This is a genomic window from Chitinophaga sedimenti (assembly GCF_023156195.1).
GTDB lineage: Bacteria > Bacteroidota > Bacteroidia > Chitinophagales > Chitinophagaceae > Chitinophaga > Chitinophaga sedimenti.
Map to the genome: position 1 here is coordinate 340,487 of NZ_JAKUKA010000001.1, position 53,380 is coordinate 393,866.

Here is a 53,380-nt window from a genome sequence, read left to right on the forward strand (position 1 = left end):
ACTGCCGCATGGTCCACAGTTTGTCGCGGTACATGCTGGCGTGTACGCCCCGTGTAAACGGGAAGCTGCCGGGCATTTCGGTCATCGGTACCGGTTCGGTATACACCGGTTGAATCTCAATGCCGGAATCAGTTTTAATTTGTTTCTCCATAGCAATAACGTGGCTACAATGTTACGATTATTTTAACCATTGCGGGTACGGCACAGTTTGTGCGCCGTTAACACTCAATTCATCTTTAAAATGATAATTTGTGATTAAATCTGAAGTCCGGCTATGATCAACTACCTACTGTTATCTATTACCATTATCCCGGCTTTATACAGTTTGCGCCTGGCTTATACGGCAGCCCGAAAGCCATTGCCCGATGCGGGTTTTCAGGCGGCGCTTTCCCTTGCCTTAGGACTGTTTATTTATTTGTATGGTACCTGGGTGTACCTTAGTATTTATGCGCGTTATGCGTTCGGTATCGCTTATGTCCTGCTGGTGGTGTATGTTTTGCTTCGCCGCCGCCGCGATCAGCCGGTCAACAAACGATTAGCTTTGTGGCGCCGTATCAGTTTAAGTTTTTTTACGGTGTTGATGCTGGTGCTGAATATCCTGTACTTCACCGGCACCACCGGCAATCCGGATACGGTGAACCTGGCCTTCCCGTTTAAAACCGGCCGTTACTTCGTGTTGCAGGGCGGCAAGGGCCTTCCGAGCAACTTCTTTCACTTTAGTATCCGCGGCGCTATTTACGCCATGGACATTGTACGCCTGAACGAATACGGCGGCCGCGCGAACAGTGTGTTTTCGCGTAACCTGAACGACTACGCCATTTTCGGGGATACGGTGTATAGTCCCTGCGCCGGCCGCGTGGCGCGCACCGAAACGGACAACCCGGATAACATTCCGCCTAATATGGAACGAGGACCCAAGAATACAAACATGGTCGTAATCGAAACAGATAAGTACACAGTATTCCTCGCCCATCTGAAAAAAGGCAGTGTTATGGTGAAGGAGGGCGGCGATATGCTGCAGCGTGGCCAGCCACTGGGCCGCGCGGGTAATTCCGGCTTCAGTGCGGAGCCGCATTTGCACATACAGGTACATGCGCGCGAGGAAGGCAAGCCCCGGTATCGCTCCAAACCGCTGTATATCCTGTTCAACGGCCGCGGATATCTGTTTAATGAGGTCATTAACGCCCGTAAAGGCTACTAAATAAAAAAGACGATGCCGGTTAAGCATCGTCTTTTTTATCCTATAAAGGCGGTTACATCAATTTTTTCGCTTCGGCGCTGATGATGCGCGCTGCAATATCCGCAGGCGACTCACCGGTTTGCAGAAACACTTCCGGGATACCTTTGGTCAGCTCTTTACCCGGCGCATCCGACGGTAGTTTGGACGCTACCGGATCACCAGCGAAATCACCTGCTCCTTCACGGTTTTCACCGCTTCCCAGGCAGCCGGCGATACATAGATCTGCTGCGAAATGTTATGGTCAAACTCCGCTTTCACGGTTTGGATCAGTCCCACCGGATGTCCGCCACGGTGAGGCCTGGTTGGTACACGCGGGAGATCAGGCTTTGCGGGGTAATGCGCTCCACGAACAACACCACACGCTCGTAGGCCTGCAGCTGCAGGGTAAGGGCCGGGTTGTGCTCTCCGCCCTGCCGTACCGGCAAAGTGTCACTGTCTTTATCTTTCTTCTTAAAAGAATCTTTAATCGTTGAATATACCAGTACAATGGCGCCGATAATCAGCACCGCGTACAAAACGGTTTGTGTGGAAATAGAGCCCATGGATGTATTAATTTTTTAGCGCACAAACATAATAACTATTTATTATATTTTAATATTTATCCCGGAGGATAAAGAAATATTTAGGCACTTAACATTCCGGTAAACTGATCGGGATGTTGACTGCCAGTCCGCCATCAGATGTTTCCTTGTATTTGCTGTTCATATCCTGCGCGGTATCCCACATGGTTTTCACTACCGCGTCCAACGATACTTTCGCCAGTTCGGGATTGCTCTGCAAGGCCAGCTGCGAAGCGGTAATAGCCTTAATAGCGCCCATGGTATTACGTTCAATGCAGGGTACCTGTACCAGTCCGCCGATGGGATCGCAGGTAAGGCCGAGGTGGTGTTCCATTGCTATTTCCGCAGCCATTAACACCTGCCGCTGCGAGCCGCCGAGGCATTCGGTCAGCGCCGCTGCCGCCATAGCGGAGGAAACGCCGATTTCTGCCTGGCAACCGCCCATAGCGGCCGAAATGGTACTACGCTTTTTGAAAATGCTGCCGATCTCGGAGGCCGTCAGCACAAAACGCATGATTTTCTCTTCTTCATACCCATCACAAAAGGTAATGTAGTACTGCAATACCGCCGGGATAACACCGGCCGCACCGTTGGTTGGCGCGGTGACCACGCGGCCGAAGGAAGCGTTTTCCTCATTCACGGCCAGGGCAAAACAGCTCACCCAGTCCAGCGTATAGGCAAAATGACTGCCGCCTTCGCGGATCGCTTTATCCAGCTTTCGTAATCGTTATAGGTGCGGTCTTTCAGTAATCTTTTATTCAGTGCCGCCGCTCTTCTGGCTACTTTCAGTCCGCCAGGCAGTTCGCCGGAGGTGTGAGAGCCGCGGTAGATGCATTCTTTCATCACGCGCCAGATGTTCATGACGCCTTTACGCGTATCTTCCTCACTGCGCCAGGCCAGTTCGTTTTCCATCACCACTTCGGAAATGGAATAGCCTGTTTTAATGCACCACTGGAGCAATTGCCGGGCGGTATCGATGGGAAAGGGGAGGTCTACCTGAGCACCGGCCGAATTGTTTTCGCCTTCTTTTACAACAAACCCGCCGCCGATCGAATAGTAGGTGGTCGCGGTCTGTTCGCCATTTGTCATGGTGACCGGGAAGGTCAGCGCATTCGGGTGAAAGGGTAGCGATGCCTCGTACAAAAAATCAATATTGGTCACGGGGTCAAAATCGATTTCGTGTTTGCCTGCCAGTGCCAGTTTTTTGGTGCGGCGAATATCATTGATCTTGGGTGTGATCTGGTTTACGTCGAACGTTACCGGGTCGTCGCCGGCCAGGCCGAGCTGTACGGCCACATCGGTGCCATGTCCGTAACCGGTTTTTGCCAGCGATCCGTACAGGAGTACGGTTACCTGCCGGATGTCAGACAGCTTTCCCTGCGCTTCCAGTTCCTGTAAAAATCGCATGGCGGCCGCCAGGGGCCTAAAGTATGTGAGCTGGATGGTCCTACGCCAATCTTGAAAATATCGAAAACGGATATGCACTCGTGCGCCACAAATAAGAGTTTAATTCCATCAAAATTAGCGAAAGTAAAGGGTTGTATAAGCTGCTGTGTTGCGCTAAATGACAGATATGTGAGAAAGATGCCTGCTCAGCCGCTGTTGTCACGCACTTCTGCCGTCACTTTTCGGATCAACATAAAGAAGCGCCTGCGATGATCGCAGGCGCTTCGCCAAAATATCTGATCCGGGGTATTAGTTCCGGTATACATCGATCAGTTTCATATCAAATACCAGCACGGAGTTGGCAGGGATGCTGTCTCTCGATCCGCGTCCGTAAGCAAGGCCGGAGGGGATGATCATCAGCAAGCGTCCGCCTGCAGTGGTTTTACGCAAACCGTACTGCCAGCCCTTGATGAGGTTCATCAGCATGGCGCCGCCTAGGGTGGTGGAGTCGGCTTTCTGGAATACATTACCGTTCAGCAGTTTACCTGTGTACGATACTTTCATTTTAGAGCTCAGGATCATGGTATCGGTGCCGGTGCCATGTTCGAGTATTTTGTAATACAGGCCGGTGCTGTCGCGTACCATGCCGGTCAGTTTCGCCGTATCAATATAAAGTTTGATCAGCTCTTCGTCCTTCGCCGCCTGCGCCGCCGTGTCAAAATCGTCTTTGTCTTTGTTCTTGTGACAAGCTGTAACCAACACCACGAATAATACCGCAGCAAGGCCCAAAAGGTGTTTCATCTTCATTTGTGTACGTTAATTGAAATATAAAAATACTAAAATCGCTTAGTCTTTAAAATCTACGAGCTCCACTTCTGATACCAGTACCGCATAGGGTGGGATCGTTTGGTTAATACCGGCAGCGCCGTAAGCAAGGGCAGAAGGGATGAAAAGTAATATTTTCCCGCCTTTCCCGATCTGGGTCAGGCCTATTTGCCAGCCCAGAATATGGTCTTTCAGTTGCCGCCCGTCAAAATTGGTAGGTACACCGAGAGAGGATTGTACTACCGGCCGTTCAGCAATCTGGTGGTAAATATAAGCGTAGGCACAGACGTGTGCTTGATCATTTCATTACTGCCTTTGCGCCGGATGCGGTAGGCCAGGGCAGTGGGGTGGCGCAGTACGCTGTCTATGTTATTTCTCTTCACGTAGTCGAAAATGAGAGAATCTTCCATCTGCGAGCGTAATACGCTGGTGGAGGCTGGTAAAGTTTCTTCTTTACTACAGGCCAGCAATGCCATCATCAGGCACAGGAACATCGCAATTACAGGTCTTGTCGTCATATCCATGAAAATCGGCAATACTATTATCCATTAAACGGCCGAGGCGGTGTAAAGTTACAGGCGTACGGGCACAAAAAAAAGAGGCCGCCTTGCGGCAGCCTCTCCTTTATTGGGAATTCCGTATTTACGACTAGTAGTCCATGCCCATACCAGGACCGCCGGGGTGAGCGTGGCCACCTGCAGCTTTAGGTTCTGGTTTGTCAGCGATCACACACTCAGTTGTTAACAGCATACCTGCGATAGAGGCAGCGTTTTCCAGTGCAATGCGGGATACTTTAGTAGGGTCGATAACACCTGCAGCCAGCATTTTCTCGTAGGTTTCAGTGCGTGCGTTGAAGCCAAAGTCACCTTTACCTTCTTTCACTTTCTGTACCACGATAGAACCTTCGATACCGCAGTTAGCAGTGATCTGGCGCAGCGGCTCTTCTACAGCGCGTTTAACGATCTGGATACCGGTAACTTCGTCTTCGTTAGAACCTTTCAGTTTCTCGATAGACTCGATCGCACGGATGTAAGCAACGCCACCACCCGGAACGATACCTTCTTCCACAGCAGCACGTGTTGCGTGCAGGGCGTCGTCTACGCGGTCTTTTTCTCTTTCATTTCTACTTCGGTAGCAGCACCTACGTACAGTACCGCAACACCGCCGCTCAGTTTAGCGAGGCGCTCCTGCAGTTTCTCACGGTCGTAGTCAGAAGTAGTTACTTCGATCTGCGCCTTGATCTGGCCGATACGGGCCTGGATGTCTGCTTTTTGCCTTTACCGCCAACAACAGTAGTGTTGTCTTTATCGATGGTAACTGATTCTGCACGGCCCAGGTAAGTGAGGTCGGCGTTTTCCAGTTTGTAACCTTGTTCTTCGCTGATCACGATACCAGCAGTGAGGGTAGCGATGTCCTGCAGCATTTCCTTACGACGGTCGCCAAAGCCGGGAGCTTTAACGGCAGCCACTTTCAGGGTGCCACGCAGTTTATTTACCACCAGGGTAGCCAGTGCTTCACCTTCCAGGTCTTCAGAGATGATCACCAGGGGAGCGCCCTGCTGAGCAACTTTCTCCAGGATGTGCAGGATGTCTTTCATCGTACTGATCTTTTTATCATAGATCAGGATGTAAGGGTTCTGCAGTTCAGCCTGCATTTTTTCGCTGTTGGTGATGAAGTACGGAGACAGGTAACCGCGGTCGAACTGCATACCTTCCACTACTTCTACAGTAGTTTCGGTGCCTTTTGCTTCCTCAACGGTGATAACGCCGTCTTTGGTTACTTTCTTCATGGCTTCAGCAATCAGTTTACCGATTGCGTTATCGTTGTTAGCAGAGATAGTAGCTACCTGCTCGATTTTTTTGTTGTCGTTACCAACTTTTTCAGACTGTTTCGCCAGGCTGTCAACGATGCCTTTAACGGCTTTGTCGATACCGCGTTTCAGGTCCATCGGGTTAGCGCCGGCTGCAACGTTTTTCAGACCTTCGCTGATGATTGCCTGAGCCAGAACGGTAGCTGTGGTAGTACCATCACCTGCGATATCCGCGGTTTTGGAAGCTACTTCTTTCACCATCTGTGCGCCCATGTTTTCGATGGGATCTTCCAGTTCGATTTCTTTTGCTACAGTAACACCATCTTTAGTAACGCTGGGGGCACCGAATTTTTTCTCGATTACAACGTTACGGCCTTTGGGGCCCAGGGTCACTTTCACCGCGTCTGCCAGGGTGTCAACGCCTTTTTTCATTTTGTTGCGGGCGTCGATATTGAAGAATATTTGCTTTGCCATATGAATGGTAATTGTGGAGTTGTTTTAATGATTTGATTTGTCAGTCTCTTTCGCCGTGGAATTAAACTACCGCCAGGATGTCGGATTCACGCATGATCAGGTAATCTTCACCTTCCAGGCTGATTTCTGTACCGGAGTATTTACCATAAAGAACCGTATCGCCCACTTTTACAGAAACCGGCTCGTCTTTTTACCGGGACCAGCTGCAATCACGGTACCGCGCTGAGGTTTTTCTTTTGCAGTGTCAGGGATGATGATGCCGCCTGCTGTTTTTTTCTTCTGCTGCTGCGGGTTTTACGATCACCCTGTCAGCCAGTGGTTTAATACTTAATTTAGACTTAGCCATGGTTATTGTAGTTTATTAAGATGTTTAAGTTTGATGTTGCTGAGTTCACGAGAATTATGCCAACGCGCCGCTGAGGCAAATTTGGCAGGCGACAAAGATAATGAACTGGCAGCGGACTGTCAACATGTGTCAATTTTACAGAAACGTGACAGATTTCCGCCAAAAGTCGCTGCCAATACTATGCGGGCAGGTAGTAAGCAACAAATTTTCGGCATGTGCGCATAAAAACGTAGATTTGCGGCCATTTTGCATGCATGATTAGTAGAAGAAACATCAGAGTTAAGGTAATGCAGACGCTGTACACCCTCGAAACGATGGAACAGGTAAAGCCTGGTACAGCGACGAGTCTGCTGAATGAGAAGTTGGACCAGACAAGCCGGTATTTACTTACCTGCTGTACATGGTAACACAGGTGGCGCAATATGCCGAAACCGACGCACAGGCGCGCTCGTCCAAGCATCTTCCCTCCCAGGAAGACCTGAACGTGAGCACCAAAATTGCCGGTAATGAGTTCCTGTTCCAGATTATTAACGATGCAGGGTTCAAGGTGAACCTGGACCACTGGAAGTTAAAACACCTGCCGGACGCGGAAATGCTGCGCAAGCTGTATAACACGCTGACCGAAACCGATGTATACAAGAAATACATCACCGAGGAAGGCCGCAGCAAAGCCTCCGAAAGGCAAATCATGGAGTTCATTTACAAGGAAATTCTCAGCAAAAGTGAACTGTTCCTCCAGAGCATGGACGACCACTTCCTGAACTGGGGCGACGATGCCGAGATGATGAACCTCCTGATCGGTAACTACTTCGCCAAACCACAGTTGTTCAACTTCCTGCAGCTGATCAGCAAAGAAAAGATCGAGTACGCCCGCGAACTGCTGCGTACCGTTATCGATAAAAAGGAATATTGCCGGAACTCATCAAACCTAAACTCCAGAACTGGGATTCCGACCGTATTGCCGCGGTGGATATGCTGCTGATGGAAATGGGCGTATGTGAATTCCTCTATTTCCCTACCATCCCAACTAAAGTGAGCATCAACGAGTACATCGACCTGGCGAAAGCATACAGTACACCGCAGAGCGGCCAGTTTGTGAACGGCATCCTGGACAACATCCTGAAAGAGCTGGAACAGGCCGGTCAGATCCAGAAGATCGATCGTACAAAAAAATAGGAAAGCCGGAGGGAAAAACTATTTTTACGTCAAATTCTTTAGCAAGAACATGAAGAAACTGGTCTATATCCTCGCATTGGGCATTTTAACGGCCTCCTGCAACAACGGCAGCCAGGAAAAGGCAGCAGGTGCTGAAAACGGCGCCGCGCTTACTTCCGGCGAAAGTAAAGGTGAATTGCCACAGATCACATTCGAGAATGGCGTGCACGATTTTGGTAAAATAGTGGAAGGTGAAGTAGTAGAATACTCCTTCAAATTCACCAATACCGGCAAAGGCAGCCTGCTGATCCGCAACGCCGCCGCCACCTGTGGTTGTACGATCCCTGAATGGCCTAAAGAACCCATCAAACCAGGAGAATCCGGCTACATGAAAGTGGTGTTTAACAGCAAGGGCAAACCCGAGGGCTTCACGGAAAAGGAAATCACCATCGAGGCTAATACCGATCCTGTTGTGGTGAAAGGTCCAAAGATCCAGTGCACTATCGTAAAAAAGGCATAAATCAATAAAACAATAAACAAATAATAAAATGTACAGCAATTTATTAAACCTGCTGATGGCTCCTCCTGCCGCGGGTCAATCTGGTGGTATGGGCGCCTATGGTAACTTCATCTTCATCGGCGGTATGCTCGTGGTGATGTACTTCTTCATGATCCGTCCCCAGACTAAAAAAGCAAAAGAACAGAAACAGTTTAGCGAAGGTCTGAAAGAAGGCGACAAAATCGTAACCATTGCCGGCATGCACGGTAAAATCAAAAAAATCAACGCAGACGGTACTATCGTGGTAGAAATCGCAGTAGGTACCAGCGTAACCATGGAGCGCTCCGCTATCAGCCGTGAGTACTCTGCGGCTATCCAGAAAGCAGAAGCGAAGTAATTCGTTATACTATATTATTAAAAGCCCGTTCCGGTCAGGAGCGGGCTTTTTTGTTGGCTTTGTTACGGATTATTGTGATATTGAGCACAGAAAATGCAGTTACGGTTATGATGATTATCGGCCTTACTGGAGGAATAGGATCCGGAAAAACAACAGTGGCAAAGATTTTTGAATTGCTGGGGATACCCGTGTACTACTCAGATGACCGTGCTAAAATGTTGATGACGCAGGACGCGCAGCTGGTATCGGAAATTAAGCAACACTTTGGCGAAGCGGCCTACAACGCTGCCGGCGAACTGGAAAGGAAGTACATTGCCAACATCGTATTTAACGACCCCGGCCGCCTGGCGTTGCTCAATTCTCTTGTACACCCGGCCACCATCCGCGACTCCATGCAGTGGGCGTCCCGGCAGTCGAGCCCCTATGTAATGAAAGAAACCGCCCTGATGTTCGAAACCGAAGCATTTCATCATGTAGACAAGGTCATTTATGTATATGCCCAGCAGGCGCTGCGCATCCAGCGGGTGATGAAGCGCGATCATGTAACCCGTAACGAGGTGTTTGCCCGTATGCATAAGCAGATGGACGAAGCCATCAAAGCGAAACTGTCCGATTATGTAATTTATAATAATGAACAGCAGCTGGTCATACCCCAGGTAATTGCCCTTCATGAGGAATTGTTGAAGCTGGTAAATGCTTCGTGATGCTACTGTAAGTCCATGGGGACTGCCCTGCCAGTCCATTACAATACCAATAGCAAAGCCGCGGAACTTCCGCGGCTTTGCTATTGGTATATACTAGAATTAGCTATTGCAGTTTCTCCAGCCCGGCTTTCAGCCTTTTCAGCCCTTCCTGCAGCTTTTCCATAGAAGATGCATACGACATGCGCAGGCAGTCCGGCGCGCCGAAGGCGGCGCCTGTAACCAACGATACGTTGGCTTTGTGCAGCAGGTACATGCAGAGATCGTCCGCATTGTTTACTTCCATGCCGTCGGCGGATTTGCCGAAGAAGGCTTTTACATTCGGGAACATGTAAAAAGCACCGTCCGGCTCGTTTACTGCCAGGCCTTTTATTTCCTTCATGGCATTGTACACGAACGCACGGCGGTTGCGGAACTCTGCTACCATGGCGTTGGCAGTATCCAGCGGTCCGGTGAGCGCGGTAACCGCCGCTTTTTGGGTGATGGAGCAGGTGGCCGAGGTAAACTGGCTCTGGATTTTATCGGCGGCTTTCGCGATGTGCAGCGGCGCGGCCAGGTAACCCAGGCGCCAGCCCGTCATGGCAAAACCTTTACTAAGACCGTTGATGATGATGGTACGCTCTTTCAGATCACCGAAGCTGGCGATGCTGGTGTGGTCGCCCACGTAGTTGATGTATTCGTAAATCTCGTCTGATATAATGTAGATCTGCGGATGTTTGGCGAACACAAGGGCGGGGCTTCCAGCTCTGCTGCTGAGTATACGGAGCCGGTGGGATTACAGGGGGAGGAGAACATGAACATCCGCGTTTTAGGCGTGATGGCGGCCTCCAGCTGTGCCGGCGTAATTTTATATTGCGTTTCTATGCCGCAGGGAACAAATTTCACTTCGCCCTGGCACAGTTTCACGAGTTCGGAGTAAGTAACCCAGTAGGGGTGGGAATGATTACCTCATCACCGGGGTTGATGATGCTGAGCACCGCGTTGGCAATGCTTTGTTTGGCGCCGGTAGACACTACAATTTGCTCCGGGGTGTAGGTAAGATTATTGTCCCGCTGCAGTTTCACGGTTACAGCTTTCTTTACTTCGGGATAACCGGCTACGGGGGTATAGTGTGTAAATCCTTCATCGATGGCCTTTTTCGCTGCCTCGCGGATGTGCTCAGGGGTATCGAAATCGGGTTCGCCGATACTGAGGTCTACAATGTCAATTCCCTGCGCCTTCAGTTCGCGGCTCAGTTTCGCCATTTTGATGGTTTGCGGCTCGGATATCCTCGACAGTCGTTCTGCTAATTGTAACATACAGTTATGATTATAGTGGCTTTGGCCGCGGCAAACCTACATAAAAAAGGGAGCATTATAATGCTCCCTTTAAAATATTAGCATGCAGCAGATTAAGCTCTGTGCTCGTATACATTCAGTGAAATCTTGCGGCTGTCGGTACCAGCGGCGTTTCTCAGGCCGTACAGGTAAAGGGTGATCACGCTGCCGCTGGAGTAGTCTACCGATTTGGATACGATAGTAGCATTCGTGTTCGCGTCTTTTACCTCAAATTTGATCGTACCGCCGGAAGTTTTGGCAAACTCCTGGTTAATGCTGCTCACGAAGTCGCCATGCGTACGGCCTCCGTAGATCTCTACATCGTTCACAAACAGTTTTACGGTACCAGCATCCGGGCTCAGGTGAAACAGGCGGAAGTTTACTTTTTCGCCGGTCACTTCCGAATAGTTTTCCAGGATGTTATACGTCTGGAAACCGCTGTCGGTAGGCTGGTTTTTGTTATACATCACCAGGGTGTGCCATGCGAGGGTATCGTACAGCGCCAGGTCCGGAGTGGAGAGGGTGCTGTCTGAATTGAATTTTTTGAAGCCCAGCTCCTGTGTACCTGGTGTTACCTGGGTAATCGCGTATTTACCGGATTCAAAAGCGGAAGAGTTGATTTTTTTGCCGTTCTGGTAAACGTCAACTGCACTTGGATAAACTGCGCCATTCAGCAACGCAACGATAGCGTAGGGCTGTGCGGGGCCGGAGTCTTTGCTTTTCAGGCAGGATGCGAGTCCTGTGGTTAAAATAGCGGCTGCTGCCACGAGCGTCCAGAGTCGGTTCATTCTTGTTAACATGCTCTCTTTTGGTTTATTAGATTAATTGATCTGTTTTTCATACTTCACTTTATAACGCGAAAGGTCGGGTTTGTATTTTCTTTCCCTTTGCAGTTCCTGCTGGTAAATTACTTCACCCGGGGCTTTCAGGAACGGTTTTCCCACCGTTTCGAAGTCGTAGCGGTCGTCTCCGATAATGCCGTCGCGGTTTACATACAGGGTAGCCGACAGCAAAAACTCCACGTTATGTTCAAAGTCCGCAATGTAAGCCACGTCCGTTAAAAATCCGTACGCCCATCCTGGTTTATTATAAATCCGCAGGCCTGGCGACGGTTTTTCGGTCTTTTCGCCCCCGAGCAGCAGGAATTTTACATAATTATGGTGAAATGCTGCTGTGTCGTAGGCCGGGTAGCTTGTTTCGTCCGGGCCCTGCGACATATACCGGTATAAAAACTGGTAATCGTCTTCCGTTAAACGGAACAGGCGGTCAGAAGTTACATGCTGTGGAAAAATAATGCTTTTCAACAGCAGGTGCAGGTCCGGGAGGGTAATACGGTTGCGCAGGCTGAAGTCGAACGGGGTATTGACCACCTTGCCGTTTTCCACGTGCGCCAGGCCCACAAAGTCGCTGCGTTGAGGGAAGGGGAGCGCGCTATAGCGTTCAGGTTGCACGTACAGGAGCCGCCCGTTGTGGCGAAACTGTACGCCGTTGGTGTGCCGGTTGGCCTCGGCGCTCAGCCCCGCCATATCCAGCCGGTGCCTTATCTGGGCCGTGGTATAGCCTTTCTGCCAGAGTCCCTCGTTCAGCGGCTGCTGTCCCACAAACTCGTACAGGCGGTTGGCGGCGTCATTATCGCTGACGAGGAATATCTTCTTAATATAATGGGCCACGGAAGGCTGCCCGTCTGCCGCGGTACTATCGGCGGTAACGGCGGTATTTACCCCGGGGAGGTTGTCCGTATACATAGGTGTGTATTTGGTAAGGCCCGGTATGTTCAGATCATTCAGTTTTTCCAGCGCCGCCAGGGCTATCGGCATTTTGACAGTGGAGGCGGGGTAAAAGTACCGGGTGGTGTCCACATCGTACAAAAAGTCCGTAAAGTGAGGCTGGTTGCGCTCATCACGGTCGATCCGGGTATAAATTACCTGTAGCCGGAATTCGTCGGCGCTGTCTAATACCGCCTTCAGACGCGGGTCGTTGCGTAATAATTTGGCAAAAGATGCGTTGTCACCGGTATTTTTTCGCATATTTTTCGTAGTATGGCAGGCTGCCGCGAGTAAAAGTATTATTGCAAAGCAAGCATGACGGTATGGCATAGAAAAAATTGTTACGGTCAAAAGGCGTTCAAAATCAGGCAAATGGTGAATTTGCAGGACTTTTGATCGGCTCTTTAATATATCAATTTAAATTCTATCTTTGCAACTCTAAAAAAAAATTTATAAACCCGAAACAACATGCAACTAAAAGGACTGGTTAAAGTTTTTGCTGTCGCACTGATCCTTATCTCTTTGTATCAATTGTCCTTCACGTTTGTGGTACGGAATTATGAGAAGAAGATAAACCAGCAGGCCGAAAATGACGTGGCCAAAAACAATCTTTCTGCGGATAAAAAGTATCCTAACGACAAAGTGATGCAGTCGTTATACGCAGATACGCTGGACGCTCTCGTAAAAGCAAGGAGACAATATCTGATCGACAGCACCAGTGGTGAAGAAATTGCGGGTTTTCCCTGGTTTGTCACCTATACCAAAGCGAAAGAAAGAGAGCTGAACCTGGGTCTTGACCTGCAGGGCGGTATGAACGTGGTACTGGACGTAAGTGTGGAAGATGTGATTCGTTCCCTGTCTGGTTATTCTAAAGATCCTGCGTTCAACCAGGCTTTATTAAAAGCCCGTGAATTGAAGAAAACGAGCCAGTCCGACTACGTAACGCTGTTCGGCGAAGCGTATGCCCAGGTTGCACCTAACGGCCGCCTGTCTTCTATTTTCGCCAATGCCAGCCAGAAAGAACTGACCTTCAATTCTTCCAACGAAGAGGTGCTCCGTGTGATCCGCAGCCGTGCGAACGATGCGATCAAAAACACCTATCTCGTACTCCAGAAGAGGATCGATAAATTTGGTGTAGCACAACCGAACATCAGCCTGGACGAAAATAAAGGTATTATCTCCGTAGAACTGGCGGGTGTTGACGACGCAGACCGCGTACGTAAATACCTGCAGGCCAGCGCTAACCTGGAATTCCGCGAGGTATATAAAAACAGCAACGAGTTTGCCAACCAGACGCTGGTACCGGTAAATGACGCTGTTAAAAACTACCTGAGCTATGCTAAGAAAGGTGGTGCTGCTGCCGCTGCTGATACTGCGGCAACAGTTGCTCCCGCCGCACAGGATACTACGCCCGCTGTAGCCGCTGCGCAGCCTGATACCAGTGCAACCGGCAGCCTCGAATCAATGCTGTCTAAAGACAGCGGCGCGATCGCTAAAAAGCTGGATTCTGCTAAAAACATGGATAAACCCCCGGAGCCTTCGTTGTTCAGCGTAATGGTGCCACTGGTAAATCCTGAAAATGGTCAGGCAAGACCTGGTCCATACTTCGGTGTAGCCCATACTAAAGATACCGCTACCATCCGCAGCTACTTCAGCCTGCCTGCCGTTAAAAACGTACTGCCGAAAGATTTCGTGATAGCGTTCGGTGTGCTGGACGAAGAAAACCTCGGTAAGAACATTGTACCTGTCTATGGTCTGAAAGTAAACCCGCTGAGCCCTAAAGCGAAAGTGAACGGTGAAATGATCGTAGACGCGCAGCAGAACTTCGACCAGGATAACATGCCTGAGGTATCCATGAGAATGGACGACATCGGTGCACGTGAATGGCGCAGGCTCACCGCTTCGCTGGTTCCTTCCAACCCCGGTGATGTTACTACACATAACTATGTAGCCGTTGTACTCGACGGTATCGTATATTCCGCTCCTTACATCAAATCCGAAATTGCAGGTGGTTCGTCTTCCATCAGCGGTGGTTTCACTGTTGACGAGGCAAAAGACTGGCGAACATCCTGAAATCCGGTAAGATGCCTGCTCCTGCGAAAATCGTACAGGAACAGATCGTAGGCCCCACCCTGGGTGCTGAATCTATCGCTGCAGGTGCAAAATCTTTCGCGATCTCTTTCGCGGTGATTTTCGTACTGATGCTGGTATACTATAACACAGGCGGCTGGGTGGCTAACATTGCCCTGATCCTGAACCTGCTGTTCACCGTAGGTATCCTCGCTTCGCTGGGCGCTACGCTCACCATGCCTGGTATCGCCGGTCTGGTACTCACCATCGGTATGGCTGTGGATACGAACGTAATCATATTTGAAAGGATCAAGGATGAACTGAGCCACGGCCGTTCCTACCAGGACGCTGTGAAGCATGGTTACCAGCGCTCCCTGGCGCCGGTACTCGATGGTCACATCACTTCATTGCTGACTGCCATCATCCTGTTCTACTTCGGCCTGGGCCCGGTACTCGGCTTCGCCACTACACAGATCATTGGTCTGTTGCTGTCGCTGTTCTGCGGTATCCTGGTGTCCCGCATGATTACCGACTTCTGGACAAACAAAAAACGTCACTTCGAATACTTTACACCGCTCTCCCGCAAGATCTTTAAACACGCCAACTACGATTTCGTAGGCAAACGTAAAATTGCTTACGTGATCTCCGGTGTGGTACTGGTACTGGGTGTAGCGTCCTTCTTTAATGGTTTCGATCACGGTATCGATTTCGCGGGTGGCCGTAGCTATACGGTTCGTTTCGACAAAGAGGTAAATCGTGAAGAAGTCAGAGCTGAACTGGCAAAAGTATTTGAAGCAGAGCCTTTCGTGAAAACGATCGGTGGTTCTACGCACCAGCTGAACATCACTACTTCTTACAGGATTGAAGACCAGTCACTGACCGTAGACCGCGAAGTGTCTGAGAAACTGTTCGAAGGCCTGAAGCCGAATTATCCGGCTGGTACTACTTACGAGTCGTTCCTGAACAAATATGTGGTAGGTTCACAGACCGTTTCGCCGACCATCTCCGACGACCTTCGTCAGGGTGCGATCAAAGCGACGATCTTCTCTATCGTAGTGATCTTCCTTTACATCCTGCTGCGTTTCAGCAAATGGCAGTATTCCCTGGGTACCATCGTTGCGCTGCTGCACGACGTATTCGTAACCCTGGCGGTATTCTCCTTCCTGCGTAACGTTGTACCTTTCCCGCTCGAAATTGACCAGCACTTTATTGCGGCCATCCTGACGGTGATCGGTTTCTCGATGAACGATACTGTAATCGTGTTCGACCGTATCCGCGAGTACTTCCGCGAGGGTAAAGGGCTGGACAGAAATACGACCGTAAACAGGGCGATCAACGTAACGCTGAGCCGTACCATCATGACCTCCTTCACGGTGTTCCTGACCATCCTGATCCTGTTTGTGTTCGGTGGTGAAGCAACCCGCGGTTTCGCATTCGCAATGCTGATCGGTGTGATCACCGGTACTTACTCTTCTATCTTCGTAGCCGCGCCAATCCTGGTGGACTTCGATAAAAACAACCAGCTGTCTAACGAAAGCCGGGTAGTAGAAGTAAAAGAAAAAGCGCCTAAACTGTAAGCCAAGCGCATAAGTAATAAAGAAGGGCCGGCATCATGCCGGCCCTTTCTTGTTTTGATAAGTTGATAATAGTTGGTGGAGATGAACGGAGCGTCGCAACGGCAGCTGTATAGCAATACTATTGCTGGCTACTCTCAAAAGGATTGGAAAAAGTAAAGCCCCTGCCGGATTCATTGTCCTGGTAACCCACTTCCATGCCCATGAGGTGCAATGCGTGCGCCTTTTTATGATGACGGGAATGCCGTGTACGGTAAACCGCGCGTCGTCTTCCAGCGGCTGATCGAAGCCCAGCATATAACTCATGCCGCCCCCGGCGCAGCCACCGCCGCCCTTTACGCCTATACGCAGGTGCTGCGTGGTGTCGAAACCTTCCTGTTCCATCAGTGTTTGCAGTGCCGTTACCGCTGCCTCGGTGAGCAGTACCGGTGTGTGCTTTTGTGTGTCCATGTGCCCCGGTTAAATTTTTTCAAAATTACAAAATACCCAACTAATGCCGGGAACTGTTACATTTATACCTTATTACAACTGTTCTATGCGCCATATTACCGCTGCCTGTATAGCGATGCTGTTTTTCCACTATGCCGGCGCCCAGGAATTCGGGGGCAATCCGCTATCGCACAAGTGGCGGCAGATCAACAACGATACTGTACGCGTTATTTTCCCGGAAGGGATGGACAGTATTGGCCAGCGTGTGGCTAATACCGTGATGTACATTAACCGCCACAACCGCCTGTCTATCGGCAACCGCCGCGAAAAGATGAGCATTGTGCTGCAGGACCAGACCTTGCTGGCCAACGGTTATGTGCAGCTGGCGCCCTTCCGCTCGGAGTTTTACCTGGCGCCGCCTCCTAATTCCAATGATATGGGGGCCATGAGCTGGGTAGATCAGCTGGCCATCCACGAATACCGGCACGTGTTGCAGAATACGAACTTTAATGTTGGCCTCTCGCGCGTGGTGGGGTATTTGGGCGGACAACTCGGCAGAACGGCGGCCAATAACATCGCGGTGCCGAACTGGTACTGGGAGGGCGATGCCGTGTTGAGCGAAACGGCATTGAGTGAACAGGGCAGGGGACGTTTGCCGGCGTTTTTCGACGGTTTTAGGGCGCTATCGCTGGCAAAGAAGGATTATTCCTATATGAAGATCAGAAACGGCTCTTATAAGGATTATACGCCCAGCCATTATCCTTTGGGATATATCCTCACCAGTTACGGGCGCTATGAACATGGCGCTACCTTCTGGAAAGATGTAACCGACGATGCGGTAAGGTTTCGTGGAGTGATTTACCCGATGAGCCATAGTCTGAAACGGCGGACGGGTAAGAACATCACGCAGTTTTACGACGCCGGCATCGACTGGTACCGGAAAAAGTGGGCGGAAGGCGGTGACTGGGACGATACGACGATGATTAGTCCGCAGACCAAAACAGTGACGGATTATAAGTATGTGTATACCACGGATGCCGGCGACCTGCTGGTGTTAAAGAGTTCCTATAAACGCATTCCCGCTTTCTGGTTGATAAAGCCCGATGGCACAGAGCAACGCCTGTTCGCGCCGGGCTTTGGGTTCGATGATTATTTCGGCTATCGTAACGGTCGTATGGTATGGACGGAAACCCGCTACCATCCCCGCTGGACCTGGAAAGATTACTCGGTGGTCATGGTCCATGAAGATGGTGTTACCCGTCAGCTTACCTTAAAGACCCGGTACTTTTCGCCGGACATTTCGCCCGATGGTAAATTGATCTGCGCCGTATCATCGGGCGCCGATCTGCATTACAGCCTCGACGTACTGGACGCCGCCACCGGGGAGGTGATCCGGCACTTACCCAACCCGGACAACGGCTACTTTACTTACCCTAAATTTTCGGCGGACGGACAATATATCATTGCCGGTAAACGTGGCAAGGATGGTAAAATAGCGCTGGTGCAACTGCCCGTAAACGGTGGCGATCCCGAAGTGTTGTTGCCCGCAGCGCTGCGCGTACTGGGTATTCCGGCCATACAGGGCGATACTGTCTTTATTACAGCGAACTACGGAAACGTAGATAACGTTTTTGCCTATACGGACAAGCAACTGTTCCGCGTCACCAACGCCCGCAACGGCGTGCAGCACATGACGGTGCGCAATGGCCACCTCGTGTTCAGCGAGTTTACGGCCGACGGCTATAAACTGTTTCAAACGCCGGTGGACCTGAAACCCGGTCTGCCACAGCGAAGCAGCTGGCTGCAACCCGACTTTAAAGAAGGCGGCAGCATCATTGATAAAATTCCCGATACCGAGCATACTGTAACCGGTATTCGCAGCTGCACCGTTTAATCAACGTGCACAGCTGGGTACCGTTGTTCAGCGATCCCGATTTCAGTATTACGGCTTACAGCGATAACATCTTAAATACGGTGACCGCTTCGGCTACCTACAATTACAACCGTAACGAGGGTAGTTCCGAGATCAGTGCCGATATCCTGTCCGGCGCGCTGTTCCCGTACCTGAGCACCGGCGCCGCCTATACTTTTAACCGCAGCTTGTATGTGAACGACTCTGTCCAGGTGTACTGGCGGGAGGCCGACTGGCATGCGGGCGTTTCATTACCGTTGTCGTTGTCGCGCGGCCTGTACGGCAGGGCGTTAACGATCGGCGGTACTTACACGTACAAACAGCGTATGCGGGAAGCCCGCAGCAAGTACATGTTCCGCGATACGGAATTGCAGTACATTACTTCTTATCTGAGTTTTGTGAACCAGCGCATCAAGGCGCGGCAGCAGATCAACTCCCCGTTTGCGCAGTCAGTGTACCTGCAATACCGCCGTTCGATCAACGCGGTACCGGCCTGGCAGCTGCTCGCACGCGCAGACCTGTACCTGCCGGGTTTGTTCCGGACACACAGCCTGGTGTTGCAGGGGGCATATCAACAAAAAGACAGCAGCCTGCGTTACTCGTTCAGCGATAACTTCGCATACGCACGTGGCTATAACGAACCTTTTTACAAGGATATTTATAAACTGGGAGCCAACTATCATTTCCCGATCGCTTACCCCGACTGGGGCTTTGCGCATATCCTGTATTTCATGCGCCTCCGCGGCAATGTGTTTTATGATTACAGTATGGCGCGGGTATTGTTCAGCATGGAGCGCAGAAGATATGCATCAGCGGGTGGAGAATTGTACTTCGATACAAAGGTAGGGAACAGTATTCCGTTCACGTTCGGGGTAAGATACAGCCATTTGCTGGATGTAGATCCGCAGGACCCGGGGCGGCAGCATTACTTCCAGTTGATTTTGCCGTTGCAGCAGTTGTTTGCTTATTAAGAAGAAGGCCCGCTACCAGCGGGCCTTCTTCTTAATATATTATCTCACAAAAACTTAATCGCCGGTACCATATACAGCTTATCATCGGCATACTTCACAATGATATTGTTGAAGTATAACACGTCCCCCTGCTGCAACGTCTCTTTCAGATGTTTACTCCACAATGCGGGCAGCCTGTCCGTTTTAAACACATCGCCGGTGAAATCGCTGAAGATCATGGGCTTACCCGTGGTGTCGTTCAGGGTTATTTCGCGGCTTTCGTGGGTGAATTCGAATGATACGACCTTGTGTTTCATTTTTTTGTGGTCCCATACGACCAGCGGGGAGTCCACTATTTTGAGGATGTCCGGGCGCGGCAGTGTGTCGGCCAGCATGTTGTTCCGGTGGTCTTGAAACGCAGGGTGGTTTTGGTAGTAGGGGAGGAGTGGCCGGTTTTTGCGCGGCTGCATTGAATGCGCCGGCCATACAGGCTATAAAAAAGAGTTTTCGCATCATGACAGGTAAAAAAGAAACGTCCGGTTTATAAACGACCGGACGCTCCCTAAAATTATAACAGTTTTAAACTTTCCTCTATCGCTTTGATTTTGTCTTCTGCATCTGCCTTCTTCTTCTGTTCTATCGCTACAATTTCCGGCTTTGCATTGGCCACGAAACGTTCGTTGCCCAGTTTCTTTTCCACCGATATCAAAAAGCCTTTATTGTATTCCAGGTCTTTCAGCAGCTGCTCTTTTTGCGCGGTGGTATCCGGGGCAACTTCTGTTTTGATGTAACATTTGTCTTTCTGAATAACCAGGGCAATAGCGCCGGTAACCGATTCTTTGGTATACGTGATGGCGCTGGCGTTCACTTGTTTGGCCAGGATCTGCTCAATACGACGGAACGCAGGCTCGTTGCTGGTTTCGAAATGCAGCTCCACCGGGTCTTTCGGTTTGATCTGGTTTTTCACGCGGGAGTCGCGGATGCTGGAGATCACTTCTTTCAACAGTTCGCCATCTGCGAGGATCGCTTCGTTTACTGCGCCTGGTGCGGCAAATTGCCTGATGACGGTCGTCGCCTTCGGCGCGTTCTTTCAACAGGTGGTAAATTTCTTCGGTGATGAAAGGCATAAAAGGATGCAGCAGTTGCAGCAGTCTTTCGTAGAAGCCGATCGTTTGGTTATACACTTCGCGGTCGATCGGTTGTTCGAAGCCAGGTTTCACCCACTCGAGGTACCAGCTGAAGAAATCGTCCCAGATGAGGCTGTACAAGGTTTTCAGCGCTTCGCTCAGGCGGAAGTCTTTCATCAGTAATTCTATCTCGGCCTGTACTTTGTTTAACCTGCTTTCGAACCAGGTAACTGCAAAGTGGGGCGTAGCAGCGGCATTGTCGGATACGGTCCACATCTTCGTCAGCTTCAGGGCGTTCCACATTTTATTGTTGAACATCTTGCCCTGTTCGCAGCTGCTGTCGTCGAACAGCAGGTCGTTACCGGCGGGAGAGGAGATCATGATGCCGAAACGTACGGCATCTGCGCCAAAGCGCTCGATCAGTTCCAGCAGGTCGGGCGAGTTGCCGAGTGATTTACTCATCTTACGGCCCTGCTTATCGCGCACCATACCGGTGAAATATACGTCGTTGAAAGGTTTTACATGCTTGTATTCCAGGCCGGCCATGATCATACGCGCTACCCAGAAGAAGATGATATCCTGACCCGTTACCAGTACGTTGGTGGGGTAATAGTAATTGATTTCCGGGTTATCCGGTTTGGTGATGCCTTCGAATACTTCGATAGGCCACAGCCAGCTGGAGAACCGGTATCCGAGCAGTCTGCATCCCTGGCGGAGCGGGCCGTTGGGCGTACCGTACTTCTCGGAGTACAGGCGGATGGCGTCTTCCATAGATTCAGCCACCACGAAATTGCCGCTCTCGTCGTAGTACGCCGGTATCTGCTGTCCCCACCAGAGCTGGCGGCTGATGCACCAGTCCTTTACGTTCTCCATCCAGTATTTGTAAGTTGCCAGGAAGCGGTCACCGGGGTGAATACGTACATCGCCGCTGGTCACTGCCTCCAGTGCCGGTTTGGCGAGTTCCGCCATCTTCACGAACCACTGGGTAGAAATGCGGGGTTCAACCACGGTCGTGGGATTACGTTGGGAGTAACCAAGACGGGTCGTATATTCTTCTTCTTTAATGAGCAGGCCCTGTTCCGCCAGCGTGGCTACTACCTTTTTGCGGGCAACGAAGCGGTCTTCGCCTACGAATACGATGGCCGCTGCGCTCAGGGTGCCGTCGTCGTTCAGGGTGTCTACTACTTCGAGGTTGTGTTTCAGGCCGAGGTTGTAGTCATTGATGTCGTGTGCGGGCGTCACTTTCAGGGCGCCGGTACCGAATGCGGGATCTACATATTCATCAAAAATGATGGGCACTTTACGGTCGATCATCGGCACCAGGGCAAAATGACCTTTCAGGTGCGCGTAACGCTCGTCGGTCGGGTTCACACAAATCGCGGTATCGCCCATGATGGTTTCGGGGCGTTGGGTGGCGATGGTGATGAATTCCCCGGTTTTTTCACCGGCAGCGTTTACGATCGGGTACTTAACATGGTACAGTTTACCAGTGAGGTCTTTATATTCCACTTCCTCATCACTCAACGCCGTTTTGGCCTTGCTGTCCCAGTTAATCATGCGGGCGCCGCGGTACAGCAGGCCCTTATTATACATGTCCACGAACACCTTGATCACCGCTTTGTAGTAGTGGTCGTCCATGGTGAAGCTGACGCGGTCCCAGTCGCAGGAACAGCCCAGCTTTTTGATCTGGTGGTAAATGATACCGCCATATTTATCTTTCCACTCGTACGCGTGTTTAAGGAATGCTTCGCGGGTAAGCTCGGATTTGTCGATGCCTTTCTCCTTTTTCAGCATATCTACCACCTTGGCTTCGGTGGCGATGGAAGCATGGTCGGAACCGGGGACCCAGCAGGCGTTGAACCCGCTCATACGGGCTTTACGGATCAGGATGTCCTGAACGGTTTCGTTCAGGGTGTGGCCCATGTGCAGTACGCCCGTAACGTTCGGTGGCGGTATTACAATGGTGAAAGGGGGACGGCCGTCCGGTTTTGAGTTAAAGTAACCCTTGTCCATCCAGTGTGCGTACCATCTTTCCTCCGTACCCCCGGGGGTATAGTTCTTCGATAATTCCATATATACTGTTAAAAAAACGTTGAATCGCAAAAATAACCAGAAAGGAGTGAATTACAATATAGGGGCGCCGGCATTAGTAACTCTTTTCAGCCGCAGTTGTGTTTTCTAACTTGTACCCTTTCCCCGCTGCTCACCGGCTTTTTCCGCCAGGGAAAGGGCAGGCAAAGGGCAGTTAAAGGGCAGGCAAAGGGCTTGGGTCTATACTGGCTTGTGTTTGAGTGGCCTCATTCTTTGGAGATGCCTGGTTTTACTATGGTTTCGGGGAGGTGCATTTTTTCATAAATACCCTTTTTATGGCCAGGATGGATATAGGATCCTAAGACGATTGTAACTAACTGTAACTAAAATGTAGCTAATTACTACTGGAACAGGGAGGTTTTAGTTACTATTCAGTAACAATCCTTAGGATCCTCTTATGGTCATATGATCAGAGACCCATCGCTGCAATAATGGCACAGACCCTGTCAGTCATCTCCGTGGTAACGTCCAGGTGTGTCACCATGCGTACCTGGGTAGGCGAAATGGCAGAGGCGAGCACGCCATGTTGGCGCAGGTGCTCTGTAAATGTCAGGGGCGTCCAACCGTCCTGCACATCAAAGATGATAATATTGGTATCTACGGGGAGCATGTGTCCGGTGAAATCCCGCTTCAGGAGGGCTCGGGCAATGCGTTTGGCGTTGGCGTGGTCGTCTGCCAGGCGGTCTACGTTGTTTTCGAGTGCGTAAATGCCGCAGGCGGCCATATATCCGGCCTGACGCAACCCGCCACCGAACTTTTTACGTATTCTCCTGGCTTGCTGGATATAAGCGGCGGAGCCCATCAGCACGGAGCCCATGGGACAGCCCAGCCCTTTGTTGAGGCATACGGAAATGCTGTCGAACAGGCGGCCGTAGGCTTTGGGAGTTTGGCCGGTAGCCACCAGTGCGTTGTATAGCCGGGCACCGTCCGGTGAAGCGCCAGTTCATGATGGTCGCATACTGCACGGATCTGCTCCAGCTGCTCCCATTCGTAGCAGCAGCCTCCGCCGCGGTTGCTGGTGTTTTCCAGGCTTACGATGGAGGTGCGGGCCTTGTGTACGTCATCCGGATTAATAGCGGCGACAATATCGGCGGCGGCGAGCATACCGCGGTCACTTTCAATGGGTTTGGTCTGTACGCCGGAATTAAAGGCAATGCCACCACCCTCGTAAATATATACATGGGAATGCTGGCCGCAAATCAGTTCGTCGCCCGGTTGCGTATGTACCTTAATAGCAATCTGGTTGCTCATGGTGCCGGAAGGGCAGTAAAGGGCCGCCTCCATGCCAAATTGTTCTGCCATCGTGGCCTCCAGCTGGTTTACCGAGGGGTCTTCGCCCCAAACATCGTCGCCGGTCTGCGCTTGCAACATAGCCTCTAACATACCCGCCGATGGCCGGGTGAAAGTATCGCTTCTTAAGTCGGTGATCATTGAAAAATTTACAATAAGAGTTATAATAAATTAGAGAACTTGTTAATTTAAATACGGTTCTTTTTCAGTTGTTAAAATTTAATTAAAGCACTGAAAATACTTAATAAAAGGCTATAATTTTACGTTTTGAATGAGTATTTTGTTATTAGCTGCTTAATGAGATCAGATAGAAGAGAAGTTATTTGGAAACGTACAGGATTAGCACGATCTTTGCGGGCTTTTAACAGCAAATTGTAAGGTATAACATTTAAATTAGGTCAACAAAATTTTCTTTTGAGTGTTATATATTTTTCTAAACCAATACTATAAAATATGAGGCAACTTAAAATTGCCACCCAGATCACCAATCGTGATTCGCAGGCGGTAGAGAAGTACCTGCAGGAAATCTCGAAGATCCCTTTGTTAACTCCGGAGGAAGAGACTGTGTTGGCTCAAAGAATTAAAATGGGCGATCAAAAGGCTCTTGAAAGATTAACCACAGGCAACTTACGTTTCGTTGTATCCGTTGCTAAACAATATCAGCACCGGGGGCTCAGCCTGAGCGACCTGATCAACGAGGGGAACCTCGGCTTGATTAAAGCGGCCCAACGTTTCGATGAAACCAAAGGTTTTAAATTCATCTCTTATGCAGTATGGTGGATTCGCCAGTCCATTCTGCAGGCGTTGGCCGAACAGGGTCGTCTTGTTCGTCTGCCGCAAAACAAAATTGGCACTTATAATAAGGCAAACAAGGCTTATATGGCTTTCGAGCAGGAAAACGAGCGCGAACCTTCTACCGAGGAACTCGCAGAAATCCTGGAAATGTCAGAGTCGGAAATTAACAACATCTTCCAAAGCAATACCCGCCACATGTCGCTGGACGCTCCGGTACATGAAGCTGAAGACGTGGCAATGGGCGACCTCCGGAAGGCGGCGATATCACCGACGACGATGTGATGCGCGATTCTCTTCGTGAAGAGATCCGCAGGGTGCTGAAATCACTCAGCCCCCGCGAAGCCGAGATTGTGAACGCGTATTTTGGTCTGGATGGAGAAAACGGCGCTACTATCGAACAGATAGGGCAGAAATATGATCTGACAAAAGAAAGGATTCGTCAAATTAAGGAAAGAGCGATCAAACGCCTCCAAAAAGCACGCTATAGCGGTGCACTGAAGTCCTATCTGGGTTAAACAGGTGATATCTAAAATATTTTAATGGTTTAAGCGCCGGCCTGTTTTTACATGGCCGGCGTTTTTTAATGGCCAATATTCCCATTTCTTGCCAAGACCCGTTATTTTTGCAAACTGTGTTATGCGAATCCTTAGCTTCCTTTTCCTATCCATCTTTTTTTTCACTGCCTGCGAACGCACGGTGGAAATAGACCTGTTGGACCGGGAGAGCAAGCTGGTGGTGGAAGGCACCATCGAAAACGGGCAGTATCCCCGGGTTATTCTCAGCAGAAGCCTCGACTACTACTCCAAAATAACGCCGGCCATACTGGAAAGCTCTTATATTCATGGGGCTAAAGTCACGGTATCCAATGGTACCCGTACCCATCAGCTGAAGGAATATTCCACGCGCGTCAGCGATTCGCTGCGGATTTACTACTACGCTGCCGACCCGGCGAGTTCCGCAACTGTGTTCCGCGGTGCGCTCAACGGCACGTACACACTGCGCATCGAAGCGGATGGTAAGGTGTTTAATGCCACCACCACCATTCCCGCCAACGACCTGAAGCTGGACGATATGTGGTGGGAACCCACGCCAGGCACCGATACCAATAAGGTGCGCGTAATGGTGCGGGCGACAGATCCGCCGGAGCGTGGTAACTACGTGCGGTACTTCACGGCGCGTAACCGCCAGGGATATTTGCCGGGTTTAAATTCGGTAACCGACGACCAGGTGGTGAACGGCACCAGCTTTAACATTCCGGTGGATGCGGGGTTCGACAGGAGCCAGAAACTGGACCTGGACGACTACGGGTTTTTCCGCCGCGGCGATACGGTATCGCTGAAGTTCTGTAACATTGACCGGGGCACGTATGATTTCTGGCGCACGCTGGATTTTGCGTTCAGCGCGGCGGGTAATCCGTTTACGTCGCCGGTAAAGGTGTTGGGCAATGTGGAAGGGGCGCTCGGTTACTGGGGCGGTTATGGCGTACAGTACAAAACCATTATAATACCAAAATAAACCAACCAATCATTACTAAATTATTCAAACGACAGCATGGAAACAAACACGCAAAGTGAGCATGTACATCTCCTGATCATAGGTTCCGGTCCTGCCGGTTACACCGCGGCGATCTACGCTGCGCGCGCAAACCTCAAACCGGTTCTCTACCAGGGCATTCAGCCAGGGGGCCAGCTTACCATTACAACAGAAGTAGAAAACTATCCCGGTTATCCCGAAGGTATCCGGGGACCGGAAATGATGGTCGATTTCGAAAAACAGGCGACCCGTATGGGCGCTGATATCCGTTTCGGCATGGCTACGAAAGTAGACACGTCTAAACGTCCGTTTACCGTTATTGTCGATGAAGAAAAAACAATTACCGCCGATGCGCTGATCATCGCGACCGGTGCTTCCGCCAAATGGCTGAACCTGCCGAGCGAGCAACGCCTGAATGGTAGCGGTGTATCTGCCTGCGCGGTGTGCGACGGCTTTTTCTTCCGCGGTAAAGAGGTAGCGATCGTAGGCGCCGGCGATACGGCAGCTGAAGAAGCGCTGTACCTCTCCAAACTGTGCTCCAACGTACACATGATCGTGCGTAAACACGAAATGCGCGCGTCTAAGGTAATGCAGGACAGGGTCCTGAAAACCACCAATATCATGGTGTACTGGAACAGCGAAACAGACGAAGTACTCGGTGAAAACAAGGTAGAAGCGGTTCGTATCGTCAACAACCAGACGAACGTGAAAACCGAGATCCCGGTAAGCGCGTTTTTCGTGGCGATCGGTCACCAGCCTAACTCAGGCATTTTTGCCGGTCAGCTGGACATGGACGAACAGGGTTACATCAAAACCACCCCTGGTACTTCCAAAACCAATGTAGAAGGCGTATTTGCCTGTGGCGACGTACAGGATAAAATCTATCGCCAGGCGGTAACGGCTGCGGGTAGTGGCTGTATGGCCGCACTGGACGCAGAACGTTTCCTTTCCGCACAGGAACATTCATAAATTTTTACAGCGGGGAGAAGGCTTTGGTCTTTTCCCCCTCCCTTTGAAAAACTGCCTGCACTATGCTTACGGTTGCACTGGAACAACTTCGTTTTTTCGCCTTCCACGGCCTGTATCCCGAAGAAGCCGTGCTGGGCAACGACTTTTTCCTCGACATTTACGTTAGTTTTCCCGAACCCGCGGAAGTAGAAGCCCTCGCCGAAACCGTGAATTACGCGGCCCTTTACGATATTGCCCGTGAAGCGATGGTAGTGCCGCAACCCTTGCTGGAACAGGTAGTATACGATATTTCCGCACTCATTCACCAGCGTTTCCCCAACATTACCTACACCAAAGTAGCGCTAAAGAAGATGAACCCGCCCATGTCCGGCGAAATCCGGAATTCATTGGTGATACTGGAGAAGAATTATTGATACACTTCGTATATTTATTACCGTTAAAGTACCCGTCCTATGTTCAAAAAGATATTTGGTTTACTGATTCCCGTTTTTGCTGCCCTTACCCTGCAGGCGCAAACAGTAGAGGAATTGCAGGCAGAAGCGCAAACGCTTGAGAAGCAGATGAATGAAGTGGCTGCGCTGCAGAAGTACAAAGATATTCTCAAGATCCAACCCACCAATGTAGATGCGCTGGTGCAGGCCAGTACCTTGTCTGTCCGCGAAGGATACCGGCAAAAGGACAAGGCGGCGAAGCAAACTTTTTACACAGCAGCTAAAACTTACATAGACCAGGCACTGGCCGCGGCGCCCGAAAGTCCCGAGGTAAACTTTACCATGGCCGTAGTGCTGGGCCGTATGGGCATGATCGCTCCCGCCAAGGAAAAGGTGGCTGCTGCCAAAGAGGTGAAGAAGTACATTGACCTGGCGCTGAAGTTTAAGCCCGAATATGGCGAAGCATTTCACCTGCTGGGCAAGTGGAACTACGAACTGGCGAACATGAGCAGCCTGGAACGCACAGCCGCCAAGGTACTGTTCGGCGGAGCGCCTCCGGGCACTATGCAGGACGCCATTGCGAACTACGAGAAATGCCGCAAAATAAAGCCGGGTTACATTATCAATTACTATGATCTTGCGGTGGCGTACCACCAGGACAATAAAGATACGGAGGCGATGGAAGTGCTGAGGAAACTGAACGGCATACGGCCGGTTACGTACGATGACACGTTGACGAAGGCGGAAGGCAAGAAGATGTTAGAGGGGATGCAGTAGGAATGATGCGGTGATGGCTTCGCTGACGCCCGCCTTAACGGACGGCATTTTCCATGTCGAATAGCGGTTTGCCGCTGAAGGGAGTGACACAACTGCGGCTGAAAAGAGATACTATAGCTGGCGCCCTTTCCATTTTCCACTCTTCAGGTACCAGAAGGCTAATACCAGTACGGTAAGCCAATAAATAAACTCAGAGCCCCATGCCCAGTGCAGGGGCTTTTGCCATTTTTCGATGACCACTTCACAGTAAATGAGGTAAAACACTACCGCCACGAACTCGATGAGCAGATTCACGCGGGTATTGCCGGTGCCGGTAACCCCCGAGAATACTACCGAGGCCACGGCGGTGGTAAGAATACTGAGGGTGAGCATGCGCACAGACGGCACGGCCTCCTGTATCAGTACCGCATCCGCAGTGTAGATGGCCAGCATGCCCTGGGGAAACAGGTTGATAAGCAGGCACACACCACTTACGCACAATACACTGAAGGCCACGATCTTCCGGATAATACCGAATACTTCGTCCTGCCGGCCCTGGCCGATAAGGTTGCTTACCATCGTGTTGGCGGTAGCACCAAAGGCCCAGATAAATACGGATAACACCCAAAAATGCTGCGCATCATGTTGGAAATGGCCAGTGGCCTTTGTCCCAGGTGTTCGATAAAGATGAAAAATACCAGCCAGCTGCCCACTCCGAAAAGGTACTGCACGATCAGTGGCGCCGATACTGACAGGATGCTGCGGATGATTTTCCAGTCGGGCTTCAGGTATTGAAACAGCCTGAATTTGTGGGTGTATTTACCGATAAACAGGATGAGGAACGCACACAGCGCCCCCGTACACTCTGCAATGATCGATGCGTAGGCCGCGCCGTTCAGTCCCATGGCCGGAAAGCCCAGCTTGCCAAAGATGAGGGCATAATCCATCCCGATATTGGTACATTCCATGAACAGCGAAGTGATGGCCAGTACACGGGTATTAGTTGTGCCGATATAAAAAGAGTTGGCGAGGCCCATCATCATCAGGAAAGGCAGTCCCCAGATACGGATGCTGATAAAGGACAATGCCGCTTCCGGATGTGCGCATCGTGCAGGGCGCTGGCGAAAATAGCGGGTGCGAGTACGCTCGTCAGTGCGATAGCAAAAGCGGAGAACAGCATGCCCAGCCAGATGCCGTTGGAAAACAGCCGGCCGATGCCGCTATGGTTCATTTCGCCAGCCCTCCGGCAATCAGCACCTGCATGCCGTTGTTGAGTCCGTGCGATATCATGTACATGACCAGGTAATAGATGCCCGCAATGGCGTTGGCGGCCAGTTCGAACTGTCCTAACCGTCCGAGGAACGCGATGTTGGTCATGTGATTGATCTGCGGAATGATCAATGCCAGCCATATGGGCGCCGCTATCTTAAATACCTGCCTGTTCGATGTATCTACTCGCATAAAATTGGATGGCGCAAAGATACTTAAACCTTTAACAGCCCCTCATTTCGGGCAATTTTCAACAATTTTGCCTATTATTGTGCCTAACAAATGACAGATATGCCCGTGGCTTACACGATACAACCCACTTTTGCGATTGATGACACCAGCCTGCTGGAAACAGACCTTACGACCTGTCACCTCCCGGTGCTGGTGGGCAAGGGTACCTTCAGCTACGCCGTGTACAACACCGCAATGCGGAAGTTCCCGGCTTTGAAGTCATACAGCTTTCAGCCTGGCGCCGGTGCGGTGGCCGAACTGGAAATGATTGAACAGGTGTTTGATGCAGACAAGCTGCTCTTCACCGCTTTTAAGGAAATACTGCTTGCGTTTGATACGTCGGACAATACACTGGTGCCGGAAGTATTCTACGGCGCCCAGATTAAAAAAGATTTCTTACACGTAGCCCACCAGGAAAAGCTGCAGGAAGCCGTACTTACGGACTCCCTGCCCGAACTGGCCATGGTAAATGTGTATGCCACAGATAAAGACGTTCTTGGCTTTTTACGCAAAGAATTTTCTACCGATAAAGTAGTGCATGCGCACACTGCGCTGCTAAAGGCATACAACCAGGACCCGGATATCCAGAGCCCGGACGGTACGGTCTTTATAGAAGTACAGCAATATAAATTCACGCTCACGCTGTATTTGGCCGGTAACGTGTTATTGCAGCAGCAGTTCGCCTATAAAAGCGGGCTGGATGTAGTGTATTATACCGTGAACGCCCTTCGTCAGCTGCAGCTCAGCGAGCAGGAGGTACGGGTGAAGCTCGGCGGCGCGCTGGAAGAACACTCACAGGTGTTCCGGGAGTTGTACAAATTTATTCCGAAACTTACCTGGGTACAGCGGCCAGACAGCTTTTCATACTTAACAAAGATGCTGGAGGTGGCTCCGCATCATTTCCATAACCTGTATGCACTTGCATTATGCGTATAATTGGCGGCGATTTGGGGGAAGAAGGATTAATCCGCCTGCTAACATGCCACATACACGGCCTACCACCGACATTGCGAAAGGAGGCCTTTTCAATATTATCGAGAACAACACGGATATCGCTACGCTCAAAACGCTCGACATATTCGGCGGAACGGGCGCGATCAGTTACGAGCTGGCTTCCCGTGGAGCAACGGACCAGACCATCGTGGAGAAAGATCCGAACATGGCGAATTTTATCCAGAAAACGGCGGCATCGCTGGACATTCACCACCTGAAGCTGGTGCGGATGGACGTGTTTAAGTTTCCGGAGCATTGTACCGATAAATTCGACTTCATTTTTGCGGGTCCGCCTTACGCGCTGGACACCATCGACGAATTACCTAAGATCGTATTTGAGCGGCAGTTGTTGAACCCGGAGGGATGGTTTGTGCTGGAACATACACCGCGCAATAACTATAAAGACTTTTCCTATTACCGTACCGAAAGAAATTATGGTACGACGATCTTCTCGGTATTCATTAACCGGGAGGAGCTCAGAAAACCTTGATAACATGCAACGCATCTGCTTATTTCCCGGCACTTTTGACCCGGTTACCTTTGGCCATACCGACGTTATCGACCGGGCCATTGACCTGTTCGATGAATTAATTATCGGCATTGGCGTTAACTCCGGCAAGCAGCCGATGTATTCGGTGGAGCAGCGGAAGGCCTGGATCGAGGAGGTGTACAAGGACCAGCCCAAGGTCAAAGTGGCTTCGTACGAGGGATTGACCGTGAACTTCTGCAAGCAGATCAATGCGCAGTTTATACTGCGTGGCATCCGTTATGTGAGCGACTTCGAGTACGAGAAGGCCATAGCGGACATGAACCGTATGATGGACGAATCGATCGAAACCATTTTCCTGACCTGTTCGCCGCGTTACAGCACCGTGGCTTCCACGCTGGTGCGCGATGTGATCAGGAACGGCGGCGACGCGAGCAAGTTTGTGCCCGCGCCGGTAATAGCCACTATCCGCAAAGCTTAATTCCACCTGTATATGAAACCAATCTGGCATTCTTTGAACGTTTCGCTGGACCAGTTGAATGAAAACGGCCGGCACACGATGGGCGCCCACCTGGGTATGGAGTTCACCGAAATTGGCCCGGACTATTTGCGGGCTATGATGCCGGTGGACCACCGTACGGTGCAACCCTATGGATTGCTGCACGGTGGTGCGTCTGCCGCACTGGCCGAGACTGTGGGTAGTGTTGCTGCTGCATTGGTACTGAACCCGGAGAAGCAGCTGGCAGTGGGGTTGGAGATCAATGCCAACCACATCCGCGGTGTGCGGGAGGGGTATGTACATGCGATCGCGAAACCTTTACATCTGGGTGGCAGTACACATGTGTGGGAGATTAAGATCACGGATGATCACCATAAGCTGGTTTGTGTGAGCAGGTTAACGGTGGCGGTGTTGCAGAAAAAGAACCTTTCTGCGGACGAGGCGTAATAACAAAAAAACGGCGCACTCATCGCGCGCCGTCGCTATATTATTGTTGTTCCTTCCACCTGTCGAACACATTTACAATGTTCTGGTAAGAGAACTTCAGGTATTTATCTACGTTTTCGCGTTTCACCCACTCAATATCCACGATATCTTCTTCGATCTGCGGTACGGTCAGCTCGGTACCGGTGAACTTCATGGCGTACCAGTGGCTGTGTTTAAGTACTTTTTGCCCTTTATACGGGTAATAATGGAACGTTTCCGTGATTTTATCACCCAGCGTAATGGAGTGTAAGCCCGTTTCTTCGGCTACTTCGCGAACGGCGCACTCCTCGATGCTCTCCCCTTCGTCCAGCTTGCCTTTGGGTAAATCCCACTTACCACGCCGGAAAATCATGAGCACATCGCCGTTGGGGTTGGTGATCAGTCCGCCGGCGGCCTCAAATACCACGTAATACTTTTTCACCTGTTTGAACAGGGCCTTCGGGTCTTCGCTACGGAGGATGGCGCCTGGCAGCGCATCTGCTTCCATCTTACCAATCACATCCGCGATGGTGGCGGCGTTAGGCTCACTAAAAGAGGGCAGGTCGCCAGGGATATTTGTGTCGGGAGATACGATGAACAAGGATCGTTCGTTTATATAGATGATGATGGGCGTTTTCATGCCTGCAAAAGTATTTTATTTTACATTTGCGCTCATGAATAATGTTAGTGAAAAGCAGGTAGCAGAAAAACTGTTACAGGTACAGGCCGTAAAGCTGAGTCCATCGCAGCCCTTCACCTGGGCATCCGGTTGGAAGTCGCCTATATATTGCGACAACCGTAAGATCTTATCTTATCCTTATGTGAGGGACTATATTAAGTCCGAGATGAGCAACATCGTGTTCGAGGTATTTCCCGAGGCCGATGTGGTGGCGGGCGTGGCGACTGCGGGTATCCCTCACGGCGCCATGGTGGCCGACCAATTGAAGCTACCTTTCATCTACGTGCGTTCGAAACCGAAAGAACACGGTATGGGCCGCCAGATCGAAGGAGTATTGCAGGCGGGACAGCGTGTGGTGGTGATCGAGGACCTGATTTCCACGGGCAAAAGCAGCCTGGAAGCGGTACAGGCGATCCGCGCCGAGGGTGGTAACGTTATCGGGATGGTGTCGATCTTTAACTATGGATTTGATATCGCGGCACAGGCAATGGCGGATGCAGGCGTTCCTTACCGTTCTATGAGCAACTACAATGCGCTCATTGAACTGGCGGTGGAAAAGGGAATGGTAACCGAGGCAGAACAGGAAACGCTCAAGGCCTGGAGAAACGATCCGTCGGTGTGGGGTAAGTAATACATTTGAATTTTTATTTGTATATTAGATCATAAATTCAAACTTTTTATGCGTATCATCAGATTACTGCTCGTGTTTATGTTCGTGGGAATTGGTACCACTATGGCCCAGGCCAAGAAAGGCACGCTGGCTACCGTGGTAGTTAAAACGCCTACCGTACAATGTGCGATGTGCAAGGAAACCATCGAGCGATATATGTACCAGGAAGAAGGAATTCAGTCCTGCAAAGTGGATTTTAAGAAGAAGACCACGACTATTAAGTACTATACCGATCGTACGAATGTGGAGAATGTGAAAACGGCCATTGCGAATGCAGGGTACGATGCGGACGATGTGACCGCTAATGAGGATTCATACAACAGGCTCCCGACGTGCTGTAAAAAACCGGAAGATGGTGGTGGAGCGCCAAAGAAGAAAGGATAATAACGCCTTGAAATACGAAGGGCCGCCTGATCAGGCGGCCCTTTTTTTTATGCTTTTAGAAGATTCCCAGCTTCTGTTTAGTCTCGCATTTGATCGGGAACGGCAGGAAAACACCGCCTTTGCCCACTTTACACTTACCAGCCGCCTTTATCGTTACCTCTTTGGAAATCAATGCAGTAAGCGCATTTTTGAATACATTCGACATATCCACCTCCATTTTTACCGGGAAGTAAAAAGTGTCCTTTGCCGGGATATAAATAAGCGTATCCTGGGCGGAATGGCCCACTTTCACATCGTTCAGGAAGAGGTCGAAATCGGCTTCTTTCAGCTTCAGGTTGAAGTTATTAGGGTTGTAATACGCGATGCTCATTCGTATTACGCTTTTGGAGAAACCAAGGTTATCCAGCCCGAAATCGGCGATATTGATGAACCCAGGTCCTTCATTTTTCCGCAGGAACTCATGGTTCCCCAGGTAAGCAGTACAATTAATAACAGGCTTTTGTATCGCATTGGCAAGGTCAATTTGGCCCCAAACCTACGTTGTATTTTCCAGATTTTGGGAGGCGCGGAGTGGTTTAACAAGCTTTTAGTGCTTACCTACTTGGCGCGGAATATTTGATTTGTATAATTTGCTTCTGGTGATGCTATTATATATGATGGGGGCAGTGGGCGTTCAGGAGCCAACCTGGTCGTCTTGAAAAATGGTGTCAAAAATTACCTTCGGGAGATGTGTTTTTGGAAATGGAGTTATTATATGATGTAGTTCAATTGGCCTGATTCGCACCATAAATTTCGTTCAAAAAAGTATTTTCTCTGCTCTTTAGCAATGAACTTCAGGCTGTTCAAATATTATATTTATAGCATGTGTGGTCGATTGATCGGAGTATTTCTCGATCAGCAATTGTGCTTTTTAGATCGAAATAATTACATAAATGACGCTGATAGTTGGCGGTTTAATTTAATGTGATTGGTGTAAAAAGCGATTTTGGGTTGCCGGATGATGATCCTGAAGCTTATATTTTTGTCCTAACAAGGTGCGTATTTTTTATATATAAAGGGGACCGAACCGTGATTTTGGTCCACATTATCTGAGTGATTCCGATGAAGAAACCGAGGTTCCAATCACAAATTTCGGGGTAGATAAATCTGCATTCTTAACATATGATCCGGGTTAAAATGGATTTTTTAAGGCGCGGGTTGACTAGCGATCTAAAAATTTAGCTGTAGTTGATGGGTGAAAATTGGGGGATAAGGTCGTCGGTTTTAGATAAAGCAAACAAATTTTCGTCGATTAAGACTGATCAAAAAAACTGTTTACGTACAATTACATGCTTAAATATTAATATATCTTCATCATGGAATTGGTACTTTTTGATGAAACCTGGACGCGTTAATTTGGCCCGACTGCGACTTTCAACACCAAAATTCAGCCGACACTGTACAATTTTATATTATAAGATGCGGTGAAAATTAAAAGCGGGTTTAGAAAATTGTCCAATCATATGTGAATATTAATTCACTTATCCGAGTATTTTTGCTATCCCTAACATCTTTTTACAACCAATAAATGGTGTATTTCTATCAAGTGTTTCCCTCGGTCAATGTCAGAAATTTCCCCATCCGAAACAAATAGTTAAGTCTTTTTTGTTATTTGATAGGAGCGCGGTGTATGATTTTAAACCGTTCAAATTAAGAAAATACATCAGTTGTCGCCCCCGGATTAGCTCCGAACGAATATGGTAATTAACTAATTTGACTTGTTGTATTACCGCTCTTTAGCTACAGACGAATAGGGTAATTGTTTAATTTGATAGGATCGCAAATTCTCTATCGAATATGACTTTTCCTATATGTATTAGCGCCATATATGCCAAATTGACTGCCTGCCGACGACGTTTAAACGCAGTATTAGATATATAAATTCTTTTATGTCTTCGATAGATTTAGATATCCAGGCTACTCCGGTTCTTCTTCAGTACGAACCACGACTTTTCAAATTGAACATCTGTTGATGGCATAAAACCGTCCTCCAGTTCCGTGCGTCGAACCTCATCTTTTTAGCCCCCGATTTCAAACCTCAATTTTCACCACAATTTCTTCGACTTTTTGCGGGCTGGGAGCGACCCTTTTACCTCAAATTTTACTTCAAATAAAAATGGCTGAAAATGAATGATTTTTTCTACTAATTACTTTAGTATTTTTGCATCTGGACGACGTTTTTTGCAATTAACATTTTGCTAAAGATGATAGCATATTTTATTTAATTCTATGAGCTGTTTACCAATATGTTAAATGGATGAATTTGCATCTTAATATTTAATTTCAGGTAACCGATTCTAATTGATTTCTACATACAAAATTCAAAATTCAGACACTATGTCAGAACAGGTACATTCGAATTGTAAGTTGGTTGATTCACAATACTTTGGAAGTATTGAGTACTATAAAACTTTAATTGATTGCGATATATTACAGATTGAGAGATATGAACACTATCAGAAAGTGAGTTTTAGGAATCGGTGTTACATTGCCGGGCCAAATGGAAGAATACTTTTGAGCGTTCCGCTGGTAAAAGGGAAAAATCAGCGAACTACGATGAAGGATGTTCGGATCAGCGATGCCGAAAATTGGCAGGCACTTCATTGGAAAACTTTGGTGTCGGCATACCGTCGTTCTCCCTGGTTCGAATATTTCGAAGGCGAGCTCCAAAGTTTGTATGAAAAGAAATTTGAATACCTCCTCGATTGGAACATGGCCTGTTCTGATTGGGTGAATGAACGCATCGGTTTTGAGAGGACTGTCATTTTTACAGACAGTTACCAGGATCGCGGTACGGTGAAAAATGCTGTCGACCTCAGGGACCAACTGACCCCGCCGGGTGACCAGGACGAAAATGCGGGCATTGAAAATTACACACAGGTGTTCCAGGAGAGGGTCGGTTTTCTCCGGAACCTTAGCATTCTTGACTTGCTGTTTTGTGAAGGCAAGCGGTCACTCGAGCTGCTTGCTCAAAAATAGAAGTGTATCCGTTTTGTTACGCATTTATATATGTAACTGGTTCGTTGCGGGAATGAAACGAAACCATTTGGTTTGATCTTGCTCGATCTTTGTGTAACTGATGTGTTACGAATCTCTTTGATGATTACGTAAGTGAATGGTTTCATCTTTCATGTAGCTATTCGGTTGCTGTTTCAACATCTGTAGGCGATCGGTTACATGGGGCATTTGATACGTTTTGGTTTCCTAATATTGATCAGGCGATTACATGATGCGATGTGCAGCAGGTGGGAGTAAGGTGGTCTGGTGTATTTCGTAACTGATCGGTTTAAGATCACCATATACTTATAAAGTCGAGGGAAGCGGGTCGATCTTGAATTCCAAAAACAACTGAGAATATGTAGCCGTCTGGTTTCAGTAATTACCGCGAAGATTTAGGGTATTAAAGTGAACTTTTAGAAAGCGGATTGGTTCTCCTTAATATAAGGTAGCCAATTGTATGTGTAACTAACTGGTTGCGATCTGTACAAGGTGGAATTATTCCCGCAATGATATAGCAGCCATGCTTGTCGCCCGCCGGCGGCAGCCCGGGTTTAAAAGTCATACAATAGTTTGGTTTGTAGTATTTTAGAAGGACGGGAATCCTTTCATAAAAAAGATGGAGATTTTTGGAAAACCAATGGAATAAAAAGGTAGATTTGCAGCCTGTTGCTGGGAAAACGAACTTACGTAGGTGTGTAAACCAGAAGTTTCCAGCGGGAAATCAAGGACATTTATCCCGGAGTTTAAATTTTCTAATCCTTTAAAATTCATTCTCAGCATTAAATGAACAACACCTACACGGACCTCGTTAACCAAACGTTCGAGTTTCCTCAGGAAGGCTTCGACGTTAAGGACAACTACCTCGAGTTCAACGGTTTGAACATTAAGGCCCTGATAGATAAATATGGAACGCCTTTTAAACTGACTTATCTGCCCAAAATCGGTATGCAGGTAAACAAGGCGAAAAAGATGTTCCAGGATGCCATCAGGAAGAACAAGTACGACGGCAACTATTATTATTGTTATTGTACAAAGAGCTCTCACTTCTCTTTCATTATGGAAGAGACCCTGAAGCACGGCGTTCACATCGAAACTTCGTTTGCGTACGATATTGATATTATCAATAAGCTGTACGAGCGAAAGAAGATAAGTAAGGAAACTTACGTTATCTGTAACGGGTACAAAACAAAGTCTTATACCCGGGCCATCGCAAAACTGGTTAACAGCGGTTTTAAAAATGTGATCCCGGTATTGGATAATAAAGAGGAACTGGAAGATTATTCCAAATTGATCCGCACAAAAGACCCCGTTAAACTGGGACTCAGGATCGCAGCGGAAGAGGAGCCCACCTTTGATTTTTATACTTCAAGGCTCGGCATTCGTTCCAGGGATATCCTCGAATTTTATGTAGACAAATTGAAGGGCAATAGTAAGTTCGAACTGAAGATGTTGCACTTCTTTATGAATAAAGGGATCAAGGACGATATTTATTACTGGAGCCAGTTTAACAGGGTCGTAAACCTGTACTGCCAGTTAAAGAAGATTTGTCCCGAACTGGAAAGCATCAACATTGGCGGTGGTTTCCCGATTAAACACTCCCTCGGGTTCGACTACGACTACGCTTACATCGTAAACGAAATCGTAGCCAACATTAAAAGTGTTTGTAAAAAGAATAAAGTACCCGTTCCGGATATCTACACAGAATTCGGTTCGTTTACGGTAGGAGAAAGCGGCGCCGTGATCTACAGTGTGATCGGTGAAAAGATGCAGAATGACCGTGAGATCTGGTACATGATCGATAGCTCTTTTATTACTACCTTGCCAGACACCTGGGGTATCGGGGAAAAGTTCCTGATGCTACCCATTAATAAATGGGAGGAGGAATACCGGAAGTACACCTGGGCGGATTGACCTGCGACGGTTATGACTTCTATACTTCAGAAGAACATATTAACGCGGTGTTTTTACCCAAAGCTTCCAACGGAAAGGAGAGTAAGGAGCCTTTGTATATCGGCTTCTTCCATACCGGCGCTTACCAGGACCAGCTGAGCGGCTATGGCGGTATTAAACACTGCCTGATCCCTTCGCCGAAACATGTAATCGTGGGCTACGACAAAAACGGGCAATTAAAAGACTGGCTATACGCTAAAGAGCAAACCGCTCAAAGCATGCTTAAAATTTTGGGTTATTAAAAAAATGGGTTAGTAATCCACACGCGGCCCCTCGACTTTTCGAGGGGCATATTTTTTTCCGGCCGGCGGCGTTTGGTAAAACGAAAAAAGGCCCGCCAAATACATGGTGAGCCCAATTCCATAGGAGAGACGTAAAACTAAACATTCATAGACATAGATTGGATGATAGAACGGGATTTCGAACATTCATAGATTGTCAGGACAAACGGCATAAATCATGGCTCGGGAAAATAGAACAATTGCCGATAGATCATAGTTAGGATAAACGGAACATTCAAGGTCGGGACAAATATGACCGCTCTAAAGGCATGGTGTAGATCAGGTAACTCCCTGATGATGAAACAAAGGTACATTGGCCATTACCCCCTGCAAATACCCGAAAGTGTTAATTTTTGTACCACATATGTAACTCCTGTATCCGACATAACACATTCACACTGATGTGCTTTCTTTTCAAATATTTACAATTTTATATGTATGAAATTTAAATTGATCTTGTTTTTAACTACGGCTATGCTTGCTTATAATGCGCTGTGGGCGCAGGTTGACCAAAATGAAGAAGTGAAGATGGCCGTCAGGCAGCTGTTTGAGGGGATGAAGAAGGGTGATAGTGCCGCTGTTAGCAGGGTTTTCGCAGAGAAAGTAGTGTTTCAGACAGTTGTCGGTAAAAATGATGGAACTGTTTCGGTGAGTAATGGCGACGTACAGGCGTTCCTGAAAGCCATTGGAACGCCTCACACGGACGTGTGGGATGAGCGTATCGAGTTCAGTTCGGTATTGATCGATGGAAACCTGGCATCTGTATGGACACCTTACAAATTTTACTTAGGTGAGAAGCTGTTGCATTGTGGGGTGAATTCCTTTCAGCTGGTGAAGCTAAGTGGTGCATGGAAGATTGTTTATCTTATTGACACGAGGCGGAAGGACTGTATGTAATCACTGCTGGCGCTCCGTATCCGGTACCCGATCGCCGTATCGCATTGCCGTTCTATCTCCGCAAAGCACTCATCCAGCAATTCGGTACGGCCTTCCCGGAACTCGGACTGTCCCGAGCGGGAGAGGCCCTTCAGAATAAGAAACTGCTTGGTAAGATTTTGGTTGATGAGCCCCGAAAACTGTTTCTGCTTTTCCAGCCCCTGCAACTTCTCCAGCGTGACCACGTTCCGGTAGTGGTGTCCCAGTACCCGTACCATCAGCAATACGTAACAGGCCGTCAGTAAAGGGTTGAATACAGCGGAGCGGTTTTTCGAAAACTCCGGCAGCACGTACACGGGTACGTTGTAAACTTGAATAAAGGCCACCACTGCAAGGTAGGCGTATAGTATCCCGGCTAACCACATAGCCGCCCGCAGGTGTATGGTAAATAATGCCAGCAAAATACTCAGCACCCAGATCATGGCGTACATGGGCGAGGTGTCCTGCTGGTTGAACAGGGATGAGGCCATGCTCAGCAACATCGGGTTTAGTACTGCGATGGTGGCGGCAGTGCGGTAACGTTTCGTATTATTCAGCAGTGCAAAGCATAACAGGAAGATGGTAGCGGACGCGGCGCCTATCGCCAGGTGAAAATAATCCTGGTATATTAATAACACAAAGGTGAGAGGTGTGAGCAGTAGCAGGTGGAAGAAAATGAAATCAAAGAGCATTTTAATTCTCGATAACTCGCGCGTATCGGCCGCTTTTCTCAAAAACGACCCAATGGCAGCTGATTCGGCTGCACGGTAGATGCTTACGGCAAGTAATCTGATTCCCTTCATAAGTACATTGCTGACGATAGAACGTGTCGATGGTCAAAATAACAGTCAACTGAAGTTAGGTCAATTCAGAAGGATGCCCGTTATACTTTCGTGTGAAATTACGATGCGAATAAAATGCATAAAAAAGGGGCCGATTTAAATCGGCCCCGAACACTTCATCACTGTAATCTATCCCTTATGCAACTACAATTTCTTTTGCAGGTTCCTGCTTAACTTCTTTCTTAGGCAGGGTTACCTTCAGCACGCCGTTCTCATATTTGGCGTTGATTTTTTCAGCATCCACGTTCTCGTCCAACGTAAAGGAACGTTTGAAAGAGCGGGTTGAGAATTCCCTGCGGATCTGTTTTTCAGTTTCTTCTTTTTGTTCAGTTTTTTTATCCACGCTAATGGTCAGCACCTGTTTGTCGAGGTTGAGTTTGAAATCAGCCTTATCAAAACCGGGCGCTACTACGTCCAGCAGGTAGGCTTCTTTACTTTCCGGATGTTCACCGGGGGATGGGTGGCGAAGTGGTCAGGCGTTAAGAAATCGTCTTTCCAGAATTTGTTCAGGCCTGCGTTACCGAATACTTCGTCGAAAATGTTGTTAAAAGATCTGTGAACCGGACGTTGATGAAATTTTACGTGTGTCATAGCTTATAAATTTTTTAAAGGTTTTTAATGTTGATCTGAGCATTTGCTCATTTGCGGAGTATAAATCAAATGGGATACCAGTGCCATAAAACGGTATAAATTGGCATTTTCGCCTGCGTTTATGCGACAAAGTGTCTTGTTTGGTCGTTTTGTAATGACATTATGTCTACTTTATAGAGTTGATTACTTTTATTACCTTTGTAGAAACAGATTAGATATGTATCCAGCGGAATTAGTTATGCCCAGAAAGGCAGAGTTGACCGATAACGGTTTTGAAGAATTACTGACTCCCGCCGAAGTAGAGACAGTACTCGCAAAAGAAGGCACTACCCTTGTTGTTATAAATTCAGTTTGCGGATGTTCCGCAGGCACTTGTCGTCCCGGTGTACTGATGGCGGTTGCTACCAGCGAAAAGAAACCGGACAGACTTACTACCAGCTTTGCAGGTTATGACTGGACGCGGTACAGGAACTGCGCAAGCACCTGTTACCTTATCCCCCGTCTTCACCCGCTATTGCTTTGTTTAAAGATGGCCAGCTGGTACACTTCATCGAGCGTCACATGATCGAAGGCCGCCCTCCGCAGGTGATCGCAGGCAGCTTGCTGCAGGCATTCGAAGAACATTGCTAATTAAACCTTTTCAAATAGAGTGGTTGAACATCAAAAATTAACCGTTTATATGTGAAAGAAATTTGGGATTTGAAATTTCCCTACGTACTTTGGTGGTTTGATTTTCCTCTTGACCTAATTCGGCTTTGTTCATAGGAGAATTCAGATCACCAAACTTTTTTATATAGCCTATGTATCCTAATCTTTATTACGTTTTTAGGGATTTATTCGGTACAAGTCACGCAATTTTCAAGCTGTTTCAAACCTTCGGTTTTTTTGTAGCCGTTGCCTTTCTGGCGGGGGCTTATGTGTTGACCATTGAATTGCGCCGCCGCGAAAAACTGGGTTTGCTGAAAGGCATTACCGGTATGGCCGAGCGTAAACGCGACACCCGGGAATCCGGGCTGGCGTGGAGTGTGGGAATAGCGGCGTTGGTAGGTTATAAAATTCTTGGTCTGCTGGTATTGGTAAAACCTGAAATGAGCAGCGAAGAAGTGAGGTCAATCGCCCTTTCTACACAGGGGAGCATTTTAACCGCTGTTCTCGCAGTGGTCGCGGTCTTGATCTATAAAATGCTCGAACGCCCCAAAGACCCCGAAGACCGCAAAGCAAAAACCTGGAAAGAAGAAGTTACCATCATGCCGCACCAGCGCGTGCCCGATATTACGGTCATGGCTGCAGCTGCCGGTTTGATTGGTGCTAAAATATTCCATAACCTGGAAAACTGGAGCGACTTTGTAGCGGACCCCGGGGATCGCTGTTTTCGTCGAGCGGGTTAACCTTTATGGAGGCCTGATCCTGGCCGCCATCGTAATTATCCGTTATGCGCGCAAGCGGAACATTTCTATCCGTCATTTAATCGACAGCGCGGCGCCGGCATTGATGCTGGCTTACGCCATCGGACGTATGGGCTGCCACTTTTCCGGCGACGGAGACTGGGGTATTCTGAACAACGCTTATGCGCCCGATAGTGCGGGAGTGGTGCAGCGCATCGATGATAAGATATACCAGCAGCGCCTGCAGGAATATACCCCTTTCTTCGAAAGCGAGTTTGGCAGCATGGATAACGTGCATGCACATGCGTTCGTGAAGCCGGAGTCGCTGAGCTTTGCGCCCGATTGGCTGTTTGCGTACGCTTATCCGCACAACGTCATTAACCGCGGCATGCCCATGGCGAACTGCAATGGTGAGTATTGTCATATGCTGCCCATAGCGGTATACCCTACAGCACTGTACGAAATCATTACCTGCGGTGTGATGTTCCTCGTCCTATGGGGTATCCGGAGGCGTGTAACCGTACCCGGCGTTATTTTCGGTATCTACCTTATCCTCAATGGCTTCGAGCGGTTCTGGATAGAGAAGATACGCGTCAATACCAAATATGATATTTTTGGTTTCCATCCCACACAGGCGGAGATCATTTCTACGTTAATGATGCTGGGCGGCGTTGCGCTGATCTGGTATTGTCAGCGTCTAAACAAGAAAACAGTTTCCCGTTAAGACTATATGCATCGTCATCCTAAACTCGTGCCTTTGTCGCACGAGCATCAGCGGTTGTTATTTGTGTGCCGTTATCTGAAAAAAGATGCGGCGCCGTACGAGGGGTTTCCTCTGGAGCCCGAGGCCAAACTGGCTTATATTGTTAAAATATTTAAAGAAGTGATGGTGCCACACCTTCAGAAAGAGGACTATCTTTTTGAAGCCTGTACCGGCCACGATCCTGAAATTGATAAAGCCATCCGGGAATTGCAGACGCAGCACCGCCAGATTTCCACCATTTATGGCGGGCTGCTGGAAAGTAAAGACCTGGTGGGCGATATGGACATCATTGCCGGGGAACTGGAGGAACATATTCGCCGCGAAGAACGGGAGGTGTACCAGTGGTTACAGGACCGCCTGCCGCATGTGATTGAAGGACTCAGTTTCTGATTCATTAAGTTATTAGTATATAAGCAGTTGTCTCGTAAGAGGCAGCTGCTTTTTTTTTATGTACCACGGTACCGAACCGTCACTGAACCATCACCCAACCATCACTGAACCATCCAAAGGCCAGTGTAGCCCCGTTTGCTCAATAGCGAGAAGACGCGGAAAGGAGCGTCGCAACGGCGGCCCCATAGCAATCCGAAAGCCAACGCCAAAATACCATTCATCACTTCTCTTGTAACAAACCGGAGCGACTGGCGTCTTCTTATTGATTTCACCAATCATCACTGTTTACTGACCATTTATGTAAACAATTGTACTATGCAATGCAAAGTACCTACCTTTACACTGTAATCGTTAATAAAAGGAACTCAGTCAAGCATTGAACACTTTGTTTATCAGAAATTTCTAAATCCGCCTTATATGAAACGTCATTCTACACAGTTGACCCTAAACATGTTGCTGCTTATGGCAACAGCTGTGCCTGCCTTAGCGCAGACCAAAATTACCGGCCAGGTGAACCGGGCCGATCAGAAACCGGTGGAGTTTGCCACGGTGACCCTGCTGAAAGCAAAGGACTCCGCACTGGTAAAAGGTGCGGTGGCCGACATCAACGGGAAATATGAATTTGACCAGGTGGCTGCCGGTCAGTACCGGTAGCTGCTGTAAATATGGGCATGAAGAAGAGCTTCAGCCGCCCGTTCGAAGTGAAAAATGCTGCACTTTCCCTGCCCGCACTGGTATTGGGAGAGGAGGCTAAAAATTTAAAAGAGGTAAGTGTTACGGCCCGGAGGCCGTTTATAGAACAGAAAGCCGATAAAATGGTAGTAAACGTCGAAAACAGCATTGTTGCTACCGGCGGTACTGCTATGGAAGTGCTTGAAAAGGCGCCCGGGGTGCAGGTAGACAAAGACGACAATATTTCCATGAAAGGAAAAGGTGGCGTTATCGTGATGATCGACGGGAAGCCCTCGAATATGTCATCCCAGGACGTTGCCCAGCTGCTGAAAAACATGCCCAGCTCTAACATCGACCAGATAGAGCTGATCGCCAATCCTTCCGCCAAATACGATGCAGCGGGCAACGCCGGGATCATTAACATCAAACTGAAGAAGAATAAAGCCTATGGCTCCAACGGTAATATTAACCTGGCGTATGGCCAGGGGGACCTGCCCAAAGCCAACGGCAGCATTAATCTGAACCACCGGAACGCGCGGGTGAACGTGTTTGGTTCGTACAACTACAATTATAACCGCAACTTCGAAGACCTCAGCATCTACCGCGAAAGCATGGACGCCGGAAAGCAGGTCGTGTTCGACGGGCATAGTTATATGGACAAAACATCGCACAGCCATAGTGGTAAACTGGGACTGGACTACTTCCTGAACAAGAACCATACGATAGGGGTGATGGCTGACCTGAACAAACGTTTGTGGGAAGGTCCCGGTGACGGACTTACCCGCATCGGTAACGGGCAGGTGCTGGATAGTAACCTGGTGACCAAATCCTATAACGATAAGGACTTTACCCAAACTTCTTTTAACCTGAACTACAAAGGCAAGCTGGATACTACGGGCAAGGAGCTGAATGTAGACCTGGATTTCAGCCGGAACGATCAGCATAGCGCCAATACTGTTAACGGGGCGTTCTGGGACGGTGGCATAAAACGGTACCTGCACGGCGATACCGTGCGCAGTTTACAACCTTCGCGTATCGATATTCGCACGGCCAAGGCAGATTATATTCATCCGCTGAAGAACAACGCGAAAATAGAGGCGGGCATGAAGGTGAGTTTTGTGAAATCCGATAATGACGCACGTTTCGACTCACTAAAGGCGCATGTGTGGGAATATGATTACAACCGCTCGAATCATTTTATATATGAGGAAAATGTGAACGCGGCGTACATCAGCTTTACGAAACAGTTTAAGAAACTGGGTGTGCAGGCGGGTTTGCGCGGGGAGCAGAGTAATGTGAAAGGTACGCAGGTGACCACCGGCGAAGTAAATGATACCAGCTATTTCAACTTGTTCCCGAGTGTGTTCCTGAGTTACGCGGCAAGTGAGAACAGCCAGTGGGGTGTTTCGTATAGCCGCCGCCTGCAGCGCCCGAGTTATGATAACCTGAACCCGTTTGAATTTTACCTGGACAGGTATACTAAAACCAGTGGTAGTCCGAGTTTGAAGCCGCAGTATTCAAACAACTTTGAAGTGAACCACACCTTTCGCCAGTTTTTGACCACTTCGTTGGGTTATACGCATACAAAGGATATGATTACCAGGGTGATAGAGGCGGATGTGGACTTTAAAACGGGCGATACGACGATCCTGAAGTACAAGTATATGAACGTGGCAAAGCGCGACAACTTTAACCTGGGGGTTACGGCGCCGTTCCCGGTTACGAAGTGGTGGAACTCCTTTATTACCGTATCGGCCTTCTACAACCGCTTTCAGACGGTAGTGGACGGGGAGCAGATCGACCGCTCTTCGGGTGGGTTCTTTGGCCAGACTTCCCAAACCTTTAAAGTGAGCAAGGGGATGAACGTAGAAGCTTCGTATTACTATTCTTCTCCGCAGATTACCGATGAGGGGCTGTTCCGGATGAAGGCGATGCACTCGATGAGCCTGGGTGTTCAGCAGCAGGTGCTGCAGAAAAAGGGTACGATCCGCTTGAATGTCAATGATGTGTTCAGGACAAACCGGTTTTCCGGTACCTATGAGGCGGGCGGACAGCACATTCGCCTGACTAATCACTGGGACACGCGGCAGGTGCGGTTGAGCTTCAGTTACCGCTTCGGTAACATGAATGTGAAGGAGGCCAGGAAGCGTAAAACGGGCCTGGAGGACGAGCAGAGCCGGGTGAAGTAACAAACACGGACCTAATCAAGTTTTAGGTATATAAGGATGGATGGAGCGTGGCCTTTTCAGGTCACGCTTCTTTTTTTTTTTATTTTCATGTGCAACCTTTTTGACGGGGTCCCGTCTTTAATATGAACACATTTAGAAACGCTTGAGTACGAACATTATTCCAGAACGTCTTGTATATCGTTGCCGGCAGGGTGATGTGCGGGCGTTCCGTGAACTGTACGATGCCTACAGCAAAGCGATGTATAACATTTGCCTGCGTATGCTGGGGAACGCCGCGGATGCGGAGGATACCCTGCAGGAGGCTTTTGTGCAGGTGTTTAAAAACATCGGCAAAGTGGAGCAGGAGGCGAGCTTGAGCGGATGGATCAAACGGATTGTGGTGAACCACTGTTTGTCAGAGTTGCGGCGGAAGAAGGTGTATTTTGAAGAAGTGGAGGAGGAGCATGTGGAAGAGGCACCGGTGGTGGACGAAGAAGCCTTTGCATTGTCGGTAACGATGGTGCGGGATGCGATTGGCAAGCTGCCGGAGGGATACAGGACCGTTTTGAACCTTTATTTATTTGATGACTATTCGCACCGGGAAATCGGGGAGCTGCTTGGCATCACCGAATCTACAGCGAAGACCCAATATATGCGAGCGAAAGAGAAGGTACGTCAGCTCGTGAAACAGCAAACAACCGTGTAATGGAACTGGAAGATTTTATAAAATCACAGCGGGCTGCATTTGAGCAGGAGGGGCCATCGCCCCGGCTGTGGGAACAGTTAGAGAAACAGTTGCCGGTAAAGCGGAAAGCGGGTGTAGTACGTCTGTTGGGCCGGCATTGGTTGAAAGCAGCAGCCGTGTTGCTACTTGTCGCCAATTCTTTTTATTAATGCAGTTTTTACAATTCAAAAAGCAGCAATCGAAGTCGGTAGTGATCCCGGAACTGGATGAAGCGGGCGTGTATTATACGAACCAGATAGAAGAACGCCGGAGCTCATCAACACTTTTCCTAAAACCTCGCTGGATTTAGACAGCACGGCGCAACGGGAGTTGTCGCTCAAGAACGACACTTACCAGATGCTGGAAAAAGAGTTGCAGCGTAATCCTGGCAACGAGCGTATCCGCGCAGCTATGATCCGGTACTATAAAATGAAACTGGAGTTGCTGGACAAAATCATCGAAGCACATGAAGAACATTCTACAAACAAACAGTATAAGCAATATGAGTCCCAGATTTAGTTTGCTATTGATTTTACTCTTACCAATAAGCGTGTTTGCGGAGGGCGGTCAGAAGAGCGTTCGCGTGATAGAGAAGACCTTTGCGGCCAATGCGTCTACAAGCTTTAAGGTCGCCAACAAGTACGGCAAAATTATCATCAACCTGTGGGATAAAAATGAAATACGCGCCTCCATTTCTGTAACAGGATTTGGTAAAAGCGAAAGTGATGCCAGGGACATGTCTGAACGGGTAGACATCGAAGAAGTGAGTACCGGCGGCAATGTAGTATTAAGCACCCGTTACAAAAGTGCCAATAACAAATGGATCTTTGGCAGCGAAAGAAACGGTAAGCAATACGTAAATGTGGACTATACGGTGTATATACCTCGCAAGCTTAAAAACATCACACTGGAGAACTCTTTCGGAGATATCCTGGCACATGAGCTGACTTCCCCCACGGTATTTAAGATCAACTACGGTTTTTTTGATGTAAATACCGCAGAAGACCTGTACATCGAAGCTAACTATTGCGACAAAGGCAAAATAGGTAAGATTCAGTCTGGTAGTTTTAAGATCAACTATACTTCCTTTAAACTGGAGGCGGCAAAGAAGCTGGTCATGACCACCAACAACTGCGATTATCAATTAGGCACCGTTGGTTCACTGGGCATCCGCGCCAATTACGACGACTTTAAACTGGAGCGTGCGGAGAGTATAGAAGCACACGTGAACTACACCGATTTAAAGATCGGTCATCTCGAATCACTGGGCACTTTTACCACTAATTACAGCGATGTTAGCATTAAGTCTAGCGGCAGCGGATTACGGTCGTTACAATTCAACGGCAATTACTCCGATCTGAAAGTCAGCATATCGCCTGACCTGCCTGTAAACATTACAGCGCACCTGAGTTACGGCGATCTGAGCACGGGCGGATTAACGATGAAGAACGTGAGTTCCGTGAAGAAATCGTCCCGGCTGGAATACAGTGGCGTAAGCGGTGCTGGCACGGTGCCCATAGAGTTGAGAGGTAGCTATTCCGATATAACGTTTAAAACGAATTAATAACAGCGGCAGCGCGCGGTTGCAGATCCCCGCTCTTCGCCATTCAGCAGGTACCTGTTTCCGCGCTGCCGCTCATTCTAAAACCTGATCTAAAAAACTGTTTAATGATGAAAACAAAAGCATTTTTGCTCCCCCTGGCGCTTTGCGCAATCATTTTATCCGCTTTTGCGCCAGTGCAGAACAAGGAGAAAGTGAAAGGCAGCGGCAACATTAAAAAAGAAAGCCGCGAAACCTCTAAGTTCGACGGGGTGGCTACGTCCGGTAACTTTAAAGTGTACGTGAAGCAGGGCAATACCAACTCGGTACAGATCGAGGCGGACGATAACCTGTTGTCCTACATCGAAACGGAGGTGGAAGACGGCAGCCTGGGCATCCAGACTAAAAAAGGGTACAGCCTGAATCCCAGCAAACCCATCAACGTGTACATCGTTACCCAGAATCTTAACCAGGTAGCCGGCAGCGGCAATGGTGGTTTTTATTCAGATGGACAGATCCGCACCAAAAAGCTGGAAGTATCGCTCAGTGGTTCGCATGAAGTGAACCTGGACGTGGATGCTAGTGCGCTGGAAGTGAACAATTCCGGTTCCAGCAGCATCAAGCTGAAAGGGAAGGCGGATAAAGTAGAAATAAGCCTGTCTGGCAACGGTTCTGTAGATGCGCAGAGCCTGAGCACCAATACCTCGGAGATCGCGATTTCGGGCAACGGCACCGTAAATATCCGCGCTGAAAAGAAACTGGACGTTGCCATCTCAGGCGCCGGTAACGTAACCTATTCTGGCAATGCCGCGGTTTCCCAGTCGGTTTCCGGCAGGGGCGTGGTGAAGAAACAAGGATGATATCATCAAATATAAATGTGTTCAGGAAAGCAGGCGTTTGCCTGCTTTTCCTTTTATCGTATCTTTGCAGACGCGTAAAACGCATTTAACCTATAAACACACCAAGCATGCCGTCATTTGACATTGTTAGCAAAATAGATGTGCAAACGCTCGATAACGCGATCAATACGGTGAAGAAGGAGATTACCACCCGCTTCGACTTTAAGGATTCGCATGTAAACATCGAGCTGAACAAAAAAGACATGAAGCTGAACCCGGAGGTAGAGAGCGATATGAAGCTGCAGCAGGTAGTGGACGTACTGATCAGCCGCAGTATGCGTGCCGGCGTAGACGCCAACGTGTACGACCTGAGCAAGGAGCCTTACCAGAGTGGTAAAGTACTGAAACAGGAAGTAACCGTGCGCAACGGTATTAAACAGGAAGACGCCAAAAAGCTGGTAAAGCTGATAAAGGATAGCGGCATCAAGGTACAGGCGGCCATTATGGACGATATCGTAAGGGTGACCGGTAAGAAATTAGATGATTTACAAGAAGTTATAGCATTGGCGAAAGGATCGAACCTGGGTATTCCCCTGCAGTTCGTGAACATGAAAAGCTAGCCCGCTTAATTTATTTGAGTAAAAAAATGTGTGATTCTTAAAAAAGAATTGTACCTTTGCAGTCCGTATTTACAAATTATTGATATGAAACAGGGAATTCATCCGGAAAATTACAGATTTGTTGTTTTTAAAGATATGTCAAACGGCGTTAGCTTTCTGAGCCGTTCTACCACGCCTACCAAAGAAACTGTGAAGTGGGAAGATGGTAATGAGTATCCTTTGATCAAGCTTGAGATTTCCAATACTTCTCACCCGTTCTATACTGGTAAGAACGTACTGGTGGATACAGCAGGTCGTATCGACAAGTTCAACAAACGTTACGGTAAAAAGGCTTAATTGCTCTTTTTTAAATAATTACGATCCCATCGGTAAGCTATCGATGGGATTTTTTATTTTAGCCCTATGAGCCCTAATTACATCCTTTTTGATACGCCCGACCGCGATCTGTTATTTCCCTTCACACATACCCGGCCCTCGGCCGCCGTCAGGGTGGGGTTGCTGACCCTCCAACAGAAGTGGGAACACCTGCTGGGCACTGCGCTCAGTCACTTTACCATGCCGTACCTCCAGCCTAAATTTCCGTTGGTGAGTCGTCCCGACGCGCTGAACGTGCTGCTGAATGGTCACATTTTGCCTACCGCGGAATTAGTGGAAGCCGTAAAAGGGATGAGCGAAGGGGAGGAATTATACAAAAATGGCAGCCTGGTGGCAAAGGCGGTAAGTGGCCTCGATTTCCTGAAGCCTGTGAGTGGCGGGCGCCGCGACTTCGAAGGTGAGCTGAAAAGAGTAGATCATCCCTGGCAGATCGCGCAGTTGAACGACTATGCCCTGCGGGAGGATTTTAAACTACTAACGGCCGGCCGTACCTCTGCGCCTATTCCCGCGTCTAACCAGGTGATAGCGCCGGAGCAGATCTTCCGGAAGAAGGCGCTTCGGTGGAGTGCAGTGTGCTAAACGCAAGTACGGGGCCCATTTATATCGGAAAAAATGCCGTGATTATGGAAGGTTGCCTGGTGCGTGGGGCGTTGGCTATGGGAGAAGGCGCGGTGCTGAAAATGGGGGCTAAAATCTATGGGGCGACCACTATCGGCGCGCATTGCGTGGTAGGAGGCGAAGTGAAGAATACCGTTTTCTTCGATTATTCCAATAAAGGGCACGACGGTTACCTGGGCGATGCCGTGATCGGCGAGTGGTGTAACCTGGGGGCTAATACCAATTGCTCCAACCTTAAAAATAATGCGCGCGAGGTGCGGATCTGGATGGAGGGAAGAAATGAGGCCTGGTCGGCCGGACTCAAATGCGGGGTGCTGATGGGCGATTACAGCCGTTGCAGCATTAACACCATGTTTAACACCGGCACCGTGGTGGGCGTGTCTACGAATGTGTTCGGGAGTGATTTTCCCCTAAATTTTTACCGTCGTTTACCTGGGGAGGCAGTGTGAACGGGCCTTACCGGCTGGCGGAGGCACTGCGCGACGCGGATTCGTGGATGCAGTTGAAGGGAAAAACGATGACAGACATTGAAAAGACCATGCTGACGTATATCTTTGAGCTCCAAAGAGGCCAAGCCTGACGTTAATCAAATAATAAACGCATAAATTCCTTTTATCAAACAATGAGAAAGAAAATTGTAGCAGGAAACTGGAAAATGAACCTGACGCTGGCGCAGGGCGAACAACTGATCAATGACATCCACGGCAACCGGTCTTAAGCTGGAAGAAGGACATGAGGTAGTGGTAGCGACGCCGTTCCCTTACCTGGTGAAAGCTAAATCGCTGTTGCAGCACCAGCCTGGTTTTTACGTGGCGGCGCAGAACTGTGCTGCTGAAAAATCCGGTGCCTACACTGGCGAGGTATCGGCAGAAATGCTGAAATCTGTGGGTGTGGACTACGTAATTCTGGGTCACTCCGAGAGAAGGGAATATTTTAAAGAAAGCAATGAGGCGCTGGCTAAAAAAGTGGACCTGGTGCTGGCGAATGGCATGAAGCCGATTTTCTGCTGTGGTGAACCTTTGGAGGTGCGCCAGGCGGAAACACAGAATGCTTATGTGGCGAAACAACTGGAGGAGAGCCTGTATCACCTGACCGCTGAGCAGCTGAAAGAAGTGGTGATCGCGTACGAGCCGATCTGGGCGATTGGTACGGGATTAACAGCCAGCGCGCAACAGGCGCAGGACATGCATGCGTTTATCCGGGCGCAGATCGCTGGTAAATATGGTCGTGAGGCCGCTTTGGGCCTGTCGATCCTTTACGGCGGCAGCGCAAAGCCTTCCAACGCGAAAGAATTGTTTGCTTCCGAAGACGTGGATGGCGGCCTGATCGGCGGAGCTTCACTGGTAGCAGCCGACTTCGTGGCGATAGCTAAGAGCTTCTAAATAAAACAGGAAAGTTGCGTTCGTAAGGCGCAACTTTTTTTTAGTATTTTTTGCTAAAAATATTAGTATTTACCAAAATAGTTAGTATATTCGTGTTATCAAATTGCTTTTGTTATGATAGAAGAAGCACTATACGATTATCTGTTGGTAATTAACCCGGATGCTGAAACGGCGGCGGATGTGAAGCGTTTTAAAGGAATGATCGCA

The 53,380-nt window shown here is 49.0% G+C and carries 68 protein-coding genes and 6 pseudogenes (2 of these 74 cut by a window edge); 44 read left to right on the forward strand and 30 right to left on the reverse strand.

Annotated features, from left to right (window positions below):
* Window positions 1-151, reverse strand: a pseudogene (locus tag MKQ70_RS41915) (acyl-CoA mutase large subunit family protein) (it extends 1,395 nt beyond the left edge of the window).
* 123 nt (window positions 152-274) lie between these two features.
* Between MKQ70_RS41915 and MKQ70_RS01940 the strand changes: the two are divergent.
* A complete protein-coding gene (locus tag MKQ70_RS01940; RefSeq protein ID WP_248067082.1) occupies window positions 275-1,201 on the forward strand; it encodes a M23 family metallopeptidase in 927 nt (308 codons plus the stop codon).
* 186 nt (window positions 1,202-1,387) lie between these two features.
* Here the strand turns inward: MKQ70_RS01940 and MKQ70_RS37405 are convergent, their stop codons facing one another.
* The 10 genes and pseudogenes from MKQ70_RS37405 to MKQ70_RS01975 all read right to left on the reverse strand — a co-directional run bounded on the left by MKQ70_RS37405 (window position 1,388) and on the right by MKQ70_RS01975 (window position 6,553).
* A complete protein-coding gene (locus MKQ70_RS37405) occupies window positions 1,388-1,516 on the reverse strand; it encodes a DUF7935 family protein (protein ID WP_282456175.1) in 129 nt (42 codons plus the stop codon).
* Complete coding sequence (locus MKQ70_RS01945) at window positions 1,507-1,782, reverse strand: DUF7935 family protein (RefSeq protein WP_248067085.1); 276 nt, start codon at window positions 1,780-1,782, stop codon at window positions 1,507-1,509. The genes MKQ70_RS37405 and MKQ70_RS01945 overlap by 10 nt, the downstream gene beginning before the upstream one ends.
* A gap of 88 nt (window positions 1,783-1,870) precedes the next feature.
* The gene (locus MKQ70_RS01950; protein ID WP_248067087.1) at window positions 1,871-2,461 is read right to left on the reverse strand and encodes an L-serine ammonia-lyase, iron-sulfur-dependent, subunit alpha; all 591 of its coding nucleotides are present in this window, start codon (window positions 2,459-2,461) and stop codon (window positions 1,871-1,873) included.
* Window positions 2,458-2,889 (reverse strand): L-serine ammonia-lyase, iron-sulfur-dependent, subunit alpha, encoded by a 432-nt coding sequence (locus MKQ70_RS41920; protein ID WP_372490085.1) that lies wholly within the window; start codon window positions 2,887-2,889, stop codon window positions 2,458-2,460. The genes MKQ70_RS01950 and MKQ70_RS41920 overlap by 4 nt, the downstream gene beginning before the upstream one ends.
* Window positions 2,881-3,296: pseudogene (locus tag MKQ70_RS41925) on the reverse strand (serine dehydratase beta chain); the annotation flags it as partial. The gene MKQ70_RS41920 and the pseudogene MKQ70_RS41925, both read right to left, overlap by 9 nt.
* Window positions 3,297-3,495: 199 nt before the next feature.
* Window positions 3,496-3,987 carry an FKBP-type peptidyl-prolyl cis-trans isomerase gene (locus MKQ70_RS01960; RefSeq protein ID WP_248067092.1) on the reverse strand — a complete coding sequence of 164 codons (492 nt, stop codon included), beginning with the start codon at window positions 3,985-3,987 and terminating at the stop codon, window positions 3,496-3,498.
* 45 nt (window positions 3,988-4,032) lie between these two features.
* Window positions 4,033-4,281: an FKBP-type peptidyl-prolyl cis-trans isomerase gene (locus tag MKQ70_RS41930; protein ID WP_372490086.1), complete on the reverse strand. Its 249-nt coding sequence runs from the start codon at window positions 4,279-4,281 to the stop codon at window positions 4,033-4,035.
* Window positions 4,251-4,529, reverse strand: coding sequence for a hypothetical protein (locus MKQ70_RS01965; RefSeq protein WP_248067095.1), 279 nt, complete (start codon window positions 4,527-4,529; stop codon window positions 4,251-4,253). The genes MKQ70_RS41930 and MKQ70_RS01965 overlap by 31 nt, the downstream gene beginning before the upstream one ends.
* Before the next feature lie 130 nt (window positions 4,530-4,659).
* Window positions 4,660-6,295, reverse strand: a pseudogene (gene groL / locus MKQ70_RS01970) (chaperonin GroEL).
* Between the two features lie 61 nt (window positions 6,296-6,356).
* Window positions 6,357-6,553: pseudogene (locus MKQ70_RS01975) on the reverse strand (co-chaperone GroES).
* Window positions 6,554-7,041: 488 nt separating this feature from the next.
* Here MKQ70_RS01975 and MKQ70_RS01980 point away from each other — a divergent pair.
* From MKQ70_RS01980 to coaE, 5 genes are all read left to right on the forward strand, one after another.
* Window positions 7,042-7,623: a hypothetical protein gene (locus tag MKQ70_RS01980; protein ID WP_248067098.1), complete on the forward strand. Its 582-nt coding sequence runs from the start codon at window positions 7,042-7,044 to the stop codon at window positions 7,621-7,623.
* Window positions 7,614-7,817, forward strand: coding sequence for a transcription antitermination protein NusB (locus MKQ70_RS01985; RefSeq protein ID WP_248067113.1), 204 nt, complete (start codon window positions 7,614-7,616; stop codon window positions 7,815-7,817). Before MKQ70_RS01980 ends, MKQ70_RS01985 begins: the two co-directional genes overlap by 10 nt.
* 49 nt (window positions 7,818-7,866) lie before the next feature.
* On the forward strand, window positions 7,867-8,316 hold the full coding sequence (locus MKQ70_RS01990) for a DUF1573 domain-containing protein (protein ID WP_248067116.1): 450 nt from the start codon (window positions 7,867-7,869) through the stop codon (window positions 8,314-8,316).
* Window positions 8,317-8,344: 28 nt separating this feature from the next.
* Window positions 8,345-8,692, forward strand: a complete 348-nt coding sequence (yajC, locus tag MKQ70_RS01995; RefSeq protein WP_248067132.1) for a preprotein translocase subunit YajC — start codon at window positions 8,345-8,347, stop codon at window positions 8,690-8,692.
* A 110-nt stretch (window positions 8,693-8,802) separates the two neighbouring features.
* Window positions 8,803-9,396, forward strand: a complete 594-nt coding sequence (coaE, locus tag MKQ70_RS02000) for a dephospho-CoA kinase (protein ID WP_282457047.1) — start codon at window positions 8,803-8,805, stop codon at window positions 9,394-9,396.
* A gap of 103 nt (window positions 9,397-9,499) precedes the next feature.
* Here the strand turns inward: coaE and MKQ70_RS02005 are convergent, their stop codons facing one another.
* From MKQ70_RS02005 to MKQ70_RS02025, 4 genes and pseudogenes are all read right to left on the reverse strand, one after another.
* Window positions 9,500-10,120: an aminotransferase class I/II-fold pyridoxal phosphate-dependent enzyme gene (locus MKQ70_RS02005; RefSeq protein WP_248067154.1), complete on the reverse strand. Its 621-nt coding sequence runs from the start codon at window positions 10,118-10,120 to the stop codon at window positions 9,500-9,502.
* Window positions 10,018-10,691: pseudogene (locus MKQ70_RS41935) on the reverse strand (aminotransferase class I/II-fold pyridoxal phosphate-dependent enzyme). The gene MKQ70_RS02005 and the pseudogene MKQ70_RS41935 overlap by 103 nt, the downstream one beginning before the upstream one ends.
* 92 nt (window positions 10,692-10,783) lie before the next feature.
* On the reverse strand, window positions 10,784-11,509 hold the full coding sequence (locus MKQ70_RS02020; RefSeq protein WP_248067185.1) for a DUF4397 domain-containing protein: 726 nt from the start codon (window positions 11,507-11,509) through the stop codon (window positions 10,784-10,786).
* Between the two features lie 21 nt (window positions 11,510-11,530).
* Window positions 11,531-12,736 carry a serine hydrolase gene (locus MKQ70_RS02025; protein ID WP_248067186.1) on the reverse strand — a complete coding sequence of 402 codons (1,206 nt, stop codon included), beginning with the start codon at window positions 12,734-12,736 and terminating at the stop codon, window positions 11,531-11,533.
* Window positions 12,737-12,943: 207 nt separating this feature from the next.
* Between MKQ70_RS02025 and MKQ70_RS02030 the strand changes: the two genes are divergently transcribed.
* Both MKQ70_RS02030 and secF read left to right on the forward strand, forming a co-directional pair.
* Window positions 12,944-14,548, forward strand: coding sequence for a SecDF P1 head subdomain-containing protein (locus MKQ70_RS02030; RefSeq protein WP_248067188.1), 1,605 nt, complete (start codon window positions 12,944-12,946; stop codon window positions 14,546-14,548).
* An 11-nt stretch (window positions 14,549-14,559) separates the two neighbouring features.
* The gene (secF, locus tag MKQ70_RS02035; protein ID WP_248067191.1) at window positions 14,560-16,122 is read left to right on the forward strand and encodes a protein translocase subunit SecF; all 1,563 of its coding nucleotides are present in this window, start codon (window positions 14,560-14,562) and stop codon (window positions 16,120-16,122) included.
* 33 nt (window positions 16,123-16,155) lie between these two features.
* On the opposite strand, the gene MKQ70_RS02040 is transcribed toward secF, so the two are convergent.
* Window positions 16,156-16,569, reverse strand: a complete 414-nt coding sequence (locus MKQ70_RS02040) for an iron-sulfur cluster assembly accessory protein (protein ID WP_248067193.1) — start codon at window positions 16,567-16,569, stop codon at window positions 16,156-16,158.
* Between the two features lie 85 nt (window positions 16,570-16,654).
* Here MKQ70_RS02040 and MKQ70_RS02045 point away from each other — a divergent pair, with 85 nt between their 5' ends.
* Window positions 16,655-18,442 (forward strand): TolB family protein, encoded by a 1,788-nt coding sequence (locus MKQ70_RS02045; protein WP_248067196.1) that lies wholly within the window; start codon window positions 16,655-16,657, stop codon window positions 18,440-18,442.
* A gap of 5 nt (window positions 18,443-18,447) precedes the next feature.
* A complete protein-coding gene (locus MKQ70_RS02050) occupies window positions 18,448-19,431 on the forward strand; it encodes a hypothetical protein (protein WP_248067197.1) in 984 nt (327 codons plus the stop codon).
* Between the two features lie 44 nt (window positions 19,432-19,475).
* Here MKQ70_RS02050 and MKQ70_RS02055 read toward each other — a convergent pair whose 3' ends face one another.
* The 5 genes from MKQ70_RS02055 to MKQ70_RS37415 all read right to left on the reverse strand — a co-directional run bounded on the left by MKQ70_RS02055 (window position 19,476) and on the right by MKQ70_RS37415 (window position 24,059).
* Window positions 19,476-19,805 (reverse strand): hypothetical protein, encoded by a 330-nt coding sequence (locus tag MKQ70_RS02055; protein ID WP_248067200.1) that lies wholly within the window; start codon window positions 19,803-19,805, stop codon window positions 19,476-19,478.
* A gap of 173 nt (window positions 19,806-19,978) precedes the next feature.
* A complete protein-coding gene (locus MKQ70_RS02060) occupies window positions 19,979-20,347 on the reverse strand; it encodes a hypothetical protein (protein WP_248067203.1) in 369 nt (122 codons plus the stop codon).
* Window positions 20,298-22,610, reverse strand: a complete 2,313-nt coding sequence (locus MKQ70_RS02065) for a valine--tRNA ligase (protein ID WP_248067220.1) — start codon at window positions 22,608-22,610, stop codon at window positions 20,298-20,300. The genes MKQ70_RS02060 and MKQ70_RS02065 overlap by 50 nt, the downstream gene beginning before the upstream one ends.
* Window positions 22,611-23,037: 427 nt before the next feature.
* Window positions 23,038-23,529, reverse strand: coding sequence for a threonine aldolase family protein (locus MKQ70_RS37410; RefSeq protein WP_308198908.1), 492 nt, complete (start codon window positions 23,527-23,529; stop codon window positions 23,038-23,040).
* Complete coding sequence (locus MKQ70_RS37415; protein WP_282456176.1) at window positions 23,430-24,059, reverse strand: threonine aldolase family protein; 630 nt, start codon at window positions 24,057-24,059, stop codon at window positions 23,430-23,432. The genes MKQ70_RS37410 and MKQ70_RS37415 overlap by 100 nt, the downstream gene beginning before the upstream one ends.
* A gap of 312 nt (window positions 24,060-24,371) precedes the next feature.
* On the opposite strand from MKQ70_RS37415, the gene MKQ70_RS02075 reads away from it, so the two are divergent.
* The 6 genes from MKQ70_RS02075 (at window position 24,372) to MKQ70_RS02100 (ending at window position 28,423) form a co-directional block, all read left to right on the forward strand.
* A complete protein-coding gene (locus MKQ70_RS02075) occupies window positions 24,372-24,995 on the forward strand; it encodes a sigma-70 family RNA polymerase sigma factor (RefSeq protein WP_248067224.1) in 624 nt (207 codons plus the stop codon).
* On the forward strand, window positions 24,995-25,228 hold the full coding sequence (locus MKQ70_RS41940; protein ID WP_248067227.1) for a sigma factor-like helix-turn-helix DNA-binding protein: 234 nt from the start codon (window positions 24,995-24,997) through the stop codon (window positions 25,226-25,228). Before MKQ70_RS02075 ends, MKQ70_RS41940 begins: the two co-directional genes overlap by 1 nt.
* Window positions 25,229-25,349: 121 nt before the next feature.
* Window positions 25,350-26,228 (forward strand): DUF4249 domain-containing protein, encoded by an 879-nt coding sequence (locus tag MKQ70_RS02085; protein WP_248067229.1) that lies wholly within the window; start codon window positions 25,350-25,352, stop codon window positions 26,226-26,228.
* A 36-nt stretch (window positions 26,229-26,264) separates the two neighbouring features.
* Window positions 26,265-27,215: a thioredoxin-disulfide reductase gene (gene trxB, locus MKQ70_RS02090; RefSeq protein WP_248067232.1), complete on the forward strand. Its 951-nt coding sequence runs from the start codon at window positions 26,265-26,267 to the stop codon at window positions 27,213-27,215.
* A 62-nt stretch (window positions 27,216-27,277) separates the two neighbouring features.
* Entirely contained in the window at window positions 27,278-27,628 is a 351-nt protein-coding gene (locus MKQ70_RS02095) for a dihydroneopterin aldolase (protein WP_248067234.1), read from the forward strand.
* A gap of 39 nt (window positions 27,629-27,667) precedes the next feature.
* On the forward strand, window positions 27,668-28,423 hold the full coding sequence (locus MKQ70_RS02100; RefSeq protein WP_248067237.1) for a hypothetical protein: 756 nt from the start codon (window positions 27,668-27,670) through the stop codon (window positions 28,421-28,423).
* A gap of 111 nt (window positions 28,424-28,534) precedes the next feature.
* On the opposite strand, the gene MKQ70_RS02105 is transcribed toward MKQ70_RS02100, so the two are convergent.
* From MKQ70_RS02105 to MKQ70_RS02120, 4 genes are read right to left on the reverse strand one after another with little or no spacing between them, the layout of a single operon-like run.
* Window positions 28,535-28,981, reverse strand: coding sequence for an MATE family efflux transporter (locus MKQ70_RS02105; RefSeq protein WP_248067240.1), 447 nt, complete (start codon window positions 28,979-28,981; stop codon window positions 28,535-28,537).
* Complete coding sequence (locus MKQ70_RS02110) at window positions 28,975-29,445, reverse strand: MATE family efflux transporter (RefSeq protein ID WP_248067242.1); 471 nt, start codon at window positions 29,443-29,445, stop codon at window positions 28,975-28,977. Before MKQ70_RS02110 ends, MKQ70_RS02105 begins: the two co-directional genes overlap by 7 nt.
* Window positions 29,445-29,633, reverse strand: a complete 189-nt coding sequence (locus MKQ70_RS02115; protein WP_248067246.1) for a hypothetical protein — start codon at window positions 29,631-29,633, stop codon at window positions 29,445-29,447. Before MKQ70_RS02115 ends, MKQ70_RS02110 begins: the two co-directional genes overlap by 1 nt.
* Entirely contained in the window at window positions 29,630-29,863 is a 234-nt protein-coding gene (locus MKQ70_RS02120; RefSeq protein ID WP_248067249.1) for a hypothetical protein, read from the reverse strand. Before MKQ70_RS02120 ends, MKQ70_RS02115 begins: the two co-directional genes overlap by 4 nt.
* Before the next feature lie 99 nt (window positions 29,864-29,962).
* Between MKQ70_RS02120 and MKQ70_RS02125 the strand changes: the two genes are divergently transcribed.
* From MKQ70_RS02125 to MKQ70_RS02140, 4 genes are read left to right on the forward strand one after another with little or no spacing between them, the layout of a single operon-like run.
* Window positions 29,963-30,838, forward strand: coding sequence for a DUF3822 family protein (locus MKQ70_RS02125; protein WP_248067252.1), 876 nt, complete (start codon window positions 29,963-29,965; stop codon window positions 30,836-30,838).
* A 43-nt stretch (window positions 30,839-30,881) separates the two neighbouring features.
* A complete protein-coding gene (locus tag MKQ70_RS02130) occupies window positions 30,882-31,385 on the forward strand; it encodes an RsmD family RNA methyltransferase (protein ID WP_248067256.1) in 504 nt (167 codons plus the stop codon).
* 4 nt (window positions 31,386-31,389) lie between these two features.
* Complete coding sequence (gene coaD, locus MKQ70_RS02135; RefSeq protein ID WP_248067259.1) at window positions 31,390-31,863, forward strand: pantetheine-phosphate adenylyltransferase; 474 nt, start codon at window positions 31,390-31,392, stop codon at window positions 31,861-31,863.
* Window positions 31,864-31,875: 12 nt separating this feature from the next.
* Window positions 31,876-32,328: a hotdog fold thioesterase gene (locus tag MKQ70_RS02140; RefSeq protein WP_248067262.1), complete on the forward strand. Its 453-nt coding sequence runs from the start codon at window positions 31,876-31,878 to the stop codon at window positions 32,326-32,328.
* 40 nt (window positions 32,329-32,368) lie between these two features.
* Here MKQ70_RS02140 and MKQ70_RS02145 read toward each other — a convergent pair whose 3' ends face one another.
* Window positions 32,369-32,986 carry an NUDIX hydrolase gene (locus MKQ70_RS02145; protein ID WP_248067265.1) on the reverse strand — a complete coding sequence of 206 codons (618 nt, stop codon included), beginning with the start codon at window positions 32,984-32,986 and terminating at the stop codon, window positions 32,369-32,371.
* A 34-nt stretch (window positions 32,987-33,020) separates the two neighbouring features.
* Here MKQ70_RS02145 and pyrE point away from each other — a divergent pair, with 34 nt between their 5' ends.
* Window positions 33,021-33,656 carry an orotate phosphoribosyltransferase gene (gene pyrE / locus MKQ70_RS02150; protein WP_248067269.1) on the forward strand — a complete coding sequence of 212 codons (636 nt, stop codon included), beginning with the start codon at window positions 33,021-33,023 and terminating at the stop codon, window positions 33,654-33,656.
* Window positions 33,657-33,704: 48 nt separating this feature from the next.
* Window positions 33,705-34,079, forward strand: a complete 375-nt coding sequence (locus tag MKQ70_RS02155) for a heavy-metal-associated domain-containing protein (protein WP_248067272.1) — start codon at window positions 33,705-33,707, stop codon at window positions 34,077-34,079.
* A 55-nt stretch (window positions 34,080-34,134) separates the two neighbouring features.
* On the opposite strand, the gene MKQ70_RS02160 is transcribed toward MKQ70_RS02155, so the two are convergent.
* Entirely contained in the window at window positions 34,135-34,449 is a 315-nt protein-coding gene (locus MKQ70_RS02160; protein WP_248067274.1) for an LEA/WHy family protein, read from the reverse strand.
* Between the two features lie 2,006 nt (window positions 34,450-36,455).
* Between MKQ70_RS02160 and MKQ70_RS02165 the strand changes: the two genes are divergently transcribed.
* From MKQ70_RS02165 to MKQ70_RS02180, 4 genes are all read left to right on the forward strand, one after another.
* On the forward strand, window positions 36,456-37,097 hold the full coding sequence (locus MKQ70_RS02165) for a WbqC family protein (RefSeq protein WP_248067277.1): 642 nt from the start codon (window positions 36,456-36,458) through the stop codon (window positions 37,095-37,097).
* Window positions 37,098-37,901: 804 nt separating this feature from the next.
* The gene (locus MKQ70_RS02170) at window positions 37,902-39,029 is read left to right on the forward strand and encodes a type III PLP-dependent enzyme domain-containing protein (protein ID WP_248067280.1); all 1,128 of its coding nucleotides are present in this window, start codon (window positions 37,902-37,904) and stop codon (window positions 39,027-39,029) included.
* A complete protein-coding gene (locus MKQ70_RS02175; protein ID WP_248067284.1) occupies window positions 38,990-39,310 on the forward strand; it encodes a hypothetical protein in 321 nt (106 codons plus the stop codon). The genes MKQ70_RS02170 and MKQ70_RS02175 overlap by 40 nt, the downstream gene beginning before the upstream one ends.
* Before the next feature lie 477 nt (window positions 39,311-39,787).
* The gene (locus tag MKQ70_RS02180) at window positions 39,788-40,246 is read left to right on the forward strand and encodes a nuclear transport factor 2 family protein (protein ID WP_248067287.1); all 459 of its coding nucleotides are present in this window, start codon (window positions 39,788-39,790) and stop codon (window positions 40,244-40,246) included.
* Here the strand turns inward: MKQ70_RS02180 and MKQ70_RS02185 are convergent.
* The 3 genes from MKQ70_RS02185 to MKQ70_RS02195 form a co-directional block, all read right to left on the reverse strand.
* Window positions 40,210-41,067, reverse strand: a complete 858-nt coding sequence (locus MKQ70_RS02185) for a hypothetical protein (RefSeq protein WP_248067290.1) — start codon at window positions 41,065-41,067, stop codon at window positions 40,210-40,212. The genes MKQ70_RS02180 and MKQ70_RS02185 overlap by 37 nt on opposite strands.
* 175 nt (window positions 41,068-41,242) lie before the next feature.
* Window positions 41,243-41,527 carry an Hsp20/alpha crystallin family protein gene (locus MKQ70_RS02190; protein WP_308199404.1) on the reverse strand — a complete coding sequence of 95 codons (285 nt, stop codon included), beginning with the start codon at window positions 41,525-41,527 and terminating at the stop codon, window positions 41,243-41,245.
* Window positions 41,515-41,697, reverse strand: coding sequence for a hypothetical protein (locus MKQ70_RS02195; protein ID WP_248067293.1), 183 nt, complete (start codon window positions 41,695-41,697; stop codon window positions 41,515-41,517). The genes MKQ70_RS02190 and MKQ70_RS02195 overlap by 13 nt, the downstream gene beginning before the upstream one ends.
* Before the next feature lie 238 nt (window positions 41,698-41,935).
* On the opposite strand from MKQ70_RS02195, the pseudogene MKQ70_RS02200 reads away from it, so the two are divergent.
* The 18 genes and pseudogenes from MKQ70_RS02200 to MKQ70_RS02285 form a co-directional block, all read left to right on the forward strand.
* Window positions 41,936-42,327: pseudogene (locus MKQ70_RS02200) on the forward strand (BrxA/BrxB family bacilliredoxin).
* A 290-nt stretch (window positions 42,328-42,617) separates the two neighbouring features.
* Entirely contained in the window at window positions 42,618-43,085 is a 468-nt protein-coding gene (locus tag MKQ70_RS02205) for a hypothetical protein (RefSeq protein WP_248067296.1), read from the forward strand.
* A gap of 61 nt (window positions 43,086-43,146) precedes the next feature.
* Window positions 43,147-43,806, forward strand: coding sequence for a prolipoprotein diacylglyceryl transferase family protein (locus tag MKQ70_RS02210; RefSeq protein ID WP_248080945.1), 660 nt, complete (start codon window positions 43,147-43,149; stop codon window positions 43,804-43,806).
* 6 nt (window positions 43,807-43,812) lie between these two features.
* Complete coding sequence (locus tag MKQ70_RS02215; RefSeq protein WP_248067299.1) at window positions 43,813-44,235, forward strand: hemerythrin domain-containing protein; 423 nt, start codon at window positions 43,813-43,815, stop codon at window positions 44,233-44,235.
* A 417-nt stretch (window positions 44,236-44,652) separates the two neighbouring features.
* A complete protein-coding gene (locus tag MKQ70_RS02220) occupies window positions 44,653-44,889 on the forward strand; it encodes a carboxypeptidase-like regulatory domain-containing protein (RefSeq protein ID WP_248067302.1) in 237 nt (78 codons plus the stop codon).
* A 17-nt stretch (window positions 44,890-44,906) separates the two neighbouring features.
* Window positions 44,907-47,096 (forward strand): outer membrane beta-barrel family protein, encoded by a 2,190-nt coding sequence (locus tag MKQ70_RS02225; RefSeq protein ID WP_248067304.1) that lies wholly within the window; start codon window positions 44,907-44,909, stop codon window positions 47,094-47,096.
* 142 nt (window positions 47,097-47,238) lie between these two features.
* Window positions 47,239-47,781 (forward strand): RNA polymerase sigma factor, encoded by a 543-nt coding sequence (locus tag MKQ70_RS02230; protein ID WP_248067307.1) that lies wholly within the window; start codon window positions 47,239-47,241, stop codon window positions 47,779-47,781.
* Window positions 47,781-47,969 carry a hypothetical protein gene (locus tag MKQ70_RS02235; protein ID WP_248067310.1) on the forward strand — a complete coding sequence of 63 codons (189 nt, stop codon included), beginning with the start codon at window positions 47,781-47,783 and terminating at the stop codon, window positions 47,967-47,969. Before MKQ70_RS02230 ends, MKQ70_RS02235 begins: the two co-directional genes overlap by 1 nt.
* Entirely contained in the window at window positions 47,969-48,109 is a 141-nt protein-coding gene (locus MKQ70_RS02240) for a hypothetical protein (protein WP_248067313.1), read from the forward strand. Before MKQ70_RS02235 ends, MKQ70_RS02240 begins: the two co-directional genes overlap by 1 nt.
* A gap of 20 nt (window positions 48,110-48,129) precedes the next feature.
* Complete coding sequence (locus MKQ70_RS02245; protein WP_248067315.1) at window positions 48,130-48,318, forward strand: hypothetical protein; 189 nt, start codon at window positions 48,130-48,132, stop codon at window positions 48,316-48,318.
* 31 nt (window positions 48,319-48,349) lie between these two features.
* Window positions 48,350-49,363, forward strand: a complete 1,014-nt coding sequence (locus MKQ70_RS02250) for a hypothetical protein (protein WP_248067318.1) — start codon at window positions 48,350-48,352, stop codon at window positions 49,361-49,363.
* Between the two features lie 104 nt (window positions 49,364-49,467).
* Window positions 49,468-50,199 (forward strand): head GIN domain-containing protein, encoded by a 732-nt coding sequence (locus MKQ70_RS02255; RefSeq protein WP_248067321.1) that lies wholly within the window; start codon window positions 49,468-49,470, stop codon window positions 50,197-50,199.
* Window positions 50,200-50,306: 107 nt separating this feature from the next.
* On the forward strand, window positions 50,307-50,798 hold the full coding sequence (locus MKQ70_RS02260) for a YajQ family cyclic di-GMP-binding protein (RefSeq protein ID WP_248067324.1): 492 nt from the start codon (window positions 50,307-50,309) through the stop codon (window positions 50,796-50,798).
* A gap of 84 nt (window positions 50,799-50,882) precedes the next feature.
* Window positions 50,883-51,134, forward strand: coding sequence for a type B 50S ribosomal protein L31 (locus tag MKQ70_RS02265; RefSeq protein WP_248067328.1), 252 nt, complete (start codon window positions 50,883-50,885; stop codon window positions 51,132-51,134).
* 66 nt (window positions 51,135-51,200) lie between these two features.
* Entirely contained in the window at window positions 51,201-51,752 is a 552-nt protein-coding gene (locus tag MKQ70_RS02270; protein WP_248067331.1) for a putative sugar nucleotidyl transferase, read from the forward strand.
* Window positions 51,746-52,240, forward strand: a complete 495-nt coding sequence (locus tag MKQ70_RS02275; RefSeq protein WP_248067334.1) for a hypothetical protein — start codon at window positions 51,746-51,748, stop codon at window positions 52,238-52,240. Before MKQ70_RS02270 ends, MKQ70_RS02275 begins: the two co-directional genes overlap by 7 nt.
* 243 nt (window positions 52,241-52,483) lie before the next feature.
* Window positions 52,484-53,173 carry a triose-phosphate isomerase gene (tpiA, locus tag MKQ70_RS02280; RefSeq protein ID WP_248067337.1) on the forward strand — a complete coding sequence of 230 codons (690 nt, stop codon included), beginning with the start codon at window positions 52,484-52,486 and terminating at the stop codon, window positions 53,171-53,173.
* 114 nt (window positions 53,174-53,287) lie between these two features.
* Window positions 53,288-53,380 carry the 5' end (the start) of a 2'-5' RNA ligase family protein gene (locus tag MKQ70_RS02285; protein WP_248067339.1) on the forward strand. It continues 510 nt past the right edge of the window, so the window shows 93 of its 603 coding nt (coding positions 1-93); its start codon is at window positions 53,288-53,290; its stop codon lies beyond the right edge, outside the window.

Excerpts from the sequence above, each read along its gene's own strand:
- MKQ70_RS02030 (WP_248067188.1), top strand. The coding sequence starts at position 12,944 with ATGCAACTAAAAGGACTGGTTAAAGTTTTTGCTGTCGCACTGATCCTT.
- MKQ70_RS02095 (WP_248067234.1), top strand. The coding sequence starts at position 27,278 with ATGCTTACGGTTGCACTGGAACAACTTCGTTTTTTCGCCTTCCACGGC.
- MKQ70_RS02180 (WP_248067287.1), top strand. The coding sequence starts at position 39,788 with ATGAAATTTAAATTGATCTTGTTTTTAACTACGGCTATGCTTGCTTAT.
- MKQ70_RS02160 (WP_248067274.1), bottom strand. The coding sequence starts at position 34,449 with ATGAGCATCGCGTATTACAACCCTAATAACTTCAACCTGAAGCTGAAA.
- MKQ70_RS02100 (WP_248067237.1), top strand. The coding sequence starts at position 27,668 with ATGTTCAAAAAGATATTTGGTTTACTGATTCCCGTTTTTGCTGCCCTT.
- MKQ70_RS02075 (WP_248067224.1), top strand. The coding sequence starts at position 24,372 with ATGAGGCAACTTAAAATTGCCACCCAGATCACCAATCGTGATTCGCAG.
- MKQ70_RS02260 (WP_248067324.1), top strand. The coding sequence starts at position 50,307 with ATGCCGTCATTTGACATTGTTAGCAAAATAGATGTGCAAACGCTCGAT.
- pyrE (WP_248067269.1), top strand. The coding sequence starts at position 33,021 with ATGAATAATGTTAGTGAAAAGCAGGTAGCAGAAAAACTGTTACAGGTA.
- MKQ70_RS41920 (WP_372490085.1), bottom strand. The coding sequence starts at position 2,889 with ATGACAAATGGCGAACAGACCGCGACCACCTACTATTCGATCGGCGGC.
- MKQ70_RS02040 (WP_248067193.1), bottom strand. The coding sequence starts at position 16,569 with ATGGACACACAAAAGCACACACCGGTACTGCTCACCGAGGCAGCGGTA.
- MKQ70_RS02065 (WP_248067220.1), bottom strand. The coding sequence starts at position 22,610 with ATGGAATTATCGAAGAACTATACCCCCGGGGGTACGGAGGAAAGATGG.
- MKQ70_RS02140 (WP_248067262.1), top strand. The coding sequence starts at position 31,876 with ATGAAACCAATCTGGCATTCTTTGAACGTTTCGCTGGACCAGTTGAAT.
- MKQ70_RS02270 (WP_248067331.1), top strand. The coding sequence starts at position 51,201 with ATGAGCCCTAATTACATCCTTTTTGATACGCCCGACCGCGATCTGTTA.
- MKQ70_RS02215 (WP_248067299.1), top strand. The coding sequence starts at position 43,813 with ATGCATCGTCATCCTAAACTCGTGCCTTTGTCGCACGAGCATCAGCGG.
- MKQ70_RS02130 (WP_248067256.1), top strand. The coding sequence starts at position 30,882 with ATGCCACATACACGGCCTACCACCGACATTGCGAAAGGAGGCCTTTTC.
- MKQ70_RS02195 (WP_248067293.1), bottom strand. The coding sequence starts at position 41,697 with ATGACACACGTAAAATTTCATCAACGTCCGGTTCACAGATCTTTTAAC.
- MKQ70_RS01990 (WP_248067116.1), top strand. The coding sequence starts at position 7,867 with ATGAAGAAACTGGTCTATATCCTCGCATTGGGCATTTTAACGGCCTCC.
- MKQ70_RS02145 (WP_248067265.1), bottom strand. The coding sequence starts at position 32,986 with ATGAAAACGCCCATCATCATCTATATAAACGAACGATCCTTGTTCATC.
- MKQ70_RS01945 (WP_248067085.1), bottom strand. The coding sequence starts at position 1,782 with ATGGGCTCTATTTCCACACAAACCGTTTTGTACGCGGTGCTGATTATC.
- MKQ70_RS02105 (WP_248067240.1), bottom strand. The coding sequence starts at position 28,981 with ATGGTAAGCAACCTTATCGGCCAGGGCCGGCAGGACGAAGTATTCGGT.
- MKQ70_RS02125 (WP_248067252.1), top strand. The coding sequence starts at position 29,963 with ATGCCCGTGGCTTACACGATACAACCCACTTTTGCGATTGATGACACC.
- MKQ70_RS02020 (WP_248067185.1), bottom strand. The coding sequence starts at position 11,509 with ATGTTAACAAGAATGAACCGACTCTGGACGCTCGTGGCAGCAGCCGCT.
- MKQ70_RS01960 (WP_248067092.1), bottom strand. The coding sequence starts at position 3,987 with ATGAAACACCTTTTGGGCCTTGCTGCGGTATTATTCGTGGTGTTGGTT.
- secF (WP_248067191.1), top strand. The coding sequence starts at position 14,560 with ATGCCTGCTCCTGCGAAAATCGTACAGGAACAGATCGTAGGCCCCACC.
- MKQ70_RS02045 (WP_248067196.1), top strand. The coding sequence starts at position 16,655 with ATGCGCCATATTACCGCTGCCTGTATAGCGATGCTGTTTTTCCACTAT.
- MKQ70_RS02055 (WP_248067200.1), bottom strand. The coding sequence starts at position 19,805 with ATGCTGGCCGACACACTGCCGCGCCCGGACATCCTCAAAATAGTGGAC.
- MKQ70_RS02110 (WP_248067242.1), bottom strand. The coding sequence starts at position 29,445 with ATGATGATGGGCCTCGCCAACTCTTTTTATATCGGCACAACTAATACC.
- yajC (WP_248067132.1), top strand. The coding sequence starts at position 8,345 with ATGTACAGCAATTTATTAAACCTGCTGATGGCTCCTCCTGCCGCGGGT.
- MKQ70_RS02175 (WP_248067284.1), top strand. The coding sequence starts at position 38,990 with ATGGGAGGAGGAATACCGGAAGTACACCTGGGCGGATTGACCTGCGAC.
- MKQ70_RS02255 (WP_248067321.1), top strand. The coding sequence starts at position 49,468 with ATGATGAAAACAAAAGCATTTTTGCTCCCCCTGGCGCTTTGCGCAATC.
- trxB (WP_248067232.1), top strand. The coding sequence starts at position 26,265 with ATGGAAACAAACACGCAAAGTGAGCATGTACATCTCCTGATCATAGGT.
- coaD (WP_248067259.1), top strand. The coding sequence starts at position 31,390 with ATGCAACGCATCTGCTTATTTCCCGGCACTTTTGACCCGGTTACCTTT.
- MKQ70_RS02220 (WP_248067302.1), top strand. The coding sequence starts at position 44,653 with ATGAAACGTCATTCTACACAGTTGACCCTAAACATGTTGCTGCTTATG.
- MKQ70_RS37415 (WP_282456176.1), bottom strand. The coding sequence starts at position 24,059 with ATGATCACCGACTTAAGAAGCGATACTTTCACCCGGCCATCGGCGGGT.
- MKQ70_RS02170 (WP_248067280.1), top strand. The coding sequence starts at position 37,902 with ATGAACAACACCTACACGGACCTCGTTAACCAAACGTTCGAGTTTCCT.
- MKQ70_RS01980 (WP_248067098.1), top strand. The coding sequence starts at position 7,042 with ATGGTAACACAGGTGGCGCAATATGCCGAAACCGACGCACAGGCGCGC.
- coaE (WP_282457047.1), top strand. The coding sequence starts at position 8,803 with ATGATTATCGGCCTTACTGGAGGAATAGGATCCGGAAAAACAACAGTG.
- MKQ70_RS01965 (WP_248067095.1), bottom strand. The coding sequence starts at position 4,529 with ATGACGACAAGACCTGTAATTGCGATGTTCCTGTGCCTGATGATGGCA.
- MKQ70_RS02235 (WP_248067310.1), top strand. The coding sequence starts at position 47,781 with ATGGAACTGGAAGATTTTATAAAATCACAGCGGGCTGCATTTGAGCAG.
- MKQ70_RS02240 (WP_248067313.1), top strand. The coding sequence starts at position 47,969 with ATGCAGTTTTTACAATTCAAAAAGCAGCAATCGAAGTCGGTAGTGATC.
- MKQ70_RS41940 (WP_248067227.1), top strand. The coding sequence starts at position 24,995 with ATGCGCGATTCTCTTCGTGAAGAGATCCGCAGGGTGCTGAAATCACTC.
- MKQ70_RS02165 (WP_248067277.1), top strand. The coding sequence starts at position 36,456 with ATGTCAGAACAGGTACATTCGAATTGTAAGTTGGTTGATTCACAATAC.
- MKQ70_RS02115 (WP_248067246.1), bottom strand. The coding sequence starts at position 29,633 with ATGAACCATAGCGGCATCGGCCGGCTGTTTTCCAACGGCATCTGGCTG.
- MKQ70_RS01985 (WP_248067113.1), top strand. The coding sequence starts at position 7,614 with ATGCTGCTGATGGAAATGGGCGTATGTGAATTCCTCTATTTCCCTACC.
- MKQ70_RS02025 (WP_248067186.1), bottom strand. The coding sequence starts at position 12,736 with ATGCGAAAAAATACCGGTGACAACGCATCTTTTGCCAAATTATTACGC.
- MKQ70_RS02155 (WP_248067272.1), top strand. The coding sequence starts at position 33,705 with ATGCGTATCATCAGATTACTGCTCGTGTTTATGTTCGTGGGAATTGGT.
- tpiA (WP_248067337.1), top strand. The coding sequence starts at position 52,484 with ATGACATCCACGGCAACCGGTCTTAAGCTGGAAGAAGGACATGAGGTA.
- MKQ70_RS02225 (WP_248067304.1), top strand. The coding sequence starts at position 44,907 with ATGAAGAAGAGCTTCAGCCGCCCGTTCGAAGTGAAAAATGCTGCACTT.
- MKQ70_RS02265 (WP_248067328.1), top strand. The coding sequence starts at position 50,883 with ATGAAACAGGGAATTCATCCGGAAAATTACAGATTTGTTGTTTTTAAA.
- MKQ70_RS02085 (WP_248067229.1), top strand. The coding sequence starts at position 25,350 with ATGCGAATCCTTAGCTTCCTTTTCCTATCCATCTTTTTTTTCACTGCC.
- MKQ70_RS02185 (WP_248067290.1), bottom strand. The coding sequence starts at position 41,067 with ATGAAGGGAATCAGATTACTTGCCGTAAGCATCTACCGTGCAGCCGAA.
- MKQ70_RS01940 (WP_248067082.1), top strand. The coding sequence starts at position 275 with ATGATCAACTACCTACTGTTATCTATTACCATTATCCCGGCTTTATAC.
- MKQ70_RS02120 (WP_248067249.1), bottom strand. The coding sequence starts at position 29,863 with ATGCGAGTAGATACATCGAACAGGCAGGTATTTAAGATAGCGGCGCCC.